Origin of the sequence: Mesorhizobium sp. M0815, assembly GCF_040319995.1 — a bacterium.
Classification (GTDB): domain Bacteria; phylum Pseudomonadota; class Alphaproteobacteria; order Rhizobiales; family Rhizobiaceae; genus Mesorhizobium.
Window position 1 is genome coordinate 54,566 of record NZ_JAMYOU010000008.1, and the last position, 54,454, is coordinate 109,019.

At 62.6% G+C, this 54,454-nt stretch carries 58 protein-coding genes and 1 tRNA gene (2 of these 59 cut by a window edge); 33 read left to right on the forward strand and 26 right to left on the reverse strand.

All coding sequences use genetic code 11. The features are described from left to right. Positions 1 to 1,809, reverse strand: partial view of a phosphoketolase family protein gene (locus NKI01_RS11670; protein WP_352481445.1) — the 5' portion only. It extends 603 nt beyond the left edge of the window; only the first 1,809 of its 2,412 coding nucleotides appear in the window; its start codon is at positions 1,807 to 1,809; the stop codon falls past the left edge of the window. A 299-nt stretch (positions 1,810 to 2,108) separates the two neighbouring features. Between NKI01_RS11670 and NKI01_RS11675 the strand changes: the two genes are divergently transcribed. Then, positions 2,109 to 4,109, forward strand: a complete 2,001-nt coding sequence (locus NKI01_RS11675; RefSeq protein WP_352481446.1) for a protein-L-isoaspartate(D-aspartate) O-methyltransferase — start codon at positions 2,109 to 2,111, stop codon at positions 4,107 to 4,109. A gap of 49 nt (positions 4,110 to 4,158) precedes the next feature. Continuing rightward, on the forward strand, positions 4,159 to 4,404 hold the full coding sequence (locus NKI01_RS11680; RefSeq protein ID WP_023720508.1) for a hypothetical protein: 246 nt from the start codon (positions 4,159 to 4,161) through the stop codon (positions 4,402 to 4,404). 120 nt (positions 4,405 to 4,524) lie between these two features. Here the strand turns inward: NKI01_RS11680 and NKI01_RS11685 are convergent, their stop codons facing one another. From NKI01_RS11685 to NKI01_RS11700, 4 genes are read right to left on the reverse strand one after another with little or no spacing between them, the layout of a single operon-like run. Beyond that, on the reverse strand, positions 4,525 to 5,097 hold the full coding sequence (locus tag NKI01_RS11685; protein WP_352548028.1) for a DUF1772 domain-containing protein: 573 nt from the start codon (positions 5,095 to 5,097) through the stop codon (positions 4,525 to 4,527). After that, the gene (locus tag NKI01_RS11690; protein WP_352548030.1) at positions 5,094 to 6,632 is read right to left on the reverse strand and encodes a SpoVR family protein; all 1,539 of its coding nucleotides are present in this window, start codon (positions 6,630 to 6,632) and stop codon (positions 5,094 to 5,096) included. The genes NKI01_RS11685 and NKI01_RS11690 overlap by 4 nt, the downstream gene beginning before the upstream one ends. Then, entirely contained in the window at positions 6,632 to 7,954 is a 1,323-nt protein-coding gene (locus NKI01_RS11695; protein WP_352963233.1) for a YeaH/YhbH family protein, read from the reverse strand. Before NKI01_RS11695 ends, NKI01_RS11690 begins: the two co-directional genes overlap by 1 nt. A gap of 19 nt (positions 7,955 to 7,973) precedes the next feature. Further along, positions 7,974 to 9,923 carry a PrkA family serine protein kinase gene (locus tag NKI01_RS11700; RefSeq protein WP_023720504.1) on the reverse strand — a complete coding sequence of 650 codons (1,950 nt, stop codon included), beginning with the start codon at positions 9,921 to 9,923 and terminating at the stop codon, positions 7,974 to 7,976. Positions 9,924 to 10,194: 271 nt separating this feature from the next. Between NKI01_RS11700 and NKI01_RS11705 the strand changes: the two genes are divergently transcribed. Then, the gene (locus tag NKI01_RS11705) at positions 10,195 to 10,356 is read left to right on the forward strand and encodes a hypothetical protein (protein WP_023720503.1); all 162 of its coding nucleotides are present in this window, start codon (positions 10,195 to 10,197) and stop codon (positions 10,354 to 10,356) included. Positions 10,357 to 10,372: 16 nt separating this feature from the next. On the opposite strand, the gene ocd is transcribed toward NKI01_RS11705, so the two are convergent. Both ocd and rocF read right to left on the reverse strand, forming a co-directional pair. Further along, complete coding sequence (ocd, locus tag NKI01_RS11710) at positions 10,373 to 11,440, reverse strand: ornithine cyclodeaminase (RefSeq protein ID WP_023720502.1); 1,068 nt, start codon at positions 11,438 to 11,440, stop codon at positions 10,373 to 10,375. A 3-nt stretch (positions 11,441 to 11,443) separates the two neighbouring features. Next, the gene (gene rocF / locus NKI01_RS11715; RefSeq protein WP_352963236.1) at positions 11,444 to 12,364 is read right to left on the reverse strand and encodes an arginase; all 921 of its coding nucleotides are present in this window, start codon (positions 12,362 to 12,364) and stop codon (positions 11,444 to 11,446) included. Between the two features lie 129 nt (positions 12,365 to 12,493). On the opposite strand from rocF, the gene NKI01_RS11720 reads away from it, so the two are divergent. Together NKI01_RS11720 and NKI01_RS11725 are read left to right on the forward strand one after the other, a co-directional pair. Further along, positions 12,494 to 12,931: an Lrp/AsnC family transcriptional regulator gene (locus tag NKI01_RS11720; RefSeq protein ID WP_352481449.1), complete on the forward strand. Its 438-nt coding sequence runs from the start codon at positions 12,494 to 12,496 to the stop codon at positions 12,929 to 12,931. Positions 12,932 to 13,121: 190 nt separating this feature from the next. After that, positions 13,122 to 13,445 (forward strand): hypothetical protein, encoded by a 324-nt coding sequence (locus NKI01_RS11725; protein ID WP_352481450.1) that lies wholly within the window; start codon positions 13,122 to 13,124, stop codon positions 13,443 to 13,445. 42 nt (positions 13,446 to 13,487) lie between these two features. On the opposite strand, the gene NKI01_RS11730 is transcribed toward NKI01_RS11725, so the two are convergent. The 7 genes from NKI01_RS11730 to cyoA form a co-directional block, all read right to left on the reverse strand. Next, a complete protein-coding gene (locus tag NKI01_RS11730) occupies positions 13,488 to 13,703 on the reverse strand; it encodes a hypothetical protein (protein WP_352481451.1) in 216 nt (71 codons plus the stop codon). A 23-nt stretch (positions 13,704 to 13,726) separates the two neighbouring features. Further along, the gene (locus NKI01_RS11735) at positions 13,727 to 14,065 is read right to left on the reverse strand and encodes a SpoIIAA family protein (RefSeq protein ID WP_352963239.1); all 339 of its coding nucleotides are present in this window, start codon (positions 14,063 to 14,065) and stop codon (positions 13,727 to 13,729) included. Between the two features lie 9 nt (positions 14,066 to 14,074). Continuing rightward, entirely contained in the window at positions 14,075 to 15,280 is a 1,206-nt protein-coding gene (locus NKI01_RS11740) for a DUF3182 family protein (RefSeq protein WP_352963241.1), read from the reverse strand. Between the two features lie 273 nt (positions 15,281 to 15,553). Next, positions 15,554 to 15,982 (reverse strand): cytochrome o ubiquinol oxidase subunit IV, encoded by a 429-nt coding sequence (gene cyoD / locus NKI01_RS11745; protein WP_023720496.1) that lies wholly within the window; start codon positions 15,980 to 15,982, stop codon positions 15,554 to 15,556. Further along, a complete protein-coding gene (gene cyoC / locus NKI01_RS11750; protein ID WP_352640329.1) occupies positions 15,979 to 16,632 on the reverse strand; it encodes a cytochrome o ubiquinol oxidase subunit III in 654 nt (217 codons plus the stop codon). The genes cyoD and cyoC overlap by 4 nt, the downstream gene beginning before the upstream one ends. Next, a complete protein-coding gene (gene cyoB, locus NKI01_RS11755; protein WP_352963243.1) occupies positions 16,629 to 18,635 on the reverse strand; it encodes a cytochrome o ubiquinol oxidase subunit I in 2,007 nt (668 codons plus the stop codon). The genes cyoC and cyoB overlap by 4 nt, the downstream gene beginning before the upstream one ends. A 2-nt stretch (positions 18,636 to 18,637) precedes the next feature. Next, on the reverse strand, positions 18,638 to 19,555 hold the full coding sequence (cyoA, locus tag NKI01_RS11760; protein ID WP_352963245.1) for a ubiquinol oxidase subunit II: 918 nt from the start codon (positions 19,553 to 19,555) through the stop codon (positions 18,638 to 18,640). 609 nt (positions 19,556 to 20,164) lie between these two features. Here cyoA and NKI01_RS11765 point away from each other — a divergent pair. From NKI01_RS11765 to NKI01_RS11815, 11 genes are all read left to right on the forward strand, one after another. Then, positions 20,165 to 21,307: an extracellular solute-binding protein gene (locus NKI01_RS11765; protein WP_352481455.1), complete on the forward strand. Its 1,143-nt coding sequence runs from the start codon at positions 20,165 to 20,167 to the stop codon at positions 21,305 to 21,307. Continuing rightward, positions 21,307 to 22,158 carry an IclR family transcriptional regulator gene (locus NKI01_RS11770; RefSeq protein ID WP_352963248.1) on the forward strand — a complete coding sequence of 284 codons (852 nt, stop codon included), beginning with the start codon at positions 21,307 to 21,309 and terminating at the stop codon, positions 22,156 to 22,158. Before NKI01_RS11765 ends, NKI01_RS11770 begins: the two co-directional genes overlap by 1 nt. Before the next feature lie 23 nt (positions 22,159 to 22,181). Next, entirely contained in the window at positions 22,182 to 23,213 is a 1,032-nt protein-coding gene (locus tag NKI01_RS11775) for a sugar ABC transporter substrate-binding protein (RefSeq protein ID WP_023720489.1), read from the forward strand. Positions 23,214 to 23,351: 138 nt separating this feature from the next. Beyond that, positions 23,352 to 24,335, forward strand: a complete 984-nt coding sequence (locus NKI01_RS11780) for an ABC transporter permease (protein WP_023720488.1) — start codon at positions 23,352 to 23,354, stop codon at positions 24,333 to 24,335. After that, entirely contained in the window at positions 24,325 to 25,857 is a 1,533-nt protein-coding gene (locus NKI01_RS11785) for a sugar ABC transporter ATP-binding protein (RefSeq protein ID WP_352963250.1), read from the forward strand. Before NKI01_RS11780 ends, NKI01_RS11785 begins: the two co-directional genes overlap by 11 nt. Before the next feature lie 30 nt (positions 25,858 to 25,887). Next, a complete protein-coding gene (locus NKI01_RS11790; protein WP_352481460.1) occupies positions 25,888 to 26,883 on the forward strand; it encodes an ABC transporter permease in 996 nt (331 codons plus the stop codon). Position 26,884: 1 nt separating this feature from the next. After that, positions 26,885 to 27,670 (forward strand): SDR family NAD(P)-dependent oxidoreductase, encoded by a 786-nt coding sequence (locus tag NKI01_RS11795; protein ID WP_352481461.1) that lies wholly within the window; start codon positions 26,885 to 26,887, stop codon positions 27,668 to 27,670. 17 nt (positions 27,671 to 27,687) lie between these two features. Then, positions 27,688 to 28,893 carry a CaiB/BaiF CoA transferase family protein gene (locus tag NKI01_RS11800; protein ID WP_352909749.1) on the forward strand — a complete coding sequence of 402 codons (1,206 nt, stop codon included), beginning with the start codon at positions 27,688 to 27,690 and terminating at the stop codon, positions 28,891 to 28,893. A gap of 2 nt (positions 28,894 to 28,895) precedes the next feature. Then, the gene (locus NKI01_RS11805) at positions 28,896 to 29,681 is read left to right on the forward strand and encodes an enoyl-CoA hydratase/isomerase family protein (protein ID WP_352909752.1); all 786 of its coding nucleotides are present in this window, start codon (positions 28,896 to 28,898) and stop codon (positions 29,679 to 29,681) included. After that, positions 29,678 to 31,453, forward strand: a complete 1,776-nt coding sequence (locus tag NKI01_RS11810; RefSeq protein WP_352717485.1) for a CoA-transferase — start codon at positions 29,678 to 29,680, stop codon at positions 31,451 to 31,453. Before NKI01_RS11805 ends, NKI01_RS11810 begins: the two co-directional genes overlap by 4 nt. A gap of 13 nt (positions 31,454 to 31,466) precedes the next feature. Next, complete coding sequence (locus NKI01_RS11815; protein ID WP_352481464.1) at positions 31,467 to 32,300, forward strand: SMP-30/gluconolactonase/LRE family protein; 834 nt, start codon at positions 31,467 to 31,469, stop codon at positions 32,298 to 32,300. A 31-nt stretch (positions 32,301 to 32,331) separates the two neighbouring features. Here NKI01_RS11815 and NKI01_RS11820 read toward each other — a convergent pair whose 3' ends face one another. Then, a complete protein-coding gene (locus NKI01_RS11820; RefSeq protein ID WP_352640318.1) occupies positions 32,332 to 32,661 on the reverse strand; it encodes an antibiotic biosynthesis monooxygenase family protein in 330 nt (109 codons plus the stop codon). 156 nt (positions 32,662 to 32,817) lie between these two features. Beyond that, positions 32,818 to 33,396, reverse strand: coding sequence for an EF-hand domain-containing protein (locus NKI01_RS11825; RefSeq protein ID WP_352909755.1), 579 nt, complete (start codon positions 33,394 to 33,396; stop codon positions 32,818 to 32,820). A 105-nt stretch (positions 33,397 to 33,501) separates the two neighbouring features. Here NKI01_RS11825 and NKI01_RS11830 point away from each other — a divergent pair, with 105 nt between their 5' ends. Further along, positions 33,502 to 33,762, forward strand: coding sequence for a DUF3606 domain-containing protein (locus NKI01_RS11830; RefSeq protein WP_352811898.1), 261 nt, complete (start codon positions 33,502 to 33,504; stop codon positions 33,760 to 33,762). A 32-nt stretch (positions 33,763 to 33,794) separates the two neighbouring features. On the opposite strand, the gene NKI01_RS11835 is transcribed toward NKI01_RS11830, so the two are convergent. Then, positions 33,795 to 34,343 carry a DNA-3-methyladenine glycosylase gene (locus tag NKI01_RS11835; RefSeq protein WP_352859092.1) on the reverse strand — a complete coding sequence of 183 codons (549 nt, stop codon included), beginning with the start codon at positions 34,341 to 34,343 and terminating at the stop codon, positions 33,795 to 33,797. A 94-nt stretch (positions 34,344 to 34,437) separates the two neighbouring features. After that, complete coding sequence (locus tag NKI01_RS11840; protein ID WP_023720476.1) at positions 34,438 to 34,767, reverse strand: hypothetical protein; 330 nt, start codon at positions 34,765 to 34,767, stop codon at positions 34,438 to 34,440. 254 nt (positions 34,768 to 35,021) lie between these two features. Here NKI01_RS11840 and NKI01_RS11845 point away from each other — a divergent pair, with 254 nt between their 5' ends. Together NKI01_RS11845 and NKI01_RS11850 are read left to right on the forward strand one after the other, a co-directional pair. Beyond that, entirely contained in the window at positions 35,022 to 35,540 is a 519-nt protein-coding gene (locus NKI01_RS11845) for a metallophosphoesterase (RefSeq protein WP_352591929.1), read from the forward strand. Between the two features lie 74 nt (positions 35,541 to 35,614). After that, positions 35,615 to 35,929: a hypothetical protein gene (locus NKI01_RS11850; RefSeq protein WP_352963306.1), complete on the forward strand. Its 315-nt coding sequence runs from the start codon at positions 35,615 to 35,617 to the stop codon at positions 35,927 to 35,929. A 106-nt stretch (positions 35,930 to 36,035) separates the two neighbouring features. On the opposite strand, the gene NKI01_RS11855 is transcribed toward NKI01_RS11850, so the two are convergent. Further along, positions 36,036 to 36,269: a hypothetical protein gene (locus NKI01_RS11855; RefSeq protein WP_254815811.1), complete on the reverse strand. Its 234-nt coding sequence runs from the start codon at positions 36,267 to 36,269 to the stop codon at positions 36,036 to 36,038. 385 nt (positions 36,270 to 36,654) lie between these two features. Here NKI01_RS11855 and NKI01_RS11860 point away from each other — a divergent pair, with 385 nt between their 5' ends. From NKI01_RS11860 to NKI01_RS11880, 5 genes are read left to right on the forward strand one after another with little or no spacing between them, the layout of a single operon-like run. Continuing rightward, on the forward strand, positions 36,655 to 38,832 hold the full coding sequence (locus tag NKI01_RS11860; protein ID WP_352963252.1) for a type I restriction-modification system subunit M: 2,178 nt from the start codon (positions 36,655 to 36,657) through the stop codon (positions 38,830 to 38,832). Next, the gene (locus NKI01_RS11865; protein WP_352963254.1) at positions 38,829 to 39,275 is read left to right on the forward strand and encodes a restriction endonuclease subunit S; all 447 of its coding nucleotides are present in this window, start codon (positions 38,829 to 38,831) and stop codon (positions 39,273 to 39,275) included. Before NKI01_RS11860 ends, NKI01_RS11865 begins: the two co-directional genes overlap by 4 nt. Next, positions 39,265 to 40,125 carry a restriction endonuclease subunit S domain-containing protein gene (locus NKI01_RS11870; protein WP_352963257.1) on the forward strand — a complete coding sequence of 287 codons (861 nt, stop codon included), beginning with the start codon at positions 39,265 to 39,267 and terminating at the stop codon, positions 40,123 to 40,125. Before NKI01_RS11865 ends, NKI01_RS11870 begins: the two co-directional genes overlap by 11 nt. Then, positions 40,122 to 40,733, forward strand: coding sequence for a hypothetical protein (locus tag NKI01_RS11875; protein WP_352963259.1), 612 nt, complete (start codon positions 40,122 to 40,124; stop codon positions 40,731 to 40,733). The genes NKI01_RS11870 and NKI01_RS11875 overlap by 4 nt, the downstream gene beginning before the upstream one ends. 3 nt (positions 40,734 to 40,736) lie before the next feature. Next, positions 40,737 to 43,808 (forward strand): type I restriction endonuclease subunit R, encoded by a 3,072-nt coding sequence (locus NKI01_RS11880; RefSeq protein ID WP_352963261.1) that lies wholly within the window; start codon positions 40,737 to 40,739, stop codon positions 43,806 to 43,808. Positions 43,809 to 43,830: 22 nt separating this feature from the next. Here NKI01_RS11880 and NKI01_RS11885 read toward each other — a convergent pair. Together NKI01_RS11885 and NKI01_RS11890 are read right to left on the reverse strand one after the other, a co-directional pair. Continuing rightward, positions 43,831 to 43,907, reverse strand: a tRNA-Arg gene (locus tag NKI01_RS11885). A 164-nt stretch (positions 43,908 to 44,071) separates the two neighbouring features. Continuing rightward, a complete protein-coding gene (locus NKI01_RS11890) occupies positions 44,072 to 44,992 on the reverse strand; it encodes a zinc-binding dehydrogenase (RefSeq protein WP_352963263.1) in 921 nt (306 codons plus the stop codon). Between the two features lie 206 nt (positions 44,993 to 45,198). On the opposite strand from NKI01_RS11890, the gene NKI01_RS11895 reads away from it, so the two are divergent. Beyond that, positions 45,199 to 46,005 carry an AraC family transcriptional regulator gene (locus NKI01_RS11895; protein ID WP_352963265.1) on the forward strand — a complete coding sequence of 269 codons (807 nt, stop codon included), beginning with the start codon at positions 45,199 to 45,201 and terminating at the stop codon, positions 46,003 to 46,005. Positions 46,006 to 46,042: 37 nt separating this feature from the next. Here NKI01_RS11895 and NKI01_RS11900 read toward each other — a convergent pair whose 3' ends face one another. Continuing rightward, entirely contained in the window at positions 46,043 to 46,933 is an 891-nt protein-coding gene (locus NKI01_RS11900) for a D-alanyl-D-alanine carboxypeptidase family protein (RefSeq protein ID WP_502896337.1), read from the reverse strand. 248 nt (positions 46,934 to 47,181) lie between these two features. On the opposite strand from NKI01_RS11900, the gene NKI01_RS11905 reads away from it, so the two are divergent. After that, positions 47,182 to 48,288 (forward strand): hypothetical protein, encoded by a 1,107-nt coding sequence (locus NKI01_RS11905; protein ID WP_352963268.1) that lies wholly within the window; start codon positions 47,182 to 47,184, stop codon positions 48,286 to 48,288. 345 nt (positions 48,289 to 48,633) lie between these two features. Then, the gene (locus NKI01_RS11910) at positions 48,634 to 49,254 is read left to right on the forward strand and encodes a nucleoside triphosphate hydrolase (protein ID WP_352495059.1); all 621 of its coding nucleotides are present in this window, start codon (positions 48,634 to 48,636) and stop codon (positions 49,252 to 49,254) included. Between the two features lie 43 nt (positions 49,255 to 49,297). Here the strand turns inward: NKI01_RS11910 and NKI01_RS11915 are convergent, their stop codons facing one another. Further along, positions 49,298 to 49,576: a hypothetical protein gene (locus NKI01_RS11915; RefSeq protein WP_352963269.1), complete on the reverse strand. Its 279-nt coding sequence runs from the start codon at positions 49,574 to 49,576 to the stop codon at positions 49,298 to 49,300. On the opposite strand from NKI01_RS11915, the gene NKI01_RS11920 reads away from it, so the two are divergent. Next, the gene (locus NKI01_RS11920; RefSeq protein WP_352481498.1) at positions 49,569 to 49,694 is read left to right on the forward strand and encodes a hypothetical protein; all 126 of its coding nucleotides are present in this window, start codon (positions 49,569 to 49,571) and stop codon (positions 49,692 to 49,694) included. The two genes, NKI01_RS11915 and NKI01_RS11920, sit on opposite strands and share 8 nt — an antisense overlap. Before the next feature lie 21 nt (positions 49,695 to 49,715). Here NKI01_RS11920 and NKI01_RS11925 read toward each other — a convergent pair whose 3' ends face one another. From NKI01_RS11925 to NKI01_RS11935, 3 genes are all read right to left on the reverse strand, one after another. Beyond that, positions 49,716 to 50,420 carry a glutathione S-transferase family protein gene (locus tag NKI01_RS11925; protein WP_352963271.1) on the reverse strand — a complete coding sequence of 235 codons (705 nt, stop codon included), beginning with the start codon at positions 50,418 to 50,420 and terminating at the stop codon, positions 49,716 to 49,718. Positions 50,421 to 50,544: 124 nt separating this feature from the next. Beyond that, the gene (locus tag NKI01_RS11930) at positions 50,545 to 51,753 is read right to left on the reverse strand and encodes a beta-ketoacyl-[acyl-carrier-protein] synthase family protein (RefSeq protein WP_352963272.1); all 1,209 of its coding nucleotides are present in this window, start codon (positions 51,751 to 51,753) and stop codon (positions 50,545 to 50,547) included. A gap of 4 nt (positions 51,754 to 51,757) precedes the next feature. After that, a complete protein-coding gene (locus tag NKI01_RS11935; RefSeq protein WP_023677013.1) occupies positions 51,758 to 52,012 on the reverse strand; it encodes an acyl carrier protein in 255 nt (84 codons plus the stop codon). A gap of 202 nt (positions 52,013 to 52,214) precedes the next feature. Here NKI01_RS11935 and NKI01_RS11940 point away from each other — a divergent pair, with 202 nt between their 5' ends. The 5 genes in view from NKI01_RS11940 to NKI01_RS11960 are tightly spaced (at most 35 nt apart) and all read left to right on the forward strand, a layout consistent with a single transcriptional unit that may run on beyond the window. Continuing rightward, positions 52,215 to 53,057 carry an urease accessory protein UreD gene (locus tag NKI01_RS11940; protein ID WP_502897820.1) on the forward strand — a complete coding sequence of 281 codons (843 nt, stop codon included), beginning with the start codon at positions 52,215 to 52,217 and terminating at the stop codon, positions 53,055 to 53,057. Positions 53,058 to 53,085: 28 nt separating this feature from the next. Then, positions 53,086 to 53,388, forward strand: a complete 303-nt coding sequence (locus tag NKI01_RS11945) for an urease subunit gamma (RefSeq protein WP_023677011.1) — start codon at positions 53,086 to 53,088, stop codon at positions 53,386 to 53,388. A gap of 23 nt (positions 53,389 to 53,411) precedes the next feature. Continuing rightward, positions 53,412 to 53,669, forward strand: a complete 258-nt coding sequence (locus NKI01_RS11950) for a DUF1272 domain-containing protein (RefSeq protein ID WP_023722547.1) — start codon at positions 53,412 to 53,414, stop codon at positions 53,667 to 53,669. Positions 53,670 to 53,704: 35 nt separating this feature from the next. Further along, positions 53,705 to 54,298, forward strand: a complete 594-nt coding sequence (locus NKI01_RS11955; protein WP_031195187.1) for a HupE/UreJ family protein — start codon at positions 53,705 to 53,707, stop codon at positions 54,296 to 54,298. 8 nt (positions 54,299 to 54,306) lie between these two features. After that, positions 54,307 to 54,454, forward strand: partial view of an urease subunit beta gene (locus NKI01_RS11960; RefSeq protein WP_023722545.1) — the 5' end (the start) only. Its footprint extends 158 nt past the window's final position; 148 of the gene's 306 nt are visible here — the first part of the coding sequence; it begins with the start codon at positions 54,307 to 54,309; the stop codon falls past the right edge of the window.

The window sequence follows — 54,454 nt, forward strand, 5'->3', positions numbered from 1 at the left end:
CGCGTCTTCGGCGGACAGCCATTGCGGCGCCGGCTGCTTGCCGGCGACGATGACGTTGATGCGGTTGTAGGTTTTCAGGCAATGGTCGGTGATCCACAGCAGCGTGTTGGCGTCGGGCGGGAAATAGAGCCTGACCGTGTCGGCCTTCTTGTTGGCGACGAAATCGGCAAAGCCCGGGTCCTGATGGCTGAAACCATTGTGATCCTGCCGCCAGACATGCGAGGTCAGCAGGTAGTTGAGCGAGGCGACCGGCTTGCGCCAGGCAAGTTCGCCGGAGGTCTTCAGCCATTTGGCGTGCTGGTTGACCATGGAATCGACAATGTGGACGAACGCCTCGTAGCACGAGAACAGGCCATGGCGGCCGGTCAGCAGATAGCCCTCCAGCCAGCCTTGGCAAAGATGTTCACTGAGCACTTCCATGACGCGGCCGTCACGGGAAAGATGGACGTCGTAGGGCTCGATCCGCTCCATCCAGACGCGGTCCGTAACCTCGAACACGTCGTCGAGGCGGTTGGAGGATGTCTCGTCCGGTCCCATCAGCCGGAAATTCCTGGCCTCGGCGTTCAAGCGGACCACGTCGCGAAGATAGCTTCCGACCGTGCGCGTCGCCTCTCCCACAGTGCCGCCCGGACGCGGTACGTCGAGCGCCAGGCCTTTCCAGTCGGGAAGCACGAGGTCCTGTTTCAGCAGGCCGCCATTGGCGTAGGGGATTGCGCCCATGCGTCGTGACCCCGTAGGTGCCAGCGCCGCGAGCTCCGCCAGGAGATGGCCGCCTTTATCGAACAGTTTTTCCGGCTCGTAACTGCGCATCCAGTCTTCGAGGATCTGGCGGTGCGCCGCATCGCCGCGTGCGTTCGATACCGGTACCTGGTGCGAACGCCAGAAATCCTCGACCTTCTTACCGTCGACCTCTTTCGGCCCAGTCCAGCCCTTTGGGCTGCGCAGCACGATCATCGGCCACAGCGGCCGCTCTCCCTTCCAGCCCGCGGCTCGTGCAGGCTCCTGGATGGAGTGGATCCGGTCGAGCACGGTATCGAGCGTGCGGGCCATCTCCCGATGCATCGCAGCAGGTTCATGACCTTCGACGAAGAAGGTTTCGTAGCCATAGCCGAGGAACAGGCTGCGCAACGCCTCGTCTTCCATGCGGCCGAGGATCGTCGGGCTGGCGATCTTGTAGCCATTGAGATGCAGGATCGGCAGGACGGCGCCGTCGGATGCCGGGTTCAGGAACTTGTTGGAATGCCAGGCCGCGGCGAGCGGACCGGTCTCGGCTTCGCCGTCGCCGACGACGCAGGCGACCACAAGGTTCGGATTGTCGAAGGCGGCGCCGAAGGCATGGACCAGTGCATAACCGAGCTCTCCGCCTTCGTGGATCGAGCCGGGCGTCTCCGGAGCCGCGTGGCTCGGCACTCCGCCGGGAAACGAGAACTGCCGGAACAGCTTTCGCAAGCCGTCTTCGTCCTTGCCGACCTCGGGATAGATCTCGCTGTAGGTCCCCTCGAGCCAGGTGTTCGCGACCATTGCCGGGCCGCCGTGACCCGGACCGCAGATGAACAGAACATCGAGACCACGTTCACGGATGATCCGGTTCAGATGCACATAGATGAAATTGAGGCCGGGTGTCGTGCCCCAATGGCCGAGCAGCCGCGGCTTGATGTGCTCGGGCAGCAAAGGCTCGCGCAAGAGCGGATTGTCGAGCAGATAGATCTGGCCAACCGAAATGTAGTTCGCGGCGCGCCAGTAGCGGTCCATCACATCGATCTGGTCAAGGCCGGTTGTTTGCGCAGTGGTGCGGGCCTCGTCGTTCATAGAAATGCCTCCGGAATACCCTCGTCCGTCGTTATCTGGGGTGGCGTCGCGCCGGAGAAAGGATTTGCCTCGAAATAAGTTAGGGCGGCCGCCAGCGCCGCTTGCCGATCCTGCAACCTGGCGAGCCCGACAAAAGCGGGTCGGTCTTTGGGGAACCTCGGGGCTTGCCAACGGTTAGGAAGGTGCACCGCATTGTATGAATCCAGGCGGACTGCCGAGGCCCTGGGACATGGACCGGCCAAAGTGCCGTTTGAGCAGCTTGGGCGATTGTGGCGGAGGCCCATAGGAGGAGCAGAAAAATGCTCGATCTCTCCCATGCCCGCAACCAAATGGTCGACATTCACTTAAGCCGCCGTGGCATTCGCGACCGCAATGTCCTTCAGGCGATGCGCGAGGTGCCGCGCGAGGCTTTCGTCGAGCCTGGTTTTGAAGAATTTGCCTATGAGGACGGGCCGCTGCCGATCGCCGAAGGTCAGACGATATCGCAGCCCTACATCGTTGCGTTGATGATCGAAATGGCGGAGATCGGAGCCGGTGACCACGTCCTCGAGGTTGGCACCGGCTCGGGCTATGCGGCTGCCGTAATGAGCCGGATCGTCGAACGCGTCTACACGATCGAGCGCCACGCCGCGTTGGCTGAAACGGCAAGGCAGCGGTTTAAAAAGCTTGGCTACGACAATATCGAAGTCCGCACCGGCGACGGCACCAAGGGCTGGCCCGAGGCGGCACCCTTCGATGCGATCCTGGTTGCGGCCGCCGGGCCCGGCGCACCGCTCGCCCTGCAAGAACAGCTCGACGTCGCCGGCCGGCTTATCATCCCGGTCGGCGACGAATTCGACTCGCAGCGCCTGCTCAAAGTCACCCGGACTGGCGCAGCAACTTACACCGAGGAGGATTTCGGCGGCGTGCGGTTTGTTCCACTGATCGGCGAGCAAGGCTGGGGCGAGCCAGGCAGCGACAGCCAAATAGCGGCCGATCTTCCGCACCGGCATCAGCGCAGAAGCAGCCTGCCGCAGATGATAGCGACCGCCGCCGAACCGCTTCCGGATTTCGACGATCCCGCCTTCGGTGCGCTGTTCGACCGGTTTGCCGACCGCCGCGTCGTCTTGCTCGGCGAAGCCAGCCACGGCACGTCGGAGTTCTACCGCGCGCGCGCCGCGATCACTCGCAGGCTGATCGAGAAGCATGGCTTCACCATCGTCGCGGTCGAGGCCGACTGGCCCGATGCCGCGGCGATCGACCGCTACGTCCGTCACCGGCCACCGCGGCCGGGCGCCGATCCGCCGTTCCAGCGCTTTCCCACCTGGATGTGGCGCAACACCGACGTCGCGGCGTTCGTCGACTGGATGCGAGAGCATAATGAGCGGATCAGGATATCCTCCCGGCGGGCCGGGTTCTATGGCCTCGACATCTACAATATGGGCGGGTCGATCGCGGCGGTCTTGCAATATCTCGACCGGATCGATCCGCAGGCGGCAAGGATCGCACGCGAGCGCTATGGCTGCCTGACGCCGTGGCAGAACGACCCGGCCACCTATGGCCGTGTCGCACTCACCTCCGGCTACCAGAAATGCGAGAAGGCCGTGCTCGAGCAATGCCGGGAACTGCTTTCCAGAGAGCTCGACTATGCGCAGCAGGACGGCATCGATTTCCTCGACGCCACCCAAAACGCCCGCCTGGTCGCCTCCGCCGAACGCTATTACCGCACCATGTATTACGGCGGCGCGCAGTCCTGGAACCTGCGCGACACCCACATGTTCGAAACACTGGAGCACCTGCTGCAGGCCCGCGGCCCGGCCGCCAAGGCGGTGGTGTGGGCACATAATTCCCATATCGGCGATGCCCGCTATACCGAGATGGGGATCGTCAGGGACGAAGTGAACATCGGCCAGCTCTGCCGCCAGCGTTTTGGCGACGAGGTTGCCTTGATTGGGCTCAGCACGCATTCCGGGACGGTGGCCGCCGCCACCGACTGGGACGGCGACATGGAAGTGAAACCGGTTCGTCCTTCCCACAACGACAGCTATGAGCGGCTTTGCCATGACAGCGGCGTCTCGCCTTTCCTGCTCGATTTCGAGCGCGACGACACGCTGCGCCAACGGCTTCTGGAGCGCCGGCTGGAACGCTTTATCGGCGTTATCTACCGGCCGGAGACCGAGTTGCACAGCCACTATGCGGATGCCTCGCTCGCCCGCCAGTTCGATGCTTTCGTCTGGTTCGATGAAACCAGTGCCGTGACGCCGCTTGGGCCGGAACATGCGGGGACAGGCCTTCCCGAGACCTATCCTTTCGGGCTGTAGCGAATTTGGACCCTGGGGGAAGCGGAAAATCGAAAGAAGGACGTCACCAATGGCCGGAAAGAAGACTCATGAGCAGCAATTGCGCATCATCGAAGAGCGCGAGAACACGAAAAACGCTGGCAAGGATTTCGACGCGGAAGCGGATTTGAAAAAGACCAGGCAAGAGCGCGAGGCGTTCCGGCGCGGTGCCGAGCTCAGATCGGACCCCAAGGACATTGCCGATCCCGACGACCGCAACATCATCCGCGGCGAGCACCAGGAAAGCGCCCACAACAAGCATCGCGCCGACCGCTGAAACGGCGGGATCGCTTAACGTTAAGACAGTATGGCGCCGGTTCCCGTTCCCCGATCTGACGGATGCAGCGTTCGTGGCCGCAAATTGGCGGACGAGGGCGCCGTCTTGATCCCCTCGGCGCTATTCAGCAAAAAATGTCGCGGCGACAGCAATTGAGACGAGGCTCAGCATCGCCAGGCCTGCCCTGGCGACATGCGAAGTCTCCCAGACGTTGCGCAAATCTCTCCAGTCGCCGGTCTGCTTTCGAGAAAACATTGAAAAAAACGTCGCGGCTGATTGCGGCATGGCAACGTCTTGCACCCAGAAATTATTGACGGGATGCGTGACCAACCAATAGGTCGCATGTTCCGCCAGCAGGAAGACAAGCGCCGCCAAGGTCCACCAGAAGCGAGCGCTTGGATAAGGCGTCAGGTAGAGCAGGATGGCGAGTGCAATGATGCCGCCGATCTCGGCAAACCCGCCGATCGTGAAGCCGGGATAGTAGATCGCCTGCACTGATTTGTAGGTAGCCTCCTTGAGGCGCAACTTGCCCGGCAACTCCAAAGCGTGCGCAAGCGACAGCGCCATCGTGACAGCGACCAGAAGAAGGCGGCGATCATCAATACGCGCATGTTCCTGCTCCCTGACCACAGCGTGGTTGGTGATCCGGTAAAGGCGACGCCACCCGACTTCCCTGCAGGCCGGTTCGGTCATTCCCCGATCTGGCTGGTCGACCGTTCGTGGAGTGTGGCGCCGGTCTGCGCGTCGACCGCGACCATGCTGACCTCGTAGCCCCAGAGCTTGCGGATATGGCGCAGCGTGGCGTCACGGCTGCCGCCTTCCAGCACGATGCCGTCCTTGACCTTGTGCTGCAGGCGCAGATGCCGGTCGCCGAGCAGGTCCACGTCCACCACCTGGATGTCCGGCCGGCTGGCGCCGATGTCGTAGCTGTGGGCGAGTGCGGCGCGGACGCTCTCGTAGCCGCGCTCATTGTGTATCGAGGCGACTTCGTAATGCGGGTCGTTGGCGGCATCGGCAAGGACAAAGAACCGCCATTTCCGTATCAGGGTAGGGCTCAGATACTGGCGGATGAAGGACTCGTCGCGATGGTTGGCCCAGGCGTCCAGCAAGGTCTGGCGCCAGTCGCCATTGCCGGCGATATCGGGAAACCAGTCGCGGTCCTCAGCCGTCGGCGCGGTCGAGATGCGCTGGATGTCCTGCATCATGTCGAGACCCAGCGCGTAAGGATTGATACCGGAAAAGCGCGTATCGTCGAACCCTGGCTGGAAGATCACGTTCGAATGGTTGCGCAGGATTTCCAGCATGGCACCTTCGCCGATCAGGCCGCGGTCGAACAAAAGGTTCATCAGCGTGTAATGCACGAAGGTGGCGCAGCCCTCGTTCATCACCTGCGTTTGCCGCTGGGGATAGAAATACTGCGCGATCACGCGGACGATCCGGATGACCTCACGCTGCCACGGTTCCAGGATCAGGCTGTTCTTCTCCAGGAAATAAAGCAGGTTCTCCTCGGGCAGCTTGAGCGATTTCTTGCGCTCCGTCATGGTATCCGTTTCGCGGACCTTGGTGCCGTCCTTGGAAGGCGGCAGCGTGCGCCACAGATCGTTGTAGGAACGTTCCTCGTATTCCAGGCGCTCGCGAATCCCCTCGCGCTGCTTTTCCGACGACAGCTTCGGCGGCCGGTGATATCTGAACACGCCCTGTTCCATCAGCGCATGTGCGGCATCGAGGATCTCTTCCACCGCATCGACGCCGTGCCGCTCTTCGCAGCGGGCAATATAGCCCTTGGCAAAGTCGAGATAGCTGAGGATGGCGCCGGCGTCCGTCCACTGCCGGAAAAGATAATTGTTCTTGAAGAAATGGTTATGGCCGAGCGCCGCGTGCGCCGTCACCAGCGCCTGCAGGGCCATGGTGTTTTCCTCCATCAGATAGACGATGCAGGGATTGGAATTGATGACGAGTTCGTAGGCCAGCCCTCGCCCACCTTTGCGGTAGAGCAATTCCTGGTAGAGGTAGTGCTTGCCGAACGACCAATGCCGGTACATCAGCGGCATGCCGACAGAGGAATAGGCGTCGAGCATCTGTTCGGACGAGATGATCTCCATCTGCACCGGATAGACGTCGAGGTGGAGCTCTTCGGTGGCGACCGCCTCGATGGTCTCGTAGGCGCGCGACAGCGTCCTGAAATCCCAGTCGGAACCGGAAAACAGCAACCCGGATTTGCTCGCCATCAGCCCCCTCTTTCACCGCTCTTTTGATAACCCGGCTGTCTGGCGAAGAGTTGGCGGAAAACCGGGTAGATGTCGGCCGCCGTGGCGATGCGGCTCATCTGGAAGTTCGACCATCTCAGCTTGACCGCACTGTAGGCACGCCACAGCGACGTGCCGTTGTCGGTAGCGCCGAAGATGTGGCTCTCACGCTCGTCGAGGATCTCGACATAGGCAAAATACTGGCAAAGCCGCATGATCTGTTCGTCGAGAAGGGCGATGCAGCGCTCGGAATCGGTGACGAAATTGTCGCCGTCCGAGGCCTGGGCGACATAGATGTTCCATTCGCGGCTGGGATAGCGTTGCTCGACGATGCGGTGCATCTCCTCGAGCGCCGTGGAAACCACCGTGCCGCCGCTCTGGGTGTTGTAGAAGAAGGTTTCCTCGTCCACCTCCTGCGCCTCGTGCGTGTGGCGGATGAAGACGACCTCGGTCCGGTCATAGCGCCGCTTCAGGAACAGGTGCAGCAGCACGAAGAAGCGCTTGGCCAGATCCTTCTCGCGTTCGCCCATCGAACCGGACACGTCCATCAGGCAGAACATCACCGCATTGGCGTTCGGCACCGGCTGGGCGTCGAAGCGGTTGAAGCGGATATCGACCGGATCGACAAAGGCGATCCGCTTGCGGCGGCGCTCCAGCCGCTCAAGCTCTTCCTGCAGCGCCACGATGCGCTGCCGCATCTCGGCGTTTTGCGGCTTGGCCTCCAGCGTCGCGATCTCCTGCGCGACAGCGTCGACCGCCTCCTGCTTGGGACGCCTGAGCGCTATGCGGCGGCCATGGCTGTTGCGCATCGTGCGTCCGACATTGATGTTGGTCGGCGAGCCGGTCGCGGCGAAGCCGGCCCGGCGCGGCTTGAAGGCGAGGATCTCCTTGAGGTTGAGCTTGACCATATCAGGCAGTTCGAGGTCTTCGAAGAAGAGGTCGAGCACCTCTTCGCGCGACAGCACGAAACGGAAACCGTCCTCCGATTCGGTTCTCCCCGGGGCGGATCCCATGCCGCCGCCCTGGCCCGGCTTGGGCAGCCGGTCGCCTGGGGCAAAATGCTTGTTGCCGGGCAGGACGTGCTGGCGGCTGCCGCTGTTCCGGGCATCGTTGAAGCTCGGCTCGCCGGTGCCTCGCGCCGGCATCGAAACGGCATGCTCGGCGTCCACGTCGGCGATCTTGCCGGTGCGGATCTGATCGCGGATGGTGCGCTTCAACTCTTCGCGCGCCCGCCGCAGGAAACGCTGCCGGTTGCCGAGGCTTTTGTCCTTCGGGTTCAGTCGGCGATCGATGAAGATCGGCATATGTTACCCCGGGCTGGCTTCAACCCGCCTTGTTCACCCGCATGTACCAGTCCACCAGCCGGCGGACCTGGCGCTCGGTGTAACCGCGCTGGATCATCCGCTGCACGAATTCGGTATGCCGCTTCTCCGTCACGCTGTCCTGCTTGGAGCCGAAGCTGATCACCGGCAGCAGATCTTCGACCTGCCCGAACATCCGCTTCTCGATGACTTCGCGCAGCTTTTCATAGCTTGTCCATGACGGGTTACGGCCGTGGTTTCTGGCCCGCGCGCGCAGCGTGAACTTCACCACTTCGTTGCGGAAGTCCTTGGGATTGGCGATGCCGGCCGGCTTTTCGACCTGCGACAGTTCGTTGTCCAAAACCTCGCGATTGAGGATCTGGCCGGTATCGGTATCCTTGAAGTCCTGATCCTCGATCCAGGCATCGGCATAGGCGATGTAGCGGTCGAACAGGTTCTGGCCGTATTCGCTGTAGGATTCCAGATAGGCCTTCTGGATCTCGTGGCCGATGAACTCGGCATAACGGGTGGCGAGCTCCGACTTTATGAAATCGAGATAGTCCGCCTCGGTTTCCTTCGGGAACTGCTCGCGCTTGATCGCCTCTTCCAGGATGTACATCAGATGCACCGGATCGGCGGCGACCTCTTCGGTGTCGTAGTTGAAGGTCTGCGACAGGATTTTGAAGGCGAAGCGGGTGCTGACGCCGGTCATGCCTTCATCGACACCGGCCGCGTTTCGGTACTCCTGGACCGACTTCGCCTTGGGATCGGTTTCCTTGAGGTTCTCGCCGTCATAGACGCGCATCTTGGTGTAGAGCGGCGAATTGTCGTGTTCGGCCAGGCGGGTCGAAACGGTGAACCGGCTGAGGATATCGAGCACTTCCGGAGCGCAGGGGCTGGAGGCCAATTCGCTTTCGCGCAACAGCTTCTCGTAGATCTGCCGCTCTTCCGTGACCCGCAGGCAATACGGCACCTTGACCACCAGGATGCGGTCGAGGAACGCCTCGTTGTTCTTGTTGTTCTTGAACTGCAGCCATTCCGATTCGTTGGAATGGGCAACGATGATGCCCTGATAGGGGAAAGCGCCGAAATTCTCGGTGCCGTTGTAGCTGCCTTCCTGGGTCGCGGTCAGCAGCGGATGCAGCACCTTGATCGGCGCCTTGAACATCTCGACGAATTCGAGCAGTCCTTGCGTCGTCCGGTTCAGGCCGCCGCTATAGGAATAGGCATCCGGATCGGACTGGCTGAAGTTTTCCAGCTGCCTGATGTCGACCTTGCCGACCAGGGCCGAAACGTCCTGGTTGTTCTCGTCGCCCGGCTCGGTCTTGGCGATGCCGATCTGGCGAAGCCTGGACGGCATCAGCTTGACGACGCTGAATTTGGAGATGTCGCCGGACAATTCGTCGAGGCGCTTGGCCGCCCAGGGCGAGATCAGGCCGTTCAGCCGCCGCCGGGCGATGCCGTATTTGTCCTCCAAAAGGTCGCCCATGCGGTCGGGGTCGAACAGCCCGAGCGGCGATTCGAAGACAGGGCTGACCTGGCCGCCGACCTTCAGCGTATAGATCGGACGCTGCTCCATCAGCCTTTTCAACTGCTCCGCAAGCGAGGACTTGCCGCCGCCGACCGGGCCGAGGAGATACAGGATCTGCTTGCGTTCCTCGAGCCCTTGCGAGGCATAGCGGAAATAACCGGCGATACGCTCGATCGTATCCTCCATGCCGTAAAAGTCGGCGAAGGTCGGATAGATCTTGATCGTCCGGTTCGAAAAAATACGGCCGAGCCGCTCGTCCTTGCTGGTATCGACAAAGGTCGGCTCGCCGATCGCCTCGACCATCCGCTCGGGCGCCGAGGCGTACATCGACTTGTCCTCGCGGCAGGCAAGCAGATATTGCTGGAGGCTTATCTCCTCCTGCGCCGCATTCTTGTAAACCTCGGAAAACAGATCGAAGACGTCGGATTGATTCTCACGCATGGTATTCCTAGCCCCGGAGCCGGTGTGGCTGCACGTTTGTCTCTTGAACAACCAAATGTCGGAAAGCCCTTGTGGTTCCCTTCACTTTGCAGAGAGTGCCTGTGACCGAATGATAAGACTCTAGATAAGAGCATCCTGCATGCCGACAAGGCGTGGAACGTCCTGCTCGAGGCACAAAATCCTGAATCACGCCACGCGGTGCGGGCGACCTCCGACAAGACGGAGGAACGGTTCTGGTCCTTCCCGGTTGTGAGGGAAAGGAGACGGTTCGATGTTTGAGACTAGTTTGTGGTTGCTCGTTGTTGCAGGCGGTCCACTGCTGCTGGCAATCCTGATCGCCTACGCCCTGCTCACCCAGCGCCGTCGCGGCCCGGCGGAGCGCAGGGAAAGCGAGCGCGCGACCGAGCGCCTGTACCAGGAAAAGAAGGACTGACCGACGGGATCGCAGCTCAGCTGCGGGCAACCGCCAGCCCGGCCACTTTTTCGGCGCGCAGCAGCATGCCGAACAGGTCACGCGGCTCATCGGGATCGGCCAGAAGGTCTAGTTCCTCGTAAAGGCCGGTCCGCTGAAGCTGATCGCGGACGTAGCGTAGCGCGGAAAAATCCTCGATCGCAAAGCCGACGGAATCAAACAGCGTGATCTGTCCGGCGTCCGTCCGGCCTGCTGCCTTTCCTGTCATCACCTGCCACAATTCGGTGATCGGATGGTCCGCATCGAGCTGCTGGCTCTCGCCTTCGATGCGCGTCTGCGGCGGATATTCGACGAAAATATCCGAGCGCAGCAGAATGTCGCGATGCAGCTCGGTCTTGCCCGGGCAGTCGCCGCCGACCGCGTTGATGTGCACGCCGGACCCGACCATGTTGTCGGTCAGGATTGTTGCCGATCGCTTGTCGGCGGTTACCGTGGTGATGATCTGTGCACCTTCAACGGCCTCCTGCGCCGACGCGCAGAGCTTGATGTCGAAACCCATGCCGGCAAGGTTCTTCATGCATTTGGTCGAGGCCGCCGGGTCGATATCGTAGAGGCGCAGCCTGTCGACGCCAAGCAGCGCCTTGAACGCAATAGCCTGAAATTCCGATTGCGCGCCGTTGCCGATGATCGCCATGCATCTGGCGGCCCCGGGAGCGAGGTATTTCGCCGCGACCGCCGAGCTGGCCGCCGTTCGCAGGGCAGTCAGGATGGTCATTTCCGAAAGCAGCATCGGATAGCCGTTGCCGACATCGGCAAGCACGCCGAAAGCGGTCACGGTCTGGCGGCCGTCACGCGTGTTCTTCGGATGCCCGTTGACGTATTTGAAGCCGTAAAGCTGCCCGTCGCTGGTCGGCATCAGCTCGATGACGCCGTCAATGCTGTGCGAGGCGACGCGCGGCGTCTTGTCGAACAGCTCCCAACGCCTGAAATCCTCTTCGATATAGGCGGCAAGCTCGACCAGGAAGCGCTCGATGCCGATGGCAAGCACCAGCTTCATCATGCGGTCGACGCTGACGAACGGAACGATGTTCAAATTGACGGTCATGGCTCAGAACCCCCTCGTCGGGCGATCCATGATCCGCCGGCCCATCAGGCTTGCGGTCAGGTCGACCAAAAGCGTGGCGGTGCGGCCGCGCTCGTCGAGAAAGGGGTTGAGTTCGACCAGGTCGAGACTGGTGACGAGCCCGCTGTCATGCAGCATTTCCATCGCCAGATGCGCCTCGCGGAAGGTGGCGCCGCCGGGAACGGTGGTGCCCACCGCCGGCGCGATCGACGGGTCGAGAAAATCGACATCGAGGCTGACATGGAGCATGCCGTTGGCGGCGCTCACCCGTTCGAGAAAGGCGCGAAGCAGTTGCGCGATGCCGTGCTCGTCGATCGAACGCATGTCGTGGACCGTCACGCCGGCTCTGCGCAACGCATCCCGTTCCGCCAGGTCCACGCTGCGGATTCCCAGCGCGCATATGCGAGCCGAGTCCACCTGCGCCGCGAGGCGGGGGAAATAGCCCTCGAAGCCGGGCTGCCCGCTGGCATAGGCCAGCGGCACGCCATGCAGATTGCCGCTGGTCGTCGTGTCGAGCGTATGAAAATCGGGGTGGGCGTCGAGCCACAGCACGAAGAGCGGCCGGCCGGCATTCGCTGCCCGGCGGGCAATGCCGGCGAGCGTGCCGGCCGAAATGCTGTGGTCGCCGCCGAGAAAGATCGGCATTGCGTCGGCGCTCGCAGCATAGGCGGTTTCGCTGATCGCTGCCGTCCAGGCGGCGATTTCCGGCAGCGCCTTCACCACCGCGTTGCCGTGTACGACAGGGCGCATGTCGGCAGGGACAATCGTTCCGAGGTCGGTCAGCGTATGGCCAAGCTCGGTCAGCGCGCCGGCCAGACCGGCCGTGCGCAGCGCGCTCGGCCCCATCTCGCAGCCCATCCGGCCAGAGCCGGCCTGGATCGGTGCTCCCACGATCACGCAGTGCATTCTCGTACCCCACCAAATTACGATGCCTTTAGTGAACCCCGCATCGCTGGCAGAATGAACATATCAAATTGGCAAATTTGTCGAAGTGCCTTACCATAGTGGCAGCATCTACTTCCGTTGTGAGCAATCATGGACCAGCTCGACGAGCAGATCATCACCTCTTTGCGGCATGACGCCCGGCGCAGCATTTCCGACCTTGCCGTTAGCCTGGGTGTCTCCCGGGCAACGGTAAGGTCCCGGATCGAGCGACTTGAAAGAGGAGGCGTCATCGTCGGCTACACCGTCATTCTACGCGCCGACGCGGTCGATCAGCGGGTGCGTGGCATCATGATGATCGAAATCGAAGGCCATGCCGCAGATCGCGTCATCCGGGCGCTGGGCGGCTTCTCCGAGGTCTCGACGATCCACACCACCAATGGCCGTTGGGATCTGGTGATAGAACTCGGAACCCAGACGCTGAGCGAGTTCGATGCGGTGCTGAGACGTATCCGCCTGATCCCCGGAATTACCGGCAGCGAAACAAGCCTGCTCCTGGCAACGCCGCGCACCACCAAAGCGCGGCTGTGACCTTCGCCCGTGACCTGTAGCGGTAACGAAGCTACGGAACCTTCAATTGCTGCCGCGGTTAGAGCAATTCCAGGAAAAGCGTGGAACGATTTTCCGTTCGGAATTGCGTCAAAACAAAAAGATTGAGCGGTTCGGCGTTTCCGCGAAACCGTTCCAAGCCCACACAGGCCTTCTTCGAGGGAGAACAAGCATGGCTCACGCCCAGCAAGAACTCGTCGAATTCGTTATCAGCAAAGCCTTCAATCCGGTCATGCGGGCCAAACCCGACGGAAAATCCGATGCCGAGCGCAAGATGCTCGAACATGTTCAGCAGGCCACGAAGACCGAGATCGAGCGCTATCGCCGTTACGGCTCGGCTGAGGAGGTCGCGACCAATTTCAAGCGCGACCTGAATTCCGACGCTGCCAAAAAGTTGCACGCCCAGCTGCGACGCCTGCATCTGCCGACGATCGAGGACATTCGCGACGACTTCGAGGACAAGGCCCGCGCGTTAGGCGTCAAGGCCTCGCCGTAGATCCGCGACCGGTCGTCCTCGGTGACGTCCGTCCGGTTGTCATCACAATCCGTCCTTGGTCGGAGGCCACCCTGACCGAACCGTCTCGGGGATGTTGTCCGACGTCAGCTCGCCCCGATTGAGCTTTTCAATCGCTTCACCGGCTTCGCTCTCGTCGAGACCGGAAAGCGGCAACCCGCCGACCACGACGGCTTCGTCGCTCTCGCTGTCATAGACCTCCCAGAGGCCTTCCGGATCCTGTCGTTTGTCGTAGGGCATGGCCACTCCTCCAGGCAACGCCGCTATTGTACGGCCGCTACCCATTTCAGGGCCTGAGCCTTTTCGTCTTCCGGGAACACCCGCGCCTCGATTTGCGGAAACAGCGCGTCCGTCATTTCCGTGGCTGCCTTGATCCACTGCTTGTCGGAAATCACGGCGGCACGTTTGAAGCGGTGGAGCTCGCGGAGTTTGCTCAGCCCATACTGCAGGTCGCGCCGTAAGGCGCCAGCCGTCATGTCTTCGAAGTCGGTAAGGTCAGTCAGGACGCCGATGTCCTTGTGGTCGCTCAGTTTCGCTTCGATGGCCGGGATGAGCTGGCTGCCTGAAACAAACTCGGGCCATTCGCGGATGTTCCCTGCCAAAAGCGTGTTTCACTTCGACCTAAAATGACGATCGGCTGGCTTCCTGACCGGTCCTCGGATCGCCTGCGTGACGACGGTATAACGCGTGATTTGGCCCTCCACGGGGTCCTCTCCGTGGAAGTGGATTTCTGCATCCAGCGGCATCTGCGCGGTGTTGCCGAATTGCTTGACCGCGCACGCATGCACGAGCTGTACGTCGGGGTCACGCGTCATGGCCTCCATTGCCGCAAGCTCTGCCGTGCTGCTGCCGCCGATCCGCCAGCTGGCTTCCAGCACACCCGATCGCCAGATGCCCGAGGAATCGACACCTTGGCCGATGTCGTAGTTGCGCCTCGAGGCGAAGAATCCGGGATGGCCAAGCATCGCCGCGTCGTAGGTCCTCGCCTGCGCCACAGCCAAAGTCAGCGCCGGAGACAGCTGCAGCCTGTCGAGCGCTTCCCATCCGCCGCGCACGACGACCAGATCGGATCCGCCGTAAACGGGCTGTCCGGCATTGTCGGCGGTCATCCGCTGCACGCCGTAATAGCTGACCGATGTTCCGTCGATCGCGGTTCTGCCAATGCTCAGCGTGACAATGTCGCGAAGCTCCGTTTCGAGAACAAGCCCGTATTCGCTTAGGTCGGAGGATGGATATCGTTCCAGCAGCCTTTCGATATCGGCGACCGTCGCGGCGGTGTGCTGGTCGCGGCCCCGCGAAGCGCGCGGTGGCTTGAACCGGACCAGCCCGAGCTGCAGCAGACGTTCCGCTGCGCGCAGCGCGTCATCGCGTGAAAATGCGGTGTAGCCGGGCAGTACGGCCGCGCCGACGGCGCTGCCGAAGCCGGCTGGCCAATCTTTTGGCCGTGCCGCCGACCCGTCCACCAGCTCGTGGGTTATGGCCTTGGTGGTTGCGAGGCGCCAGGGCACCACACCGCCGAAGAGGTCGTCGGGCCCGTTGATGCCCAGTTGGACCGCATCGGCGGCAAGCAGGCTGTCGTCCGGCACGAAATACAGCCCGCCGTTGTCACCGCCCCAGTCACGCAGGCCCTGGCGGAAGGAAAATCCCTTCAACGCCGCAATCGTGCGCGCGACGGCAGCGACGGTCTCCCATTCGTGGGCATAGATGGTCTCGCCGCCCGGCGCGGAGAACGCGACCACAACACCTTTTGCTCCGCCCGATTGTGTGCCGCTTAGCCCGGTCATGTCGCGCCGCCCTTCGTCCATTGCCGGGCCCATTGCCGTTATTCCGCGGCGATGCGTCCGAACCGAAAAACCCGCTTCCTCGGCGAATGTTCCGGGCAACGGCGCGCTATCCGGTTTGACCGAGTTGCGGCGATCGGAACATCGGCGGCTCATGGTTTTTATGCGGGAGCCTCAGACAGGGTGATGGATGTGCTCAAGGAGGCCGCGCCCCGCGCCCTGGGAGCGGCCGAGGTCGTCGACACATTCGAACGGGCTTGAGACCGAGCTGGCTGTCGCATGAACTGCGGCCAACGGCCGGAACTGTCACTAGCGGTTCATGTTCATGATCGCATTCGTCGGCATCAAATTGTGGTCGAGGTTGGCCATGATCCAGATCGAGCCGCCGATCACCAGGACGACGATCAGCACGCCGAAGGCAAGCGCCAGGGCGTTGTTGGTGTTGTCCGGCCCCGTCGTGATATGCAGGAAGAAGACGAGATGCACGCCCATCTGCGCGATCGCCAGCACAATCAGCGCCACCGGGATGCCCGGTGCCCATATAAGGTTGGTTCCGAGCAACCAGAACGAGGCGATGGTCAACAGCGTTGCCAGCCCGAGGCCGATCACATAGCCGCGTAACCCGGATCCGACCTCGGCGTCGCCGAGGTATTCGTCACCCGGCGCCGTATCGATGTCGTAGCGCTCCAGGCCATCGGTGTCGCGCCTTTGCGCATGGCGGTCGTCAGCATTGCTCATCGACTTGCTCCCAGGAGATAGACCACCGTGAACAGGGCGACCCAGATGATGTCGAGGGCGTGCCAGAACAGGCTGAAGCACATGAAACGCCGAAGAATATCGTCGCGGAATCCCTTGGCGAAGATCTGCGCCATCATCGTGAGCAGCCACAGCAGCCCCGCCGTCACGTGCAGGCCATGGCATCCCACCAGCGTGAAGAACGCCGACAGGAAGGCGCTGCGCGTCGGTCCGGCATCGCGGGCAATCATATGCGCGAACTCGCGCAGCTCGAGCAGGATGAAGCTGGCGCCGAGCACGAAAGTGACAGCCATCGCAACATAGAACCAGGAGCTTCGCCGCGCGGTCACGGCGAGGCTGGCGAGACCGCAGGTAAAGCTCGACAACAGCAGGGCCGCCGTCTCGATCGCGACGTTGCGCAGGTCGAACAGCTCGGCTCCGCTTGGTCCGCCCGCCGTCTTGCCCGCCAGCACGGCGTAGGCCGCAAAGAAGGCCGAGAACATCACGATGTCGCTCAGAAGGAAGATCCAGAAGCCGTAGCCGACGACGATCCGGATCGGTGCCGGTCCGCCGTCGCCATGGCCGGGGGCATGGCCGTGCCCGCGATGGCCGAGGTGGTAGGGGTCACGCTCTCGAACGTCGATCGCGGTCATGGCCTTGGCCCCGTATACGTGGCCAGCGCCTCGCGGCGGGCACTTCGGTTGGCGCGGTCGATCCGGGCGACTTCGGCGGCAGGAATGACGTATTCGGGTATGTCGCGCCACGCGAATACGACGAAGGTGGCGAAAGCACCGAGCGCGCCGAGCGCCACCATCCACCAGATGTGCCAGATGAGGGCGAAACCCATCACGGTCGCAAAGAAGGCGCAGATGAACCCGGTGGGACTGTTGCGCGGCATCTCGATCGGCTCGTATTCAGGCTCGTCGCGCAGCCGGTTTTGCTCGCGTGCCCGCTGCTTGATGCTCCAGTAGGGCTCTTCGCCCTCGACATGCGGAAGCGCGGCGAAGTTGAAGACCGGCGGCGGCGAGGGTGTGGCCCATTCCAACGAACGCCCGTCCCAGGGATCCCCGGTGACATCGCGAAGCGCCGCGCGCTGTCGGATGCTGACGACGAGCTGAATGACCTGGGCGACCACGCCGGCGGTGGTGATTAACATGCCGGCGCCGGCAACCAGCACCCAGGGATACCAGGCCGGCACGTCGAAATGCTGCATGCGGCGGGTCATGCCGAGCAGGCCGACGGTGTAGAGCGGCACGAAGGTGGCGTAGAAGCCGATCAGCGTCAGCCAGAAGGCCAGCTTGCCCCAGCCCTCGTGCAGCCGGAATCCGAATGCCTTGGGAAACCAGTAGGTATATCCCGCGAAGGCGCCGAACAGCACACCGCCGATGATGACGTTATGGAAATGCGCCACCAGGAACAGGCTGTTGTGGAGCAGGAAATCGGCCGGCGGCACGGCCAGCAACACGCCCGTCATGCCGCCGATGACGAACGTCACCATGAAGCCCAGCGACCACAGCATTGGCGTCGCGAAGCGGATGCGGCCGCCATACATGGTGAACATCCAGTTGTAGATCTTCACGCCGGTACCGACAGCGATAATGCTGGTGGCGATGCCGAACGCGGCGTTGACGTCGGCGCCGGCTCCCATGGTGAAGAAGTGGTGCAGCCACACCATGAAGGAGACGATGCAGATGAAGAGCGTCGCGGCCACCATCGAGCGGTAGCCGAACAGCGGCTTGCTGGAGAACGTGGAGATAACCTCCGAGAAGATGCCGAACGCCGGCAGGACGAGGATGTAGACCTCGGGATGGCCCCAGGCCCAGATCAGGTTCACGAACATCAGCATGTTGCCGCCGGCTTCATTGGTGAAGAAATGAAAGCCGAAATAGCGGTCGAGCGTCAGCATCGCGAGCGTCGCGGTGAGGACCGGGAACGCGGCGACGATGAGCAAGCTGGCGGCGAGTGAGGTCCAGCAGAACATCGACATCCTGAGGTAACTCATGCCGGGCGCCCGCATCTTCAGGATCGTGGTGACGAAATTGATGCCGGTGAGCAGCGTTCCGACGCCCGCTATCTGCACTGCCCACAGATAATAATCGACGCCGACGCCCGGCGAGTAGGCGGTCTCGCTGAGCGGCGGATAGGGCAGCCATCCGGTGCGCGCGAATTCGCCGATCACCAGCGAGATGTTGACCAGCAGCGCACCGGTGGCGGTGAGCCAGAAACTCACCGAGTTGAGCGTTGGAAAGGCAACGTCGCGGACGCCGAGCTGCAGCGGCACGACCAGGTTCATCAGGCCGATGACGAACGGCATCGCCCCGAAAAAGATCATGATGGTGCCGTGGGCGGAAAAGACCTGGTTGAAGTGGTCGGGCGGCAGATAGCCGGGCGCCTGGAAGGCGAGGGCCTGCTGGGACCGCATCATGATGGCGTCGCTGAAGCCGCGCAGCAGCATCAGCAGCGCCAGCAGCGTGTACATCACGCCGATCCGCTTGTGATCGACGCTGGTGATCCATTCGCGCCACAGATAGGGGAAATGGCCGGCCAGGAAGACCCAGGCCAGCACGCCGAGGATTGCCAGGGCGACGACCGCCGAGGCGATCATCGGCAGAGGCTGATCGAACGGAATGACGTCCCAGCTCAATTTTCCGAGCATTGTCAGCCTCCTGTCTTGGGCGATACGCTCGGCTCGGGGCGACCGGCCTGGGGGCCGGGCGCGGGCGGAACGCCCTGCGTCGCGATTTCATGGAAAAGATCCGGCTCGACCGAGCGATAGGTCGAAGGCGGCACGTCCAGGCTCTGTCGGGCCAGTTCCTGGTAGCTGGCCTTGTCGAGTGCCTGTCCCTGGCTTCGCGCCGAATTGACGAACGCGTCGAAGTCGTCCACCGCGACAGCATGCAGCACGAATTGCATGCCTGGAAAGCCGTCGCCGCTGAAATGGGCCGACCGCCCATAGAATTCGCCCTGCTGGTCCGCCTGCAGGTGAAGCTGCGTCGTCATGCCGTTCATCGTGTAGATCATGCCGCCGAGCTGAGGCACGAAGAACGCGTTCATGACACTTGCCGAGGTAAGCGAGAAATGCACCGGCCTGCCCGCCGGCACCACGAGCTGGTTGATGCTCGCGACGTTCTGCTCGGGGTAGATGAACAGCCATTTCCAGTCGAGCGAGACGACCTGCACCTCAAGCGGCTGTTGCTGGGAATCCAGCGGCTTCATTGGATCGAGGTCATGCGACCCGATCCAGATGATGCCGCTCAGAAACAGGATGACGAGGATGGGGATCGACCAGACCACCAGTTCGATGCGTCCGGAATAGGCCCATTCCGGCAGATACCGCGCTCTTGTGTTGGTTTCCCGGAACCACCAGGCAAAGCCGAGCGTCGCCACGATCGTCGGGATGACGATGGCCAGCATGATGGCAACCGAATTGAGCAGGATCGTGCGCTGCGCCGCGCCGACTGGCCCGTGAGGGTCGAGCACGCCGCCCTGGCAGCCGGCAAGCAGCCCGGCAAGTAGCGTCGTCGCGCCGACGCGGCCAAGAACGGCACAGTTTCGAACGATCGCCCTCAGCAACATGAGATCTCGCCGTTTCCTGAAAACCGATTGGAACGTTGCAGGCAGCGTGGCTGCCAACCCCGAATGTGCGCGCCGGTGTGCTCCTGGCGACAGTTTCTTCACGCACGCGGCTCCGGCTGGCAGAACCACATGCCGTGGATGTCGTTAAGCGGTCAACCTGTCGAGAACCCCTCCAAATCCTAACAAACCAGCGGCAAATCCCACGCAACCAAAGCCAAATCTTAAGAAACCAGAAACAGTACCCAGATCGAAGTTATCGCCAGAAACGTGGCGAATGCCAAGGCGGCAAACCGGTTCATGGCCGCGCCCACAGTTGGGCCATTTCGTCCGCTCCCTACGACTCGGCGCTGAATCCAGTGACGCTGCCCAATGATGCTGCTCAAGATGGTTGCGCCAACCGAACGTATGTTCGTCGCGAAAGTTCCAAAAAGCCAGACCCGTCGCAGCCTTTGGTTGAAGGCCGGCGACAATGCGATGCGCACCAGCGGCGGTTGGGGCGGTTTCCCTGCCAAACGAAGTCGAGACTGGTTTTGCGTATGTAAAAATTACTTGTCTAGGTGAAAATAGTTGCTACTAATCGGCTGGGTGGTTCAGGGAGGAATTTCGGGCATGACAAGACTGCGCGGTCTCGCGTGGGATCACCGACGCTGCTGGGGTCCGCTCGACGCCAGCATCGGGCCGTATTGTGCCGCCAATCCCGGTCTTGAGATCGAATGGGACCGCCGCAGCCTCTACGAGTTCGGCGAGGGCGCGCTTGGTCCGGTGCTCGGCGCCTATGATCTTGTCGTGTTCGACCATCCGTTCATCGGCGATATTGCCGAAGGCGGGCTGATGGTGCCGTTCGATTTGTCGGCTGAGCAGCGCCGCGGCTTCGAATGGGATTCGGTCGGCGCATCCTGGCAATCCTACGCAAGGGACGGGCGCCAATGGGCGTTGCCGATCGATGCTGCCTGCCAGGTTGCCTCGTATCGCCCCGATCTCTTGGAGCGCTACGGGCCGCTGCCGCGCAGCCATGACGAGGTGCTGGAGCTCGGCCGGCGCGCCTTGAAGGACGGCAAATGGCTTGGGCTGCCGTTGGTGCCGACTGACGCCATGTGCCTGCTTTTGACGCTGGGCGAACCGCGGGAAGACGGCGACGAGTTCATTGCCAGGGAAAAAATCGAGCAGGCCGTTGGGCAATTGCGCCAGCTTGCGGCGCTGTCGCATCCGGACTCGCCGAAATGGAACCCGATCCGCTGCTACGATCATATGATCGCGCATGACGATGTGGTCTACGTGCCGTTCGCCTTCGGCTATGTGAACTATGCCTTCAAGGCAGACAGGCCGTATCTGCGCTTCGCCGATGTGCCGACGCCGCGATCCGCCGGCGCCTTGCTCGGCGGCGCCGGCGTCGGCGTCAGCGCCCAATCGAAACACAAGCAGGCAGCCATCGATTACGCGCTGTTTCTGTGCTCGCCCGGCTATCAGCGCGGCGACTATGTGAAATCCGGCGGACAGCCGGGATCGCTGGCGGCGTGGCAGGATGCCGAGGTCAACGCGCTCTCGGGCGGCTTCTTCGCCTCGACGCTGGCGACGATCGAAGCCTCCTATCTGCGCCCGACCCATACGGGCTTCATCAGCTTCTTCCGCCAATGCGCCCCTCATGCTGCCGCGGCCATCGCCGGCGAATTGCCGGCGGCCGAGCTCGCGGATCGGCTGAACCGGCTCTATCGCGAGACCAGGCATGGCCAGCCGCAACGGAGCGTCGCGTAATGGCCACCGATATTGCCCAGATCGTCGACGAGGGCGAAAGCGGCCGCAACGGCTACCGCGTGCCGGCGGTGGAGAAGGCGCTCGATATCCTGGAATTCATGGCTGCCAGCGGCGAGCCGCTGACCCAGACAGAGATCGCCACCGGAATGGGGCGCTCCATTCACGAGATCTACCGCATCCTGCTGCTGCTGGAGAAGCGCGGCTACATTTTCCGGACGCGCTCGGACCGCTTCCGCCTGTCGCTGAAGCTATTCGAGCTGGCGCATATGCATCCGCCGGTAAACCGCCTGGTTGAATGCGCGCTGCCGGTAATGCGCGGCCTCGCCGCCAATGCCGATCAGAGCTGCCATCTGGTCGTGCGCGAAGGCGAGAGCGCGCTGGTCGTGCTGCAGATCGATTCGCCTTTGCCGATGCGTTATTCGGTTGCCCTCGGCTCACATTTCCCGATCCTCGAAACGAGCTCCGGCGCGGTGCTGCTGGCGCATTCGAGCCGCGCCGAGCGCGACCGCATCGTCGAACGGATCGTCGCTGCGGGCGAAGGCCAAGGCAGCCGGGCGGAAATCGAAGCGCGGCTGAACGACGTCGCAAGGCTCGGCTATGAAATGCGCGCTTCGCTGGCTGTTGAGGGCTGCACCAACATCTCGATGCCGGTGCGCGACCATACCGGCGCGGTCATTGCCGCGCTCACAGTCCCGTTCCTGCCGCAAAAGGCCGCCCGCTTCGATCGCAAGACCGTCTTCGAACGGACGAAGGCGGCGGCCGAGACGATATCGGCGGCGCTGGGCGCGGGCGAAGCTGCCAACTCTCCACGTGCCGACCCGGAACGGCGGGACTATCCGTTCAGCAACTGACAAGAAATACAGGGAGAAGAAACATGAACTGGTCCAAATCAATGCTGTTTGTCTCGGCGGCCGCGCTGGCTCTGAGCGCCGCCGCGGCACACGCCGAAAACATGCCGAAGCGCATCGGCTACGTCACCAATTACGCCACGCATGAGTGGTATCAGAACGTCATCAAGGGCATGCAGGCCCGCGCCAAGGAACTCGGCATCGAACTCGAGGTGCAGGACGCCAATCTCGACATCGCCAAGGAGGTTTCCGCCGCCGAAGACTTCATGGCCAAAGGCGTCGACGTGCTGATTGTCACGCCCGTCAACGAGGAAGGCGTCGTGCCGCTACTGCGCCAGGCGAAATCCAACAACGTTCCGGTCGTGCTCGAAGGCAATCCGGTCAAGGGCATGACCACCATGGTCGCGATCTGCGACTACGACACCGGCTACACCGCCGGCGTTGAAGCCGGCAAATACGCCAAGGAAAAGCTCGAAGGCAAAGCCAAGGTGATGAATGTCGGCCTGCCGCTGCTGTCCGCCACGGTGCTGCGTTCGCAGGGTTTCATGGACGGCCTGAAGACCATCGTCCCCGACGCGGTCATGGTCCACGACCTCGACGGCGGCGGCAATCCGGACCGCGCGCTCGAAGTCTCTTCGGCGGCACTTGCCAAGAACGCCGACATCAACATCATCTACGGCATCAACGATTCCTCGTCGCTCGGCGGCCTTCAGGCCTGGAAAGCGGCCGGCAAGTCGCAGGATGGCCTGTTGACGGTCGGCACCGGCGGCGAAGGCCTTGCCTTCATCAATGCCATGCAGAACGAGCCGTCCTATCGCATCGAAGCCGCGATGTTCCCGGAAAAGGAAGGCTACACCGCCATCGATGCAGCGGTTAAGCTCTTCAACGGCGAAGAGGTGCCGGAACACATCGTCAGCCCGACCGCGCCGATGAACGGCGACGACTGGAAGAAGTTCTACGACTACGACGGCACCACACGAACGATCAAATGGGATGCCGTCAATGCGCTTCAGCCACCGGAAAAATGCATGAAAACTTCCGCCGACCTGAAGAAGTAAGGATTCCGGGTAGCCCTTCCCGCGCCGCGGGAAGGGCATCGGATCGGATGCAGGCGGCAAAACAGGTCAACCGCCCTGTTTTGGCCGGCAGTTTCCAAACGGCGACGGCACCCGATGCGGCCCGGAAATGAAATGGACATGAGCGAGCTTACGCAATCCTCCGCGCCAAGGCGTTTCATTGGCGGCCAGCTGCTGGGCAGCAGCCAGCTGGTGCTCGGCGTGATCCTGGCCGTGCTCTGCATCGCCATCTCGATTGCGGCGCCGCAATTCTATTCCGAGGCCAACATCATCGCCATCCTGCGCCAATGCGCGCTGGTGCTGATCGTCGCCTCCGGCATGACGATGCTGATCATCACCGCTGAAGTCGACCTGTCGGTCGGTGCGTCGCTGGCCTTTGTCGGCTGCATCGGCATGGCCGTACTCAATTCAACGCACAGCCTGACGCTCGGCCTGCTGGCGGCGCTCGCCTTTTCCGGTGCGGTCGGCCTGTTCAACGGGCTGGTTGTCACCAGGCTCAAGGTGAACTCGCTGATCGCCACCATCGGCACCATGATGATGCTGCAGGGCGGCGTCTATCTGTTCACCCGCGAAGCGGTGCAGAACCACCACCGGCTTGCAAGCTTTACCGATCTCGGCGCCGGCTATATCGGCGCGATCCCGCTGCCGGTGGTGATTGCCGCGCTGATTTTCGCGCTGGCCGCGGCAACGCTGCGCTTCACCACGCTCGGCCGTTATCTTTACGCGGTCGGCGCCAATGAGCGGGCGGTCCGCCTCTCCGGCGTGCGCTCGCAACGCCTGAAGCTGTTCGCCTTCGTCGTCACCGGCCTTTGCGTCGGCATTGCCGGCATGATCCTGTCGTCGCTGATGAATGCCGGCCAGCCGACCGCCGGCCGCGGCTTCGAGCTGACCGTGATTGCCGCCGTCATCCTCGGCGGCACCAGCCTGCTTGGCGGGCGCGGCTCGCTGCTCGGCACGCTGCTTGGAGTGCTGGTGCTGAAGGTTATCGACAACGGCATCATCATCCTCGGCTGGAACCAGGACCTGCAGATGGTGGTGCCGGGCATCGTCATCATCCTGGCGACCTATCTCGACATCGTCCGGAACAGAGCCAATGTCGGTTGACTTCCTCCATCCCGGCAAAACCGCGGCCGTCGATAAAAGCGTGCCGGCGCTGGAGATGCGCGGCATCGGCAAGCGCTTTCCCGGCGTGATGGCGCTGGACAATGTCGATCTGACCCTGGAACCCGGCAAAATCCACGCCCTGATGGGCGAGAACGGGGCCGGCAAGTCAACGCTGATCAAGATCATGGCCGGGGTCTACGGCAAGGATGCCGGCACCATCTGCCTGCGCGGCCGCGAGGCCGACATCAAGTCGCCGCGCGACAGCCTGAAAGAGGGCATCAAGGTGGTGTTCCAGGAGATCGCGCTGATCGCCGAATTCAGCGTCGCCGAAAACATCTTCCTCGAGGGCTATCCGACCGGCAAAGGCGGCTCGATCGACTGGAAGAAGATCCGCGCCGACGCGGCCGCTCTGTTCAAGCGCATCGGCTTCAACGTCGACCCGGCAGCGCGCACGGGATCGCTGCCGGTCAGCCAGCAGCAGATGGTCGAGATCGCCCGCGCGCTCGCCCATGAGGCCCGCGTCGTGGTGATGGACGAGCCGACCTCCTCGCTGACGCCGAACGAGGTCTCGCTGCTGTTCACCGTCATCCGCCGGCTGGCCGCTCTCGGCATCGCGGTGCTCTATGTCAGCCACAAGCTCGACGAGGTCTTCGAGATCGCCGACACCGTGACCGTGCTGCGCGATGGCCGTCACGTCTCGACCAGGCCGATCGGCGAGCACACCAACGACACGCTGATCCAGGACATGATCGGCCGGCGCATCGAAAACCTGTTCCCGCGCAAGCGCAGTGCGCCGGGCAGCAAGGTAGCGCTTTCGGTTGAAGGGCTCAGCACCGCCAAGAAACTGAAGGACGTATCGTTCGAGGCGCATGCCGGCGAGGTCCTCGGCTTCTTCGGCCTCATGGGGGCCGGCCGGACGGAGCTCGCCAAGGCCATCGTCGGTTACGACCCGATCACTTCCGGCGCCATTTCGGTCGATGGCAGCCGGCTGCTGCCGCACGACACCCACACCGGCGTCCGGCTCGGCATCGGACTGCTCACCGAGGATCGCAAGAGCGAAGGGCTGATGGGCGAGCTGCCGGTCTACCAGAATGCCAGCCTCGCCTCGCTCGGTGCCTTCGCCAGAATGGGCTTCGTCGACAAGGCCAGGGAACGCAAGGCGGTGCAGGACTATGTCGACCGTTTTCGCATCAGGACGCCCAGCCTGTTCCAGCAGGTCAAGAACCTGTCCGGCGGCAATCAGCAGAAAGTGCTGATCTCGCGCTGGCTGATGCGCGGTCTTAAGGTGATCGTCGTCGACGAACCGACCCGCGGCATCGACGTCGGCGCCAAGTCGGAGATTTTCGCGCTCATCGACCGGCTCGCCGGCGAAGGCTTGGCGGTCGTCATGATGACGTCCGAAATGCCTGAGCTGCTGGGCCTTGCCGACCGCATCGCGGTGATGTGCGAAGGCCGCCTCACCGCGATCATGCCTCGCGACGAGGCCACGCAGGAGAAAATCCTCAATGCGGCGATCGGATAAGATGATGACGCTTCGCAAAGGGAGCAAGCGATGAGTCTTGCAGGCACCCAGTCCATCAAAGCCGGGCCATCCATGCTGGCACGATTCCTGGCGCGGCAGGAGCTCGCCCTGCTGCTTTGCCTGATCCTGGTGATTGCGTTCTTTTCCCTGACGGCAGAGAACTTCTTCTCGGTACGCAACATCACCAATGTGCTCGGTCAGGCGTCGCTGGCGCTCACCGCCGGCATCGGCTGCGCCATCGTCTTCATGTCCGGCGAGGTCGACATCTCGATAGGGTCGCTGCTGGCGACCATCGCCCTGCCGCTGATCATCATCATGAACGAAACCAACTCGCTGCTGCTCGGCATCAGTGGTGCGCTGCTGTTCGGGCTGATCATCGGCGTCGTGAACGGCTATCTGACGGCCTATGCCGGCATCAACTCGCTGATCGTGACGCTGGGCACGATGTTCATCATGCGCGGCGGCGTCTATCTCTACACCGGCCAGCGCGCCATCCCCGACGATGCCGCGCTCGACAGCTTCATTGCGCTGTCGGACGGCCGCCTGTTCAATGTCATTCCCTATTCGGCGGTCATCGCCATCGTCCTGCTCGCGGTCTTCGCCTACATCATGCAGCACCGGCCGTTCGGACGGCAGATCTATGCCGTCGGCGGCAATCCGGAAGTGGCACGGCTGGCGGGTTACGACGTGCGCCGCGTCAAGTTCATCTGCTTCATCATCAGCGCACTGCTAGCAACGGTTGCCGGCATCATCCTGGCCGCCCGCGTCGGCTCTGCGCAACATACGGCCGGGCTGAATTTCGAGTTCCAGGTCGTTGCCGCCACCGTGCTTGGCGGCGTGAGCCTTGCCGGCGGCATCGGCAGCCTGACCGGCATGGCGCTTGGCGTGCTGATCCTGCAATTCCTGTCCAACGGCCTGCGCGGTCTCGGCCTGCCGACCGAGTGGCAGCTGGTCATCACCGGCGTGATCATCATTGCCGCCGTCGCCTTCGACGAAGCGAAGCGCCGGCGTGCCATTGGAGGCTGATATGGATCGTCTCAAAGGGAAAACCGCAATCGTCACCGGCGCCGCCGACGGCATCGGCCATGCGATCAGCGAGGCGATGGCGCGTGAGGGCGCGCACGTCGTCCTCGGCGACATCGCCGACGAGAAGGGTGAAAAATTCGCGGCGGAACTGCGCGCCGCCGGCCACCGCGCCGACTACGTCCATTGCGACGTGGCGGAGGAGGCCGATATCGCCGCCCTCATCGACGCAGCCGTCGCCAAGACCGGCCATCTCGACATTCTGGTCAACAATGCCGCCATCGCCATCGGCGGCATGCCGGTTCACGAAATGAGCGACGAGCAATGGCACCGGCTGATCGCGGTCAACCTGACCAGCGTGTTCCGCGGCTGCAAATATGCGCTGCCGCACATGATCGCGCAGAAATCCGGCTCGATCATCAACATGGCCTCGGCGCAAGGTCATATCGGGCTCGACGGCTGGACCGCCTATGCCGGCGCCAAGGGTGCGGTGATGGCGATGACGCGCCAGATGGCGGTCGAGTTCGGCCCGCTCAACATTCGCGTCAACTCGATCTCGCCCGGCACCATCAACACGCCAATGAACGATAAACTGGTCAAAGAGATCGGCGGCAACCTCGCCAAGGCCTGGGTCAAGATGCATCCGCTCGGCCGCATCGGCAAACCGTCCGAAGTGGCCGAAGCCGCTGTCTATCTGGCCTCCGACGCCGCCGGCTTCACCACCGGCACCGACCTGCGCGTCGACGGCGGCCTCACCGCAGCACCCCGCTACGTACCCGACCTGCTTTGACAACAAACGAGAAAAAAATGAACAAGGCCCTCGAAGGCGTCCGCATTCTCGATTTCAGCCATCTGCTGCAAGGGCCGTTCGCCACGCAGCTGCTCGGCGACATGGGCGCCGACGTCATCAAGATCGAGCGTGCCGGCGCCGGCGACATGTTCCGCGGCATGACCTTCTTCGCCAAATGGGTCGGCGGCTCCGAAAGCCCGAACTTTCTCGCCTGGAACCGCAACAAGCGCTCCATCGCGCTCAATCTGAAAAGCCGCAAGGTGCATGCCATCATCATGGAGATGGCGAAGAAGGCCGATGTGGTGGTGCAGAATTTCCGCCCCGGCGTGCTCGCCAGGCTCGGCTATGGCTACGAGGACTTCAAGGCAGTCAATCCCGGCATCATCTATTGCTCGGGCTCCGGCTATGGTGAGGAAGGCCCCTATGTCGAGCGCCCCGGCCAGGACATGCTGATCCAGGGACTGTCCGGGCTGATTTCCAACACCGGCCGCGGCGATCAGGCTCCTGTTCCGGCCGGCGCCGGCCTCGCCGACCAGATCGGTGCCATGAACATGGTCTACGGCATCCTGTCGGCGCTCTACTATCGCGAGAAGACCGGCAAGGGCCAGAAGATCGAGGTCAATCTGCTGGCCGGCATGCTGGCGCATCTCAACCAGGAATATGTCGCCGTGCTCAATCTCGGCGAGGATTTCGTGCGCCCGAATTCAGGCATCGGCCACCCCGGCATGCAGGCGCCGTTCGGTATCTACGAAGCGAACGACGGCGGCTATGTGTCGATCGCCATGAGCCCGTTCAAGGCGCTGTACGAGGTGCTAGAGGCGCCGCAGCTTGCTGTTTACGACGATCTGAAGACGCTGTTCGACAAGCGCGACGAGGTGTTCGACAAGGTCAACGCCGAAACCAGGAAGTTTGCCACGCAGGATCTGCTGGCGCGGCTGCTGGCGGCCGACATCTGGTGTGCCGAGGTGAAAGACATCCGCCGCGCAGCCGAAGACCCGCAGGTGAAGCACCTGGGCATGATCACCAGCTACGATCATCCGCGCGGCGGCAAGGTCAGGGTGGTCGCGCCGGCGGTCAAGATGAGCGAGACGCCGGCTACCATAGAACGGCCGGCGCCGCTGGTCGGCCAGCATGGCCGCGAGATACTGGCCGAGTTCGGCCTCTCCAGCGATGAGATTGCAGCGCTTGAGGCGTCCGGCGACATGACCGTGGATGCTGCCTGACGATGAGCGGTTACCAGACACTCACCTTGGAAATATCCGGGCGCGTCGCGGTCGTCACCTTCCGGCGCGCCGATCAGCTCAACGCCATGAACCGGCTGATGCAAAGCGAGATCACCGAGGTTTTCGAGGCGCTGTCGCAGGATGACGGTATCGGCGCGATCGTGGTGACCGGCGAGGGGCGCGGCTTTATGGCCGGCGCCGACATCAAGGAATACGCCGCCCAGACAGCTGCCGAGTTCGACGCCTTCCAGATGGCGGGCACACGCATGTATGCGGCGGTCGAGAACAACCGCCAGCCGGTCATCGCGGCGGTCAACGGCTTTGCGCTCGGCGGCGGCATGGAGCTGGTGCTGTGCTGCGACATCGTCATCGCCAACCAGTTCGCGAAGCTCGGCCTGCCCGAGATCAAGCTCGGGCTGGTGCCCGGCGGCGGCGGCACCCAGCGCAGCGTCCAGAAGCTCGGCCGCAACCGCGCCAATCTGCTGCTGATGACCGGCGCCATCGTGCCGGCTTCCGAGTTCGTCGGCGCCGGTCTGGTCAACGAGATCGTCGATGCCGAAAGGCTGATGCCGCGGGCGCTGGAACTCGCCGAGATGATCGCCGCCGAACCGGCCGCAGCGATCGAGGGGCTGAAAGCGCTGACAGCGCATGCCGTGTCGGGCAATCTGGCCGGCGGCCTTGCCATGGAGCGCGACATACTGGGCAGCCTCTGCCGCAGCGAGATCGGCCAGCGGCGCGTCAGGGAATTTGCTGAAAAGAGCGCGGCACGGGCCAAGGCTGCGAAATGACGTCCCTGGTCAAGCAAAACCGGCCGCGCTTCACCGATGTCGAGGGCCTGGCCGCGATGGTCGGCGGCGGCGACGTCTTCGGCGTCGGCGGCCATCATTTTGCCCGGCTGCCGATCGCCCTGCTGCGCGCCATCGCGCGGTTGGGCGTACGGGATTTGCGCTACGTCTGCTGGGCCGGCGGCCTGCCGCTCGAGCTGCTTCTCGAAGCGAATGCCGTGGCGGAAATCGACCTCTGCTTTTCCAGCCTCGATATTTTTGGCTTGCCGCCCCGTTTCCGCGCGACTGCCGAGACCAGTGCCGTGCCGGTCCGCGACTGGACCGCGCTGGCCATGATCCAGGCGTTGCGGGCGGCACAGCAGAACCTGCCGTCGATGCCGTTTCAGCTTCCGCAGGGTTCGGACATGCCGGCGCGCGTGCCCGGCGCGATCGCCGCGCCCGATCCGGTCGACGGAATCACGACCGGGGTCATCCCGGCCTTGCGGCTCGATACGTTCGTCGTCCATGCCCAGCGTGCCGACGAGAGCGGCAATGTCCAGATCATCGGACCACGGGCGCTGGACTTCGCCATGGCCGGCGCGGCGCGCCAGGTGCTGGTCACGGTCGAGGAAATCGTCCCGGTCGGAGCGCTGCGCCATGCTGGTCGCCAAAACATTTTGACCCGCAACCAGGTGTCGGCCATAGCGCTGGCGCCAGGCGGCGCCTATCCCGCCTCCTGCCTGCCATTCTATGTGACGGATTATCAAGCGTTGGCGGGAGCGTTGGCGGCCAAGGAGATACCTTTGGCGGACAGCCTGAGCGTGCCTTCGGAAGGTGTGCCGGAGCGGGTTCAAGACGCTGCGAAAGTCCGCGCTGAAACAGTCCTCGCAATGCCCGGGCTCGTGCACGGCGAAAAGAAGGCATCCATCGACGAGATCATCGCTGCCCGCATCGCCGCCGAGCTCGACAATGAGAGCTTTGCCAGCGCCGGCGCGGTGTCGCCGCTCGCCAATGTCGCCTACCGGCTGGCCAAGGCGACGCACGCGCCGGACATGATCATCGCGACGATGAGTTGCGGTCATCTCGACATAGCGCCGAGCCCGATGATCCTGTCGTTGATCGAGAGCCTCGATTGCGAGACAGCGGTGGCCCATGCCGGCGGCGACGACACCTATTCGACCTATTACCAGGCCGGCGCCGTGACGCATGAGATCGTCGGTGCCGCCCAGGTCGACCGACGCGGGCGCGTCAACACCATTGCGCTGCGCAAGCGCGACGGCAGCCTCATCCGGCTGCCCGGGCAGGGCGGCATGGCTGATGTCGCCAACATGCATCGCGATTATCTGCTCTACGTCCCGCGCCACTCCCCGCAGTCGCTGGTCGACACTGTCGAGATCGCCAGCTCGGCGCGCGGCTTGCTGACAGAGGCCGAACGCGAGCCGATGGGCTATCGGACCGGCGCGGCGCTGGTGTTCACCGATCTTTGCATCTTTCGGCTCGACCGGGAGAGCCGGCAATTGGTCATCGTCGAGACCATGCCGGGCGTGACGCGCCAGCAGGTCCAGGATGCCACCGGCTTCGCCCTGACATTCGATGCCGATTGCCGCGAGGTTCCGCTGCCCTCGAACGAGACGCTCGACATCCTGCGAAACCGCATCGACCCGCTTGGCCTGCGGCGTCTCGAATTCGTCAGCGCCAAGGAGCGTGGCGCGCTTATCGCCGAGATCCTGGCGGCCGACCGGCTGATGGTCGAGCGCTGTATTGCCGTGCAGCGGTCGCATACCGCAACAGGCTGAAGAGGGGTGGCGCATGGCAAAGCCGTTGCTCGAAATGTCGGCCGCGAAGGTCTTCTTCGACGGCATCTTCACCAGCCCGCGCGTCGCCCATCCGGAAGGCGTGGCCATCCATCGCGACGGCTCGATCTGGTGCGGCACCGAAACCGGCGACCTGCTGCGCCTCGCCGCCGATGGCAGCTCGGTCGAGCACATGGGCGGCACGGAGGGCTTTCTGCTCGGCATCGCCTTCGATAGCGCGGACAACTGCTTCGCTTGCGATCTCAGGCATTCGGCGATCTTTCGCTGGAATGCCGGAACGGGTCATATGGAGCGCTTCGCCTCGGCTGGCATCCGCGTGCCGAACTATCCGATCGTCGACGAGGCACGAGGCTGGCTCTACGTTTCCGACAGCCTCGGCGAAGACAGCCGCTCCGGCATTTTTCGCTACGAGTTGAAGACCGGCGAAGGCCGCCTGTGGTGTAGCGAGACCATGGCCTTCGCCAACGGCATGGCGATGGCGCCGGGTGGGAATGGGCTTTACGTCGTGGAAAGCCATGCGGCCTGCGTCAGCTATGTGCCGATCCGTGCCGACGGCACGGCAGGACCTCGCCAGCTCGTCGTGGACGGCGTGAACAACGTCCCCGATGGCGTTGCCTTCGCGCCGGACGGTTCGCTGTTCATCTCATGCTACGAGCCGAGCCGCATTTATCGTTGGCGAAAAGATAGCGGGCTCGAAGTGCTGATCGAGGATCCGGCGGCAACGACGCTCGCCCATCCCACCAACATCGCCTTCAAGGGCGACAGGCTCTACACCTCAAATCTCGGCCGCTGGCACATTACCGAGATCGACTTGACGGCGATTTATTAGGTCGAGCCGAACCGGGCGGCTCTCCTCAGAGCTATTGCAGGCGGCCGTGACTGGAGCGGATGCGCAACACCTGCACCCGCGACGGCAACTCGATCAGGAACTCTTCGTCCCGCTCGAGATGGTGGATTTTTGTCGGATCGCCGCCGGTGAACGCCGCCATCGCCTCGACATTTTCCCAATAGGAAATCGTCACGAACTCTGCATGGGTCGGCGTGTCCTCGCGAAAGGTCTGCACGCCCAGCGCCTTCTCGATCAGCGGCTTGATGCCGGCTTCATAATTGTAGCTTTCATAGGCGTCTGCCTTCTCAGGCAAGGTTCTGCCGCGCCAGATACGAGCGATGGTTGGAGTTTTCTCTGTCATGGCCATTGAATCCTGCTGTCTCGAATCGTTGCGACTCGGCATTCGGCTTGGCAAGGCCAGCCAAGCGATGCATCTGCCAGCGACGGTTTTCGCCCTCCCCGGTCGTCATAGGGGGCGCCGCCTCAGCCAGGGCCTCCTTGCCGACCGGTAGGAGACTTACTCCTGATCCTCGGCGCCTGCTCCGTGGAAGAAGGACCGGATTTCCTGCATGTCGACGCTGCCGTCACCGTCCTCATCGACGGCGTTGAATATCCGCCCGACGAAATCCTGGACTTCGCTCTGAGAAAGCGCGCCATCGCCATCCGCATCCACTATGGCGAACATCATGCGCATCCTCGCGCCATGCATCCCGCGTGCAATACCACCGCGGCCTCCCATCTCCCAACCTCGGTCAGGCGGGCCCATCCTGTAGTCACGATGCCAGTGGTCGCGACCTCGCCGTTCTGTCCGGGGCGCGCGATCCTCTTGCATTCTCTCCTCCAGCATCTCAGTCATCATCTGGCGCATCATATCGCGCATGGCATCCTGCCCGTTCACTGCGGGCGACGGTTCGGCGCCACGATCCGGCGCCGGCGCCGCGGGCGGGCTCGTCTGGCCGAATGCCGGCGCGGTCAATATGGCCAGCGCGGCTGCAATTACAGTGGTTTTGCTTGCGAGCGTCATCGTAACCTCCATCGGTATGAATTGGTGGCCGAACGTGGTCTGCATCCAAGCCAAACCGGCTGCTCGCCTCATGGTTCCTGGGCAGTCGGCACGGCCGCACAAAAGTCCGCCCGATCGCGGCAACGAAAGCGGCTTGCCCACGTTGCCATTGATGCGAAGCTCCACCAGGAGGAAAAAATGGCTGACGATAAGAGCAAGCGAGATTTCCGCGACCGCGATCGCGTTTCCGCGGAAGATGAACGTGAAGTCGAGTATTTTGCCCAACAGAACGGCATTACCGCCGACCAGGTCCGCCGGCTGATCAAGAGCTTCGGCAATGATCGCGGGCGCCTGACCGAAGCCGCGAAGGCGTTGCGAGGGATTTCACCTGCCGGAGCCGACGAGGTGACCAGGGAAGCCCGCCAACAGACAACGCCCATGCATCTCGACAAGGAGTGATGCGTGGCAGCTACTCTGCCGCTGCCGCGGCGTCAGAACTTGCGGCTCAAATAATCCGAACCGCGAAGGCCGAACCGCCACTCCGCATCGACAGCCTTGGAAATGCCGATCCGGCGGCCTGTTAGAACGGCGCTGGCGTCGCCCGGCTGCCTGAATTCGAATGGCGGCACGTCCAGCGGCAGCCCGTCATGGGATTTGTCGATTGCCAGCGCCTGGCAAAGGCGACCTGGTCCCGAACAAAGCAGCCGGGGATCGTCAAGGCCGCGATTGGCCCGCATCACGTCCAGCCCGGATTGCGGTTCGATTGCGCGGACAAGAACGGCACTGCCGGGCAGGCAGACGGCATTGAGGCACCAATGCAGGCCATAGGAGCGATAGACATAGGCGCTGCCGGGGGCGCCGAACATTGCGCCGTTGCGCGCCGTCCTGCCACCGAAAACGTGCGAAGCCGGGTCATCCGGGCGATAGGCCTCGGTCTCGACGATGATGCCGCCAACGCCATGCAAGAGCAGCGTGGCGCCAATCATGTCGCGCGCGACGATGGTAGCGTCTCGGGCAAAGAATTGATGGTTCGTGGTCAAAGTGCACCGGACGGATCGCGCCTCAACCTGGCGCGGCAGCAAGTTCCTGGACCGGACACGAAATGTCCAGCCACTGCTCTCGGATATGCGATATTCAGCGCAGCAGGGCTGCGCCGATGAAAACCGCCGCGGCCAGCACGACGATGGCGGCAATCACCATGACTGGCCCATATCTACTCGGTTGGACGTCGGGCTCATCCTTCAGCGGACGCATCGCATTGGCATAGCTCGCCTGGTTGGTGAACTCCGGCTTTTCATGAGGCGCAGACCGATCCTTTGCCGGAACGCTGCCGGCCGATTCCGCGTCCGTCTCCATGGGAGCCGCGGCTGGGTCGATCCCCGGTGTCTTATCCCCTCCGCGCCCGGCGTCGATATCGCCCCGCGCTTGAGCCGGGCTTCGCCCAACAGGTGCTGCGTCGGTCATCGTCGAGGTCCTTTCAGAGCATCGGCCTCAAGCATTCTAACCTGCGTCTCATTTCAAAGTTCCCACGTTTCAAAGTTCCCCCTTCTTAAAGTTCCCCCTTCTTAATGTTCCAACGAGCGGAAGCCGCCCAGGCCTGTTTACAGGAACAACCGACGATCGAGCGGGTTGAGCAAGCATTGGGGAGAGCAAGATGGACTTGGTGCGCCACGCGCCTACATGCGCGGCAGTTCGACAACAGGCCCCAACGAGCGCGCATGATCTACTTCACCGCCGACACGCATTTCAGCGACCCGCGCATTCTGCGCATCGACCGCCGCCCGTTCGGCTCGCTGGCGGAGCATGATCGGGCGCTCATTGCGTTCTGGAACGAGACTGTCGGCCCGGACGACGAGGTCTGGCACCTCGGCGATTTTGCCAAGGGCTCGGCGTCCTTCGTGTCGTCGCTGCTGTCGTCTCTTCATGGCAGCAAGCACTTGATCATCGGCAACAACGATGCTGCGACCACCATTGACGCGACGGGTTGGGCGAGCACGCAACATTACAAGGAGCTGAGCCTCGACGGCAGTCTGCTGATCCTTTGCCACTATCCTTTTCGCACCTGGAACCAGATCGGCCGGAGGTCGATCGACCTGCATGGCCATTCGCACGGCCGGCTCACCCCGGTCACGCGCCAGTATGACGTCGGTGTCGACAGCTGGGATTTTCGTCCGGTCACGCTTCCCGCCATCCTCGCCAGCCGCGGCCGCCGGCCGGCGCGGACAAAACCCGGCTGAAGGCGGCTGGCCGCAACCGGAACCTCCGCGGAGCTGAGGCGTTCGAAAAATTGCAAGGCGTAAAGGCAACGGCAATGGCTCAGAAGATCACGACAGGCATGAATGACCGGCCGCGCAATGAAACCATCGGCCAATCCGGCGAAGGCCTGCCGGACGATAGCAGCAGGCCGCTCGAGGTCGACGAAGGCTGGGTCGCCCGGTTGAGAAACAAGCTGCAGGGCAAGCCCCGGCAAGCCGCTCAAACCAACATGGACGAGATTCCGGCAGGCGTTCCCGGCGCTGGCGAGAACATTTGCCGCCGCTGTGCAGGGTCAGGCATGATCGACGGCCGGACCTGCCCCGAATGCGGCGGAACCGGCAAGGTGACGACGCCGATAGGCGGAGGCTGAGCAATTCCAGGAAAAGTGTAAAGCGGTTTTCCGTCCGGTATTTGCGTCAAACAATAAGATAGACCGGTTCTGCGTTTCCGCGGAACGATGAACCGTCCAGCGCCGGTCAGATCGCCGGCACCCACTTCCAGAACACGCCCTCCTTGCGGTCGGGGTAGTGCTTGAAGTCGCATTCGAAGCGCCAGCCGTAATTCTTGGCGGCGGCAAGCGCCTCCTTGCTGACCGGGTTCATGCCGGTTCCCGGCGCAAACCAGTCCTCCAGCAGGTCGTCAGGGATGTAGGCGCCGATCCTCAACGGCAGCTTTTCGAGGACGACATCCATTTCGGGCGGTGCGGGCACGGGGGCTCCCTTCGAGTACCCACGAAGAAGTCGTTCGAGGTGGATTGGGTTCCATGCAAGGGCTGAGGTGGAAGGCGACATGGGCGGGCGGGAGTGGATTCGACGTCCGGCTTTTACGAGTACGGCTGAAATAGAAGGAACGGCAGTCGGTGCTGTGGCGGCCACGGTTCAGTGGCGGGAAGTTACAGGTCGGCCAAGCTCGAGTATTCTGTCCGCGCCGGTCGTCGTCTAACAGCCCAAGCCGTCCTAACCGTCCACCAAAGCTCAATTGATCGTCGGTGTGGCGTACCAGTCGCTCCTTGACTGTGCGCGGTCGGTCGATTCTACCTCCTCGGGGGAGTGTTCGCATTCCAAGTTGAAGAAATTACCAAGGCGGACTGCTGACATGAATCTGCAAGCCCACGAGAATTTGAAGTCCACGATCTGGGAAATCGCGAATCGACTGCGCGGCCCCTATCGCCCGCCGCAATACCGTTTGGTCATGTTGCCGATTGTCGTGCTGCGGCGACTTGATTGTGTACTTGAGCCAACCAAGGACGCTGTGCTTAGGGAATACGCCAAGCTCACCGCGCAGAATATGCCGGAAAGCGCGATGGAAAGGCGGCTCGGGCGCGCGGCGGACCCGAAGCGCAAGCATCCACTTTACAATACCAGCCCATTCACCTTCGAGCGGCTTCTCGGCGATTCCGAAAACATCGCACCAAACCTCGTCTCCTATATCAACGGCTTTTCGCCCACTGCGCGGACGATCTTCGAGCGTTTCAAGTTCACCGACCAGATTGAAAAGCTCGACGCCAGCAATCGGCTCTTCACCATCGTCAAGGCGATGGCCGATGTGGACCTGCATCCCGACCGCATTGACAATTTGCAGATGGGCTACCTGTTCGAGCATCTGGTGATGCGGTTCAATGAGCAGGCAAACGAAGAAGCCGGCGACCACTTCACGCCACGCGAGGTCATCCGCCTAATGGCGAACCTCGTCTACACGGGTGAACAGGACGTCTACATCCCGGGCATTTTTCGTACGATCTTCGACCCAACCTGCGGAACGGGCGGGATGTTGTCGGAATCTGAAAAGTTCATTCTCGACCAGAACCGCCAAGCCAACCTCGCGCTCCATGGGCAGGAGTACAACGACGAGTCCTGGGCGATATGCTGCTCGGATATGCTCATTAAGGATGAAGACACAAAGAACATTATCCTTGGCGACACGCTGGGCGACGGCAAGACTCGCGACGGCTTTCAGGGGCGTAGCTTCCATTACATGCTCGCCAATCCGCCGTTTGGTGTGGAGTGGAAGGATCAGAAAACGGTTATCGAGAAGGAGCATAACGAAATGGGTTTTTCCGGCCGCTTCGGCGCTGGTTTGCCTGCGATCAATGATGGATCGCTGCTGTTTCTTCAGCACATGATCGAAAAGATGCACCCCTATGAGGAAGGCGACGAAAACGCGACCGGATCCAAGATCGCCATTGTCTTCAATGGCTCGCCGCTCTTCTCAGGTGATGCCGGGTCGGGCCCATCGAATATCCGCCGTTGGATCATCGAAAACGACTGGCTCGACGCCATTGTCGCGCTGCCCGACCAGCTTTTCTACAACACCGGCATCTTCACCTATGTCTGGCTCGTCACTAACCGCAAGCTGCCCGAACGGCGCGGCAGGGTGCAGTTGATCGACGGCACGCGCTTTTTCCAGCGCATGAAGAAAAGTCTCAACAACAAGCGCAATGAGATCACCGAGTACCAGATACGGCATCTCACCCGCATATATGGCGAGTACCGCGACGGTGAGACGGCGGATGTACGGATCAATGGCGGTACCGAAACGCGCGTGGTTTCGCGTATCTTCGAGAATCGCGAGTTCGGCTTCCTCAAGGTGACGGTGGAACGCCCCTTGCGCATGAACTTCGAGGCGACGGCGGAGCGCATCGCCAAACTGGACGACCAGTCCGCCTTCGCCAATCTGGCCACGACCAAGAAGCGCAAGGACGACAAGGCGGCAGCGCGCGAAATTGAGGAAGGCCGCAAGCTGCAAAACGCCATCCGCGCAACGCTGGCCACGCTGGCAGGCAACGGGCGCTACAGGGACCGTAAGGCGTTTGATGTCGACGTGACCCTCGCCGCCGAGCAAGCCGGGTTGAAACTTGCCACGCCCATTAGCAAGGCGATCTTCGCCGCGCTGGGCGAACGCGATCCCAACGCCGAGATTTGCCGAGACAGCAAAGGCAGGCCGGAACCGGACAGCGAGTTGCGCGATACCGAAAACATCCCATTGCCCAAGGGAACCGCCCTGCCGCTGCCTATGCAGTTCGGACCGGGCAAGCCCAATGACAAGTTGATCGAGGCGTTTCGCGATGTGATCGACATCTATATGGCGCGCGAAGTGCTGCCGCATGTGCCCGATGCCTGGGTAGACTACGACAAGACCAGGGTTGGCTACGAAATCCCGATCAACCGGTATTTCTACGTCTACAAGGCGCCGCGTCCGCTGGAGGACATCAAGGCTGACATCGCCGCGTTGGAAGGCGAAATTGCCGGTTTGTTAAAGGGGCTGGTTGCATGACGACTGCGGAACTACTGGCCGCATACAACCTACCGTCGGCCTGGAAGCAAATACGCCTTCGATGGCTTTCGAAACGCTACGCAGGCGGCACCCCTGACACAAAGAACCCAGACTATTGGGTGGGGGGAACCGTTCCGTGGCTAAACTCAGGAGCAGTCAACCAGGGCACGATCACAGTGCCTTCTGATTTCATCACCGAGCTTGCAGTCAAAGAATCGAGCGCAAAATGGATTCCGACCGGAGCCCTTGTCATGGCACTAGCGGGACAAGGTAAGACGAAAGCGACTGTCGGTTACTTAGAAATTCCAACAACAGGAAACCAATCACTTGCGGCGATCGTCCCCGAACAGATCGAAGGAAAGTACCTGTACTGGTGGTTAGCCAGTCAGTATCGGACACTCAGGAACCGGGCGGGACGGTTTGAACCTCGAAATGATCGGTAGCATTATCTGCCCTGTTCCACCCCTCGAAACCCAGCGATCGATTGCGCGGTTTCTGGATGAGCAGACGGCGCGGATCGACGGGCTGATCGAGAAGAAGCGCGCGCTGGTGGATCAGCTCGCCGAAAAGCGTCAGGCCCTTATCACGCGCGCCGTCACCAAGGGCCTGAACCCCGCCACCCCCCTGAGACCCTCCGGCATCGATTGGCTCGGCGACATCCCCGCGCATTGGGAGGTGCTGCCGGTAAAGCGATTGCTCGAAGACGCAGTTGGACTCCAGATGGGTCCGTTCGGAGGAATGCTTACCAATCTACCTGACTATGAGACCGGCTACAAACTGTACGGGCAGGAAAATACCATCTCCGGTGACTTCTCTCTCGGTCGCCGATGGATTGAAGAAGAACGCTATCAAGAATTGAAGCGCTACGAACTTCAGCCAGGTGACCTTGTCATCACCCGGAAGGGCTCTCTCGGCAATTGTCGCCGGGTCCCAGGGGATATTCTACCTGGCATCGCTGATAGTGACACGATCAGAATTCGCCCCAACACATCTCGGTTGCGGCCTGAATGGGCTCTTCTGCTTCTCCACGAAGCCCGATTTGTGTCGGAGCAAATAACTGCCGAACGGCGCGGAGCGATCTTATCAGGTTTAAATACAACTGTTGTGGGATCTCTGCTTTTCACAGTACCCCCGACGGCGGAACAGTCCCAAATAATTCAACAGATAGATAATGAGATAGGCCCCATACAAAACGTCGTCGCATTGATCGATACGTCGATCTCAAGGCTACAAGAGCACAGAGCGGCGCTCGTCACGGCCGCTGTAACTGGACAGGTTCCGGAGTTGCAATGACGCTGGATTCACCGACATATTTCGGGCATCTGCGTGCCTATGTGAACGACCGCTATGTGGTGGATGATGGCGCGGGTGGGGAAGTTGCCCTTTCAGAGAAATACTTCCCCCCCACAGGAACGCGCGCCAAGACGCGCCGCATCCGCTTACTCCTGCCGGGTCAGGGCTTGGCCTTCAAACTGGACCATGATCAAGTCGAGCTACAGCGCAAGAAGTCCAAGCCGCCGCTATTCCACTTCCTCGATGACAACGCCAAGCCTTGGTCAAAGCGCTGCGACTTCGTGATCTTCTACACGAGGGGTAGAGCGTTCCACGCCGACTGCATCGAGTTCAAATCCAAGAGCCTGACAGCCGAAAAGATCGTTCCACAATTGCGGGCCGGTATGTGCTGGGTGCGCAGCTTAAAACAGACAATCGACCATTACACCGGCGACAGTCGGAACATCAGACTTCGCAAATTTGTCTTTGGCGAGAACGACAATCCTGGCGCGTATCTGGATGCCAACCGACAACTCAACGCTGATCCCTCAATTCGCTATTACCATTTTGACGAGGTGAACGGGCAGTCCGTGGTGGCGCTGCACAATGCCTCGGTTCAGGAGATTTGAGTCATGCCCGGCCACACCGAACACGATTTCGAGACAGCCATTGAGGCCGGACTGATCGGCGCGGGCGGCTACGCCAAGCGCGCTCCGACCACCTACCACGAGTCGCTGGCTCTGTTCCCGGAGGACGTGACCGGCTTCCTGCAAGACAGTCAGCCGGCGAAGTGGGGGCAGCTTGAAGCCCTGCTGGGGCCCAAGACAGAAGCGACCGTGCTCGACAGCCTCGCCAAGGAACTCGACATCAAGGGCACGCTGCATGTCCTGCGCCACGGCTTCAAATGCTACGGCAAGACCTTCCGGCTGGCCTATTTTCGCCCGAACTCAGGGATGAACCCGGAGGCAGCGGAGAGTTATGCCAGCAACCGGCTGACCATCACGCGGCAAGTGGCCTTCACCTCTGCGATGAAAAAGGCTGATGGCAAGAACCGGCGCTGCATCATCGACGTAACACTCAGTGTGAACGGCCTCCCCGTGGCCACGGCGGAACTTAAAAACCAACTGACGGGCCAGCGCGCGGCGGATGCGGTGCGCCAATATTGCGACGAGCGCGACGAGCGCGATTTGCTGTTCGCCTTCAAGAAACGCGCGCTTGTACATTTCGCGGTGGATCCTGATGAGGTGTGGATGACCACACGCCTCAAGGGTAAAGAATCCGTCTTCCTGCCCTTCAACCGGGGCGATAATCACGGCGCGGGCAACCCGCCTGTCGAAGGAAACTGGAAAACCCACTACCTCTGGGACGAGGTGCTACAGACCGACAGCCTGATCGACATCCTGCAACGCTTCATGCACCTGGAAGTGAAGGAACGGCAGGTCAAGACCGACAAAGGCGTGCGCACCATCCGCAAGGAAACGATGGTCTTCCCGCGCTACCACCAGCTTGATGCGGTGCGTAAACTCGTGGCCCATGCGCGCGAGAATGGCTCCGGGCGCAACTATCTCGTCCAGCACTCGGCGGGATCGGGAAAGTCCAACTCCATCGCATGGCTGGCCCACCGGCTGGCGAGCCTGCACGACACCAATGACCAGAAGGTGTTTCATTCGGTGGTGGTCGTCACCGACAGGCGCGTGCTCGATCAGCAATTGCAGAACACCATCTACCAGTTCGAGCATAAGACCGGCGTGGTCGAGAAGATCGACGAGGACACTCAACAGCTTGTTCGCGCCTTGTCAGAGGGCACGCCGATCGTCATCACCACGATCCAGAAGTTCCCTTACATCGCGCAGGCACTCTCCACGCTGGAGGGCAAGGGTGCGGGGGTGAAGATCGACACGGCGGGCAAACGCTTCGCAGTGATCGTGGACGAGGCGCATTCCTCGCAAAGCGGCGAGACCGCGACCGCGCTCAAAGGGATGCTCAACAAGGATGGCATTGAAGCCGCGATTGCGGCGCAGATATCGGACGAAGAGGACGACGATCTTTCCGAAGAGGCCAAGGCGGCGATGCTGCGCGATGCGCTGAAACGCGCGCGGCAGCCGAACCTCAGCTTCTTTGCCTTCACCGCCACACCGAAATTCAAGACCAAGACGCTGTTTGACGAGCCGGGGCCATCCGGCACATCACCGTTCCACGAGTACACCATGCGGCAAGCCATCGAAGAGGGCTTCATCATGGACGTGCTCTTGAACTACGCGACGTACAAGCGTTTCTTCGGCCTCATCAAGCAGGTGGAGGATGACCCGGAGGTGCCGCGCAAGAAGGCGGCGAAGGCGCTGACCCGGTATCTGGAACTGCATCCGGTCAATATCGAGCAAGTGGTTTCGGTTATCGTGGAGCACTTCCGTCTCTACGTCATGCACGAGCTTGGCGGGCGGGCCAAGGCGATGGTCGTCACCGGCTCGCGTCTTGCCGCTGTAAAATACAAGCTGGCCTTCGACCGCTACATCAAGGATCAGGGGTATACCGGCATCCGCTCGCTGGTCGCCTTTTCGGGCAGCGTGGAGGACCCGGAAGACCCTGGCTCTTCGTACACCGAAGTTTCGATGAACGACGGGCTGGCCGAAAGCGAACTGCCAGAAACCTTCGAGCGCGACGACTACCGCGTGCTTCTGGTCGCCGAAAAATACCAGACGGGCTTCGACCAGCCGCTCTTGCAAACGATGTATGTCGTCAAGCGGCTCGCCGGTGTGCAGGCGGTGCAGACGCTGTCCCGTCTCAACCGAATGGCTCCGGGAAAGGCGCGCACCTTCGTCCTCGATTTCGCCAACGAGGAAGACGACATCTACAAGGCGTTCAAGCCCTACTACGAGGCGACGCCCATCGGCGAGAACGCCGATCCGCACCGCTTGTCCGAATTGCAGCACAAGCTATTGGAATGGGCGGTCTTTGCGCCGGATGACGTCAATGCCTTTGCTGAGGTGTGGTATCAGGGCAAGCGCGATCATTCCGCAACCGACCATCGGCTGATGAATGCAGTGCTCGATGCGGTGGTGCAGCGGTTCCTTGAGAAAGAAGCGCCGGAGCAGGACGAGTTTCGTGGTCAGTTGACCGCGTACCGTAACCTTTATGCCTTCCTCTCCCAGATCATCCCTTATCAGGACAGCGAGCTTGAAAAGCCCTACGCCTTTGTTCGCAACCTGATCGCCAAGCTCCCACCACCCGGCGATGGCCATGCCTTTGCGCTGGACGACGAGGTGGCGCTTCGCTTCTTCCGACTCCAACAGATGACGGAAGGTTCAATCGACCTGGGTTATGGCGAAGCTGCCCCGCTCAAGGGGCCGACGGACGTTGGAACGGGCGGATTTGGCGAGGAAGCAGTTGCCCTGTCTACACTGGTTTCGAAACTGAACGAGCGCTTCGGCACGAACTTCACTGAGGCTGATCAGTTCTTTTTTGATCAGATACGCGCCAGCGCCGAAGAGGACGACAAGATCGTTGAAGCCGCGAAGGCCAACAACCTCGCCAACTTCTCATCCTATCTGGAACGGATGCTGGATGAACTCTTCATCGACCGCATGGAAGGCAACGAGGAAATCTTTTCACGCGTAATGACGGACAAAGAGTTCCGCTCGGCTGCCCACGAGCACCTTGCACTGGAAATCTTCCGGCGCGTCCGTGATAGGCAAACAGCGGAGTGACGCAGGCGCGATTGCATTTGTGTGGCGCACCCGACAGGATTCGAACCTGTGACCTCTGCCTTCGGAGGGCAGCGCTCTATCCAGCTGAGCTACGGGTGCCTTCAGGATCGGTGATCCCAAAAACGAACCAGCCGGTAAACCGGCCAGCCACGGCTTCTTAGCGGAAGCAGGCGCCGGCTTCAACGGGCAATCGCGGGCGAGCTCAAGTTGCCGTAGCAGCCCCGGGGAGGCAGACACTGTCCCGTCCGGCGGTCGCCGCCTGCTCATTGCATCATGGTAAGCACGGCCTTGCCGCTGATGCTGCGCTGTCGCAGCGCGTCCAGGGCCTGGCCGACGTCCCGCCACGGCACGGTCAGGACCACACGCGTTTCTAGCCGGCCGGCTGCGATCAGCGCGAGCAGCGAGCCGATGTCGGCGCCAACCTCCGGACCGGAAGCGTAGTAGGCGAAGGTCTGCAGCCGCGCGCCTTCGTGACCCGGAACGAACTGGCGGAACCCGATAGGCGTGAGTTCGCCGCTGCTCGAGCCGAACATGACGACGGTCCCGCCGGGCGCGACCCGTTCGATCGCGCGGGCGAGGCTATCGCCGCCGACCGATTCGGTAATCAGCGAGAACAGCCCGTCCGTCAACCCGATCGTTTCGACGACCCGCTCGGCTCCCAGGCCGCGGAGATCTTCGGCATGCCGGGCGGCGGCGACCGCTGTCACCGACGCGCCCTGCTGGCGGGCGATCTGGATCTGGAAACGGCCGACCGCGCCGCTTGCGCCGGTAATCAGGACCCGCCGGCCGGCCAGGTCGCCGCCGTGGCGCAGGGTCCGCAGCGCGGTCGTGCCTGCAACCGGAACGGTGGCGGCGGAGACGAAGCTGACATCGTCCGGCAGGACGGCGAGATGGTCTGTTGGAACGGCGACATTTTCGGCCCACCCGGCCTCGTCGACCAAAGCCGCAACCCGGGCGCCGATGGGCGGCCCGGAGCCATCGGCCGCAGCACGCTCGACAATTCCGGCAACGTCCTGGCCAGGCACCCAGCCGTTCGGACGGATGTTGAGCAGGCGCAGTTCGCCGCGGTTCAGCGAGACTGCCCGGACCGAGACCAGCGCCTCGTCCGGGGCGGGCTCGGGCTCGCCAAGCTCGGCGAGCTTCAACCCGGTGGCGCTATCGGAAGATGTGATTAAGCCGAGCATTGGTATCGTCCTTTCTTGCTGCGTGGCGGACGCCCAGCCCGTTTTCGTGCGCCGGGCTTGTTGGTCCGACGTTCAGAACGCAAGCAGGGTATGACTATCTGGAAGCCCGCCCTGTCGTCTTCTGAGTTACTCAAGGCCCTAAACTATCGACTTTCCTGTTTGAGTAGTTTAGATATCTTGGCAGTTGATCGCTAAAATCAGTCAATATGAGACAGCCTCTCCGCTACCCCTGGCCTTTCGATCCGGATGATGTCCTCGCCTCGGCAATCGCCGTGCGCGTTGACGTTACCGAAACCAGGGCAGAGGTGCCGGACCACCACCACCGCAAAGGGCAACTCGTCTTCGCGCTCGGCGGTGGCGTCACATGTCGCGTCCCCAGCGGGCTGTGGATGGTGCCGCCCCATTGCGCGGTGTGGATTCCGGGCCGCATGGAGCACAGCAATATCGCGACCGCCAATGCCCGGATTTTCTTCGTCTATATCGAGCCGGGAGCTGCCGAACTGCCGGCCCGGTGCTGCACGCTGTCGATCTCGCCGTTGCTGCGCGAGCTGATCATCGAGCTGGCGGATCGCGGTGAGGATGGTGACGCCAGGAGCGAACTCTTGACCAGGGTACTGCTCGCCGAACTGCCGCGCATGCCTGTCCAGCAGCTGCATTTGCCGATCTCGTCCGAGCCGCGCTTGAGGCGCATTGCCGCGGCGCTGGCGGACGATCCTGCCGATCGCAGCACCCTGGCGGAATGGGCCAATCGCGTCGCGCTCAGCGAGAGCAGTCTCGCACGTCTCGTGGTCATGGAAACAGGGCTGACCTTCGGGCGTTGGCGCCAGCAATTGCACCTGATCGTCGCAATGCGGGAGCTGGCCTCCGGCGCCAGCGTGCAGCAGGTTTCGGCCGATCTCGGCTATGAATCGGTCACCGCCTTCATCACCATGTTCAAGAAAGCGCTTGGCAAGCCGCCAGCAAAGTATCTCAGCAGTGTCGCGCAAAACGGCGGCTCTGCGTTTGTCGCTTGATGAGCGCCCTGATCCGCCGCCCGCCGGACGTCAGCCGTCACTGCTCCTCGGCGTACAGCAGCCGCGTCTTTGCCGCCGATGCCGTCGACAGGCTGCGCTGGATCAGCGCTTCGACGTGGTCGTTGCGCTGGCGCGCGCTGTCGGCGCCCATCACCACGATGATCAGCCTGCGCCCGTCCGCATCATAGGAGGTAACGATGTTGAAGCCGGAAGCCCGGATGTAGCCGGTCTTGATGCCGTCGACGCCGCGCACCCGGCCGAGCATGTCGTTGTGGCCGCGCACCAGCCTGCCGCGAAACATGAAGTCGCTTTCGGAGAAATAGTGGAAATGCTGCGGGAAGCGGGCGTGCAGCGCCATGCCGAGCACCGCCATGTCGCGCGCGCTCGTGTGCTGGTCGCCGTCCGGCAGGCCCGAGGCGTTGCGGAATACCGTGCTGCTCATGCCGATCTGGCGCGCCTTGGCGGTCATCATGCCGGCGAACGCCTCTTCGCTGCCGCCGAGATATTCGGCAACGGCGACCGCCACGTCATTGGCCGATTTGACGACGATGGCGCGGATCGCCGAATCGACGTCGATGGTCTCGCCGCGCCTGAACCGCAGCTTGGTCGGCGGCTGCCGGGCGGCGTTGTCCGACACCGGAATTTGCGTCTCCTTGCTGATACGGCCCTGGTCCAGCGCCTCGAACAGAAGGTACAGCGTCATCATCTTGGTCAGCGACGCCGGATAACGCGGCGCCGTCGAATTGACCTCGAACAGCGTCTTGCCGGTGCCGGCATCGATGACCATCGCGGCATATTTCTGCGGCGGCGCCGGCACCGCCAGCACGCTGTCGGGCGGCGTCACCGTCGTACAGCCGGCAGCAAGCAGCAGCAGCGCCAGCATGGCGACGTAGTTGTGGATGAGCGAAAAGAACCGGAAGGCGGACAAGTCAGTTCCGAAGGCAGGCTGTTTCTGAGACGAGGCGAAGCTATCTTAACGCAAAGGCACAGTCCATTTGGTTAATATCGTCGGAACCCTGGAATGGTGCCCTGTCCACAGGCCGACGTGGCGGCTGTGCCAAGCCGTCCGATGCGAATTGCCGGCCACCGCGCTTGCGCAACGGGCGGCGAGTGGGCTTTGCTGGCGCCGGCAGAATCGGGCCGCCAGAATCGGGCTGGCAGAATCGGTAGGTGCATATGGATACGGTCACGATTACGGCAAAGGGGATTTCGGTATCGGTTGATCTTGCCGTCGGCCATCTCGCCGACATGGCGATCGAGATCGACGGCCGTCGGCTGAAGCCGCTGCATCGCGCACCCTGGGTCGAAGAGCCGCGCGAGACGCTGCCGAAAGATCTGCCTGAAGGGACGGTCCACCTGTCCGGCGATTTCCTCTGCGCGCCGTTCTCGACCAGCGACGTCGAAGCGGCACCTTTGCATGGCTGGCCGGCCAATAGTCGCTGGGACGTCGTCGACAGCGCAGCAATGGCCGATGGCTGGCGCGCCGTCTTCCGTCTGCAGCGTCCGGTCATGGGCTCGACCGTCGACAAGATCCTGACCTTGCGCGACGATCATCCGTTTCTCTATCAGGAGCACGTCTTTTCCGGCGGCGCCGGCGCCATTCCCGTCGCCCACCACCCGATGACGGTAATGACGGCCGGCGGCAGGCTGGCTTTCTCGGCGAAGCGCTTTGCCGCAACGCCGAACGAGGCGCCGGAGCCCGATCCCGCCCGCGGCCGCTCTTTGCTCGCCTACCCGGCGCGGACAGCCGACCTGACGCGCTTTCCCGCCGCCGGCGGCGGCACGATCGACCTGACCGGCTATCGCATGGACCAGCAGCGTGAGGACTTCGTGACGCTGGTCGAGGCCGATCATGGCGGGCCGGGCTGGACCGCGCTGGCGCGCCAGGCGGAAGCCGATCTGGTGCTGGTGCTGAAGAACCCAGCCGAACTGCCGGTGACCATGCTGTGGGTCAGCAATGGCGGGCGCGATTATGCGCCATGGAGCGGCCGCCATCGCGGCGTGCTCGGCATCGAGGATGGCCGCACCGCTGTCGGCCACGCCGCATCGCTCGGCGACAACTGGCTGAAGCGCGAAGGCGTGGCGACCGCCTTTGCGCTTTCTGAAGGGCGCAGCTTTTCGTTCCGCCATGTCATCGGCGCACTGCCGTGGCCGTCCGGCGAGCCGCCGCGCGACGTCGCGAGCTTACCGGGCCGCATGCGCATCCTGGCCGCCGACGGCGCCGTGCGCGACATTGGCTTCGACAGCGACTTCCTGCGGATCGGCAGGTCGGCCCCAGCTTGAGAGCTCGCCTCCCCACCTTCGTCATCCCAGGGCGGAGCAGGAGCGAAGCGACGTCGCGGAGACCCTGGGATCCATGCCGCGACCGTCGTCGAGGAATGCGGCGGAACAGAATTCTGCGCCGCTGAGGCGCCCTGATGTCACGGCATGGATCCCGGGGTCTGCGCTGCGTCGCTTCGCTCCTTGCTCCGCCCCAGGATGACGAAAGGGACGATCGTTTCGGGCAATCTCAAAGCTTTGCGATTTGCCGACGGACGGTCAAAATCCCTGAGCGAGGAAACTAATCTCGGGTTTGAAATTCCCGCGAATTGTCGCCAAGATCGAAAACACTCAGCCAGAAAGGCTCCAATGTCCGAGATCGCCCATATTGCTGCTGCCATCTTCAAGCGCGCCGGCAAGGCACCGCGCTTCATCGTTGCCATTGCCGGTCCGCCCGGCGCCGGCAAATCGACATTGTCGGCAGGCTTGCACGACCTGCTGCCGGAAGGCACGGCAGAAGTCGTGCCGATGGATGGCTTCCATTACGATGATGTCGTGCTCGAGCGACGCGGCCTTCGCCAACGAAAAGGTGCCCCGGAAACCTTTGATTTTGCCGGCTTCGAAACGCTGCTCAAGCGCATCCGCGCCGGCGAGCCGGATATCGCGATCCCGGTCTTCGACCGCAGCATGGAGCTGTCGCGCGCCGCCGCTGCGATCATCGCCGCCGACACCAAATTCATCCTGGTCGAAGGCAATTATCTGCTGCTCGACGAAGAGCCATGGACGCGGCTGGCGCCGCTGTTCGACTTCTCGATCTTTGTCGATGTGCCGCGCGCCGACCTCGAGCGCCGACTGCTGGAGCGATGGCACGAGCACGGCCGGTCCGACGAGGACGCGCGCGCCTGGATTGCTTCCAACGACATGCCGAACATCGATCGCGTGCTTGCCCGTCGGCGGCCCGCCGACCTGGTGGTTGGTGAACAGGCCTGATCTGTAAGGACTGTTCGGCCGGAACCTTAACACTTTCAGGCCGTTATCCCGGACACGGCAATCGTGCCGCATGAGGGAACAGTTCGATGGAAACCATGGCAAGAAAGCCTGCGCCCGCCAAGGGCAGGGCAACACGATCAAAAGCAACGCGAGCGAAAACCAGCGCCGGCCCGGCAGCGGCCCGCTCCAAGGACGCGGCAAAGCCCAGCTTTGGCAAGGCGGCGCCGAAGAAGGTGGTGCCTGCCGCGGCCAAAGCCGCTGCACCCAAGCCCAAAAAGCCGGCAAGCAGCAGAGGATCGATCGCAGGCAGCGCAATGCGCACCGTCAAAACGACGGCCAACGTCGCCGCCGGTGCCGTGCTTGCGACCGCCAAAGGTGCGGCCTCGCTTGCCGCTTCCGTAGTCGGCAAGGGCTCGAAACCCCGGACCAAGGCAAAATAGCCGGGCCAGTCTGGCTTTCGATCAGGCTCTGGCCGGAATGGTGAGGCCCCTCTGCACCGCCGGCCGGGCAAGGCCGCGCTCCAGCCATGCGCCGACGCTGGGGAAATCGTCGAAACCGACGAGTTCCCGTGCCTCATAAAAGCCGATCAGATTGCGCACCCATCCAAGCATCGAAATGTCGGCGATGGTGTAATCGTCGCCCATGATCCAGCTGCGGCCCTTGAGCCTCGTTTCGAGGACGCCGACCAGCCGTCGCGATTCATCGCGGTAGCGCTCCAGCGGGCGCTTGTCGGCGATTTCGCGCCCGGCGAATTTGTGGAAGAAACCGACTTGGCCGAACATCGGCCCGATCGAAGCCATCTGGAAGAACACCCACTGGATCGTCTCGTAACGCAGCGTTGCGTCTGCCGGGACCAGCTTGCCGGTCTTGTCGCTGAGGTAGAGCAGGATGGCGCCGGATTCGAACAGGCCGATCGGTTTGCCGCCCGGGCCGTCCGGATCGATCATCGCCGGTATCTTGCCGTTCGGGTTCAAAGACAGGAATTCCGAGGTCCAGCTCTCGTTCTTGCCGATGTCGACGGCATGCGGCTCGTACGGCAGGCCAAGTTCCTCCAGCGCGATCGATATCTTCACCCCGTTGGGCGTCGGAAACGAATAAAGCTGAATGCGGTCGGGGTGGCTCGCCGGCCAGCGCCTGGCGATCGGAAACGCGGACAGATCGGTCATCGAAACTCCTGGTCGGGGGGCGCCCCGAACGGCGCGGTCATGGCGGGTCGCAGAGAGTTAGGCGCGACGCTTGGCGCGATCAATATGCGCATGGAAAGTTTCACCGGCCCCGAAAGGGGCGCGGTCAGACGGCCTTGACCGCCAGCACCGCATTGGTGCCGCCGAAGGCGAAGCTGTTGCTGATCGCGGTGCGCACCGCGCGCTCGCGCGCCACGTTCGGCGTGATGTCGAGATCGCAGTCGGCGTCGGCTTCCCGATAGTTGGCGGTCGGCGGCACGATGCCGTCGCGGATCGCCATCACGCAGGCGATCATTTCCAGCGCGCCGGACGCGCCGAGACAGTGGGCGTGCATCGATTTGGTCGAGGAGATAGAAAGCTTGTAGGCATGGCCGCCGAAGACACGCTTGATCGCCGCCGTCTCGATCTGGTCGTTGGCCTTGGTGCCGGTGCCATGCGCGTTGAGATAGTCGACGTCTTCCGGATTGAGCCCGGCATCGACGAGGCAGAAGCGCATCGCCGCCTCCGGCCCTTCGATGGTCGGCGCAACGATGTCGGAGGCGTCGGCGGAAAGGCCGACGCCGGCGATTTCGGCAAGGATGGCGGCGCCGCGCGTCATGGCATGCTCATAGGTTTCCAGCACCACCATGCCCGCACCCTCGCCGAGCACAAGGCCTTGGCGATCGGCCGAAAACGGCCGGCAGGTGTCCGGCGACAATACCCGCAGGGCCTCCCAGCCCTTGAGGATGCCCCAGACCAGCGGCGCATCGGTGCCGCCGGCGACCATGACGTCGGCACGGCCGAGCCTGATCTGGTCGACCGCCGAGGCAATGGCGTGGTTGGATGACGAACAGGCAGAGGTGATGCCGAATACCGGCCCGCGCAGACCAAGATTCATGCTGACGTGGCCGGCGGCCGCGCCCGGCATTACTTTCGGCACGGTGAAGATGCCGGCGCGGTTCTTGCCTTCGAGCAGGATGGCGCGATAGCTCTCTTCGATTGCCTCCCAGCCGCAGACGCCGACGCCGACGATGGTGCCCATCCGATAGGTGTTGGCCGCGTGCAGGTTCAATCCCGCCTGCTGTGCCGCCTCCCGCGCGGCGATCGTCGCCAGAAGGCTGAAGCGGTCCATCGACACGACCTGCTTGCGGTCGATGCCGTGATCGGGAAGCGTTTTGATTTCGCAGCCGACCCTGACCTTGAGGTCATACAGCTCGGAATTGACGATCGCACCGATTGCCGAACGGCCGGTGCGCATCTCGTTCCAGATTGCTGGTGCGTTGGTGCCGAGGCCGCATAATCCGCCGATGCCCGTGATGACGATGCGCTTGTGCATTCAGTCAGGCTTTTTTCGCGATCAGCGCGCGAACCGCCTCGACCATGTCGCCGACATTCTTCAGATTGCTCCAGGCATCGACCGTGTTCATCTCGATTTCGATGCCATACTCTTCCTCGAGATCGAAGATGATTTCCGTCAGTTCCAGCGAATGGATGCCAAGGGCGGTCAGTTCGGTACTGGTGGTGATTTCCTCGCCGCCCGGCTCGGCATGAGCCTTGATCTTGGCGATGATATCGTTTGCCAGCTGGTCAGCCATTCGGTTTCTTCCCCAACTCTGTCGTTTCCCGACGCCAACTGATCAGCGCCCCTTTTGTCCTCGATTACGTCGTCATCGTCGCCTTTTACCCCCGCCAGGCGCCGATGACCGTACCAAGGTGGCTCCCTCTATAGAAACCGAAACGCTGTCAAGCAACAAGCTATATATCGACAAAGCCGCCGCAGTGCTTAACGTTGGTGTCGTGGATACGATCGCATATAGCTTGAGCTCGGTGCCGCCGGCCCAGCGCGTTGCCGGCGTCGCGCGGCTTGGCTGCGACTGGAACGGAGGCCGCACGCGTCTTCGGCGCCTGTACCAGGACGGCTCGGCCAAGATCCGCATGCCGGCAGTCTCGGCCGATCCGCTCGAAGCTGTCCTGATCAACACTGCCGGTGGGCTGACCGGTGGCGACCGTCTCGCCTGGCAGGTCGATGTCGGTGCCGGCGCCTCAGCAACCATAACAACGCAGGCCTGCGAGAAAATCTACCGCGCCGCATCCGATCGCGCCGAAGTGCGGGTGCAACTGACCGTCGGCGAAGGCGGCCACATTGCCTGGCTGCCGCAGGAAACCATCGTCTTCGACCGCTCGGTCTTTGCCCGCACGCTTGACGTGGAGCTTGCCGCCGGAGCCGAGGCGCTGATCCTGGAGGCTACTGTCTTCGGCCGCCTGGCCATGGGCGAACGGGCAGCGCAAGGCTATTTCCACGACCGCTGGCGCGTTCGCCAGGACGGAGCGCTGGTCCATGCCGAGGAGTTCCGCATCGGGCCCGACATTGCGGCCACCTTGAACCGTACGGCTGTGGCCGGTGGCGGCATCGCCGTGGCGACGCTGCTGATGGTGTCGCCGCGGGCAGAGGCTTTGCTCGAGCCGGCCCGGGGCATGGTCGGCGGCCAGGGCGGCGTCAGTTTCTGGAGTGTGCGGAAATCTGGCAAGCTTCTTGCGAGGCTGTTCGCCGAGGACGGCTACCAGCTCCGCAAGCGGCTGGTGCCGCTTGTCGAATTGCTCAACGGGCGGGCGGGCCTGCCCAAATTATGGTCACTCTGATTTCGATTATGCCACTGCAGGAAAAAGCATGAATCTGACGCCGAGGGAGAAAGACAAGCTGCTGATCGCCATGGCGGCGATCGTGGCCCGCAAGCGGCTCGAACGCGGCGTCAAGCTCAACCACCCGGAAGCGATCGCGCTGATCACCGATTTCGTCGTCGAGGGTGCCCGCGACGGGCGCGCGGTCGCCGAGCTGATGGAGGCCGGCGCCCATGTCGTGACCCGGGCGCAGGTGATGGAAGGCATTGCCGAAATGATCCACGATGTGCAGGTCGAGGCGACGTTTCCCGACGGCACCAAGCTGGTGACCGTGCACGAACCGATCAGATAATCACCAAAGGCGAGGAGAGGAAAATGCTTGAGCTGCGTCCCAACTGCGAATGCTGCGACAAGGATCTGCCGCCCGATGCGACAGATGCGGTGATCTGCACCTTCGAATGCACCTTCTGCGCGGACTGCGCCCAAAACGTGCTCGGCGGCGCCTGTCCGAATTGTGGCGGCAACTTCTCGGCCCGCCCGATCCGTCCGGCAGCGATGCTGAAGAAATATCCGGCCTCGACCCAGCGCATTCTCAAGGCAGAGGGCTGCGGCCCGGCCCGCAAGGCCGCGTGAGAGGCATGATGATCTCGAAGATGGAAGGTACGCCGATGATCCCCGCTACGATGAAACGCACAACGCTGTCGGCGGTCCTGCTGCTGGCGGCAGCTGGGCCAGCCTATGCCCATGTCGGCGACGGCACGGTTTCGTCCTTCACCGCCGGCTTCACCCACCCGCTCTCCGGCCTCGATCACATGACGGTGATGATTGCCGTCGGCCTGTGGGCAGCACTCAAGGGCGACAAAGCGATCTGGGCATGGCCGCTGGCTTTCGTCGGCATCATGCTGGCCGGCGGCGCGCTCGGCATCCTGCATGTGCCGATGGCTTTCGTCGAGCCGGCCATATTGGCGTCCGTCGTGGTGCTCGGGCTGCTGGTTGCGCTCGCCGTCGACCTTCCGGTCTCGGCCGGCGTCGCCGTCATCGGCCTGTTCGCGTTGTTCCACGGCTATGCCCACGGCACCGAGGTGCCCGAAAATGCGGGTGGGCTCGGCTACATGGCGGGCTTTGCCGCCGCCACCGCGCTGCTCCACGCCGTCGGCATCACTGCCGGTTTCAACCTCGGCTGGCGCTTCCGCGGACTTGCCCGCGTCGCCGGGGCCGCCTGTGCCACGATTGGCGCCGGCCTTGCTTTCGGCGTCCTGTGAGGGCCGCAATGATCCCAGGTGAAATCATCACGGCAAGCGGCGAGATAGAGCTGAACAAGGGTCTGGCGACCGTCACCTTGAAGGTAGCCAACAGCGGCGATCGGCCGATCCAGGTCGGCAGCCATTATCATTTCTTCGAGACCAATGAAGGGCTGA

Coding starts and splice junctions, on each gene's coding strand:
- NKI01_RS11935 (WP_023677013.1), bottom strand. CDS start 52,012: ATGGCTGACCAGCTGGCAAACGATATCATCGCCAAGATCAAGGCTCAT.
- NKI01_RS11700 (WP_023720504.1), bottom strand. CDS start 9,923: ATGCGTGAGAATCAATCCGACGTCTTCGATCTGTTTTCCGAGGTTTAC.
- NKI01_RS11800 (WP_352909749.1), top strand. CDS start 27,688: ATGAACAAGGCCCTCGAAGGCGTCCGCATTCTCGATTTCAGCCATCTG.
- NKI01_RS11860 (WP_352963252.1), top strand. CDS start 36,655: ATGAATCTGCAAGCCCACGAGAATTTGAAGTCCACGATCTGGGAAATC.
- NKI01_RS11685 (WP_352548028.1), bottom strand. CDS start 5,097: ATGACCGAACCGGCCTGCAGGGAAGTCGGGTGGCGTCGCCTTTACCGG.
- NKI01_RS11875 (WP_352963259.1), top strand. CDS start 40,122: ATGACGCTGGATTCACCGACATATTTCGGGCATCTGCGTGCCTATGTG.
- NKI01_RS11810 (WP_352717485.1), top strand. CDS start 29,678: ATGACGTCCCTGGTCAAGCAAAACCGGCCGCGCTTCACCGATGTCGAG.
- NKI01_RS11895 (WP_352963265.1), top strand. CDS start 45,199: ATGAGACAGCCTCTCCGCTACCCCTGGCCTTTCGATCCGGATGATGTC.
- NKI01_RS11795 (WP_352481461.1), top strand. CDS start 26,885: ATGGATCGTCTCAAAGGGAAAACCGCAATCGTCACCGGCGCCGCCGAC.
- NKI01_RS11730 (WP_352481451.1), bottom strand. CDS start 13,703: ATGCCCTACGACAAACGACAGGATCCGGAAGGCCTCTGGGAGGTCTAT.
- NKI01_RS11865 (WP_352963254.1), top strand. CDS start 38,829: ATGACGACTGCGGAACTACTGGCCGCATACAACCTACCGTCGGCCTGG.
- NKI01_RS11725 (WP_352481450.1), top strand. CDS start 13,122: ATGGCTCACGCCCAGCAAGAACTCGTCGAATTCGTTATCAGCAAAGCC.
- NKI01_RS11850 (WP_352963306.1), top strand. CDS start 35,615: ATGGCTCAGAAGATCACGACAGGCATGAATGACCGGCCGCGCAATGAA.
- NKI01_RS11720 (WP_352481449.1), top strand. CDS start 12,494: ATGGACCAGCTCGACGAGCAGATCATCACCTCTTTGCGGCATGACGCC.
- NKI01_RS11820 (WP_352640318.1), bottom strand. CDS start 32,661: ATGACAGAGAAAACTCCAACCATCGCTCGTATCTGGCGCGGCAGAACC.
- cyoC (WP_352640329.1), bottom strand. CDS start 16,632: ATGACCGCGATCGACGTTCGAGAGCGTGACCCCTACCACCTCGGCCAT.
- NKI01_RS11930 (WP_352963272.1), bottom strand. CDS start 51,753: ATGCACAAGCGCATCGTCATCACGGGCATCGGCGGATTATGCGGCCTC.
- NKI01_RS11845 (WP_352591929.1), top strand. CDS start 35,022: ATGATCTACTTCACCGCCGACACGCATTTCAGCGACCCGCGCATTCTG.
- NKI01_RS11775 (WP_023720489.1), top strand. CDS start 22,182: ATGAACTGGTCCAAATCAATGCTGTTTGTCTCGGCGGCCGCGCTGGCT.
- rocF (WP_352963236.1), bottom strand. CDS start 12,364: ATGCACTGCGTGATCGTGGGAGCACCGATCCAGGCCGGCTCTGGCCGG.
- NKI01_RS11825 (WP_352909755.1), bottom strand. CDS start 33,396: ATGAGGCGAGCAGCCGGTTTGGCTTGGATGCAGACCACGTTCGGCCAC.
- NKI01_RS11690 (WP_352548030.1), bottom strand. CDS start 6,632: ATGGCGAGCAAATCCGGGTTGCTGTTTTCCGGTTCCGACTGGGATTTC.
- cyoA (WP_352963245.1), bottom strand. CDS start 19,555: ATGTTGCTGAGGGCGATCGTTCGAAACTGTGCCGTTCTTGGCCGCGTC.
- NKI01_RS11680 (WP_023720508.1), top strand. CDS start 4,159: ATGGCCGGAAAGAAGACTCATGAGCAGCAATTGCGCATCATCGAAGAG.
- NKI01_RS11740 (WP_352963241.1), bottom strand. CDS start 15,280: ATGGGCCCGGCAATGGACGAAGGGCGGCGCGACATGACCGGGCTAAGC.
- NKI01_RS11920 (WP_352481498.1), top strand. CDS start 49,569: ATGCGCACCGTCAAAACGACGGCCAACGTCGCCGCCGGTGCCGTGCTT.
- NKI01_RS11805 (WP_352909752.1), top strand. CDS start 28,896: ATGAGCGGTTACCAGACACTCACCTTGGAAATATCCGGGCGCGTCGCG.
- NKI01_RS11840 (WP_023720476.1), bottom strand. CDS start 34,767: ATGACCGACGCAGCACCTGTTGGGCGAAGCCCGGCTCAAGCGCGGGGC.
- ocd (WP_023720502.1), bottom strand. CDS start 11,440: ATGACCGTCAATTTGAACATCGTTCCGTTCGTCAGCGTCGACCGCATG.
- NKI01_RS11905 (WP_352963268.1), top strand. CDS start 47,182: ATGGATACGGTCACGATTACGGCAAAGGGGATTTCGGTATCGGTTGAT.
- NKI01_RS11695 (WP_352963233.1), bottom strand. CDS start 7,954: ATGCCGATCTTCATCGATCGCCGACTGAACCCGAAGGACAAAAGCCTC.
- NKI01_RS11780 (WP_023720488.1), top strand. CDS start 23,352: ATGAGCGAGCTTACGCAATCCTCCGCGCCAAGGCGTTTCATTGGCGGC.
- NKI01_RS11765 (WP_352481455.1), top strand. CDS start 20,165: ATGACAAGACTGCGCGGTCTCGCGTGGGATCACCGACGCTGCTGGGGT.
- NKI01_RS11675 (WP_352481446.1), top strand. CDS start 2,109: ATGCTCGATCTCTCCCATGCCCGCAACCAAATGGTCGACATTCACTTA.
- NKI01_RS11785 (WP_352963250.1), top strand. CDS start 24,325: ATGTCGGTTGACTTCCTCCATCCCGGCAAAACCGCGGCCGTCGATAAA.
- NKI01_RS11790 (WP_352481460.1), top strand. CDS start 25,888: ATGAGTCTTGCAGGCACCCAGTCCATCAAAGCCGGGCCATCCATGCTG.
- NKI01_RS11705 (WP_023720503.1), top strand. CDS start 10,195: ATGTTTGAGACTAGTTTGTGGTTGCTCGTTGTTGCAGGCGGTCCACTG.
- NKI01_RS11950 (WP_023722547.1), top strand. CDS start 53,412: ATGCTTGAGCTGCGTCCCAACTGCGAATGCTGCGACAAGGATCTGCCG.
- NKI01_RS11815 (WP_352481464.1), top strand. CDS start 31,467: ATGGCAAAGCCGTTGCTCGAAATGTCGGCCGCGAAGGTCTTCTTCGAC.
- NKI01_RS11830 (WP_352811898.1), top strand. CDS start 33,502: ATGGCTGACGATAAGAGCAAGCGAGATTTCCGCGACCGCGATCGCGTT.
- cyoB (WP_352963243.1), bottom strand. CDS start 18,635: ATGCTCGGAAAATTGAGCTGGGACGTCATTCCGTTCGATCAGCCTCTG.
- NKI01_RS11880 (WP_352963261.1), top strand. CDS start 40,737: ATGCCCGGCCACACCGAACACGATTTCGAGACAGCCATTGAGGCCGGA.
- cyoD (WP_023720496.1), bottom strand. CDS start 15,982: ATGAGCAATGCTGACGACCGCCATGCGCAAAGGCGCGACACCGATGGC.
- NKI01_RS11870 (WP_352963257.1), top strand. CDS start 39,265: ATGATCGGTAGCATTATCTGCCCTGTTCCACCCCTCGAAACCCAGCGA.
- NKI01_RS11955 (WP_031195187.1), top strand. CDS start 53,705: ATGATCCCCGCTACGATGAAACGCACAACGCTGTCGGCGGTCCTGCTG.
- NKI01_RS11925 (WP_352963271.1), bottom strand. CDS start 50,420: ATGACCGATCTGTCCGCGTTTCCGATCGCCAGGCGCTGGCCGGCGAGC.
- NKI01_RS11770 (WP_352963248.1), top strand. CDS start 21,307: ATGGCCACCGATATTGCCCAGATCGTCGACGAGGGCGAAAGCGGCCGC.
- NKI01_RS11890 (WP_352963263.1), bottom strand. CDS start 44,992: ATGCTCGGCTTAATCACATCTTCCGATAGCGCCACCGGGTTGAAGCTC.
- NKI01_RS11910 (WP_352495059.1), top strand. CDS start 48,634: ATGTCCGAGATCGCCCATATTGCTGCTGCCATCTTCAAGCGCGCCGGC.
- NKI01_RS11945 (WP_023677011.1), top strand. CDS start 53,086: ATGAATCTGACGCCGAGGGAGAAAGACAAGCTGCTGATCGCCATGGCG.